This is a genomic window from Chloroflexia bacterium SDU3-3, assembly GCA_009268125.1.
Taxonomy (GTDB): Bacteria; Chloroflexota; Chloroflexia; order Chloroflexales; family Roseiflexaceae; genus SDU3-3.
Genome location: WBOU01000003.1, coordinates 346029 through 400761, shown reverse-complemented (window position 1 = coordinate 400761; position 54733 = coordinate 346029). Strand labels below are relative to the sequence as shown.

Annotated in this window: 58 protein-coding genes; 26 read left to right on the top strand and 32 right to left on the bottom strand. The window is 65.9% G+C overall.

Going from position 1 to position 54733, the window contains the following annotated elements; translation table 11 throughout:
- The first annotated feature begins 472 nt into the window (after nucleotides 1-472).
- Nucleotides 473-961, top strand: coding sequence for a DinB family protein (locus F8S13_06900; GenBank protein KAB8144592.1), 489 nt, complete (start codon nucleotides 473-475; stop codon nucleotides 959-961).
- A gap of 4 nt (nucleotides 962-965) precedes the next feature.
- A complete protein-coding gene (locus tag F8S13_06895; protein ID KAB8144591.1) occupies nucleotides 966-1490 on the top strand; it encodes a hypothetical protein in 525 nt (174 codons plus the stop codon).
- Nucleotides 1491-1559: 69 nt separating this feature from the next.
- Here the strand turns inward: F8S13_06895 and F8S13_06890 are convergent, their stop codons facing one another.
- The 6 genes from F8S13_06890 to F8S13_06865 all read right to left on the bottom strand — a co-directional run bounded on the left by F8S13_06890 (nucleotide 1560) and on the right by F8S13_06865 (nucleotide 8731).
- A complete protein-coding gene (locus tag F8S13_06890; GenBank protein KAB8144590.1) occupies nucleotides 1560-4388 on the bottom strand; it encodes a hypothetical protein in 2829 nt (942 codons plus the stop codon).
- Between the two features lie 329 nt (nucleotides 4389-4717).
- Entirely contained in the window at nucleotides 4718-5500 is a 783-nt protein-coding gene (locus F8S13_06885) for an SDR family oxidoreductase (GenBank protein KAB8144589.1), read from the bottom strand.
- 15 nt (nucleotides 5501-5515) lie between these two features.
- A complete protein-coding gene (locus F8S13_06880) occupies nucleotides 5516-5719 on the bottom strand; it encodes a cation transporter (protein ID KAB8144588.1) in 204 nt (67 codons plus the stop codon).
- A 104-nt stretch (nucleotides 5720-5823) separates the two neighbouring features.
- A complete protein-coding gene (locus tag F8S13_06875; protein KAB8144587.1) occupies nucleotides 5824-7269 on the bottom strand; it encodes a hypothetical protein in 1446 nt (481 codons plus the stop codon).
- Entirely contained in the window at nucleotides 7266-8252 is a 987-nt protein-coding gene (locus F8S13_06870) for an ABC transporter ATP-binding protein (GenBank protein ID KAB8144586.1), read from the bottom strand. The genes F8S13_06875 and F8S13_06870 overlap by 4 nt, the downstream gene beginning before the upstream one ends.
- Before the next feature lie 158 nt (nucleotides 8253-8410).
- Nucleotides 8411-8731 (bottom strand): RNA-binding protein, encoded by a 321-nt coding sequence (locus F8S13_06865; GenBank protein KAB8144585.1) that lies wholly within the window; start codon nucleotides 8729-8731, stop codon nucleotides 8411-8413.
- Between the two features lie 680 nt (nucleotides 8732-9411).
- Between F8S13_06865 and F8S13_06860 the strand changes: the two genes are divergently transcribed.
- From F8S13_06860 to F8S13_06825, 8 genes are all read left to right on the top strand, one after another.
- Entirely contained in the window at nucleotides 9412-10488 is a 1077-nt protein-coding gene (locus F8S13_06860; protein KAB8144584.1) for a rod shape-determining protein, read from the top strand.
- A gap of 75 nt (nucleotides 10489-10563) precedes the next feature.
- Nucleotides 10564-11448: a rod shape-determining protein MreC gene (locus F8S13_06855; protein ID KAB8144583.1), complete on the top strand. Its 885-nt coding sequence runs from the start codon at nucleotides 10564-10566 to the stop codon at nucleotides 11446-11448.
- Nucleotides 11449-11459: 11 nt separating this feature from the next.
- Nucleotides 11460-11960: a hypothetical protein gene (locus tag F8S13_06850; protein ID KAB8144582.1), complete on the top strand. Its 501-nt coding sequence runs from the start codon at nucleotides 11460-11462 to the stop codon at nucleotides 11958-11960.
- A 60-nt stretch (nucleotides 11961-12020) separates the two neighbouring features.
- Entirely contained in the window at nucleotides 12021-14630 is a 2610-nt protein-coding gene (locus tag F8S13_06845; GenBank protein KAB8144581.1) for a peptidoglycan glycosyltransferase, read from the top strand.
- A gap of 162 nt (nucleotides 14631-14792) precedes the next feature.
- Nucleotides 14793-15452 (top strand): septum site-determining protein MinC, encoded by a 660-nt coding sequence (minC, locus tag F8S13_06840; protein KAB8144580.1) that lies wholly within the window; start codon nucleotides 14793-14795, stop codon nucleotides 15450-15452.
- 71 nt (nucleotides 15453-15523) lie between these two features.
- Complete coding sequence (minD, locus tag F8S13_06835; protein ID KAB8144579.1) at nucleotides 15524-16336, top strand: septum site-determining protein MinD; 813 nt, start codon at nucleotides 15524-15526, stop codon at nucleotides 16334-16336.
- 49 nt (nucleotides 16337-16385) lie between these two features.
- Complete coding sequence (gene minE / locus F8S13_06830; protein ID KAB8144578.1) at nucleotides 16386-16646, top strand: cell division topological specificity factor MinE; 261 nt, start codon at nucleotides 16386-16388, stop codon at nucleotides 16644-16646.
- A gap of 219 nt (nucleotides 16647-16865) precedes the next feature.
- A complete protein-coding gene (locus F8S13_06825) occupies nucleotides 16866-18023 on the top strand; it encodes an AI-2E family transporter (GenBank protein ID KAB8144577.1) in 1158 nt (385 codons plus the stop codon).
- A 92-nt stretch (nucleotides 18024-18115) separates the two neighbouring features.
- Here the strand turns inward: F8S13_06825 and F8S13_06820 are convergent, their stop codons facing one another.
- Entirely contained in the window at nucleotides 18116-18895 is a 780-nt protein-coding gene (locus F8S13_06820; GenBank protein ID KAB8144576.1) for an enoyl-ACP reductase, read from the bottom strand.
- Between the two features lie 115 nt (nucleotides 18896-19010).
- Here F8S13_06820 and F8S13_06815 point away from each other — a divergent pair, with 115 nt between their 5' ends.
- Nucleotides 19011-20048 carry an alpha/beta fold hydrolase gene (locus tag F8S13_06815; protein ID KAB8144575.1) on the top strand — a complete coding sequence of 346 codons (1038 nt, stop codon included), beginning with the start codon at nucleotides 19011-19013 and terminating at the stop codon, nucleotides 20046-20048.
- A gap of 50 nt (nucleotides 20049-20098) precedes the next feature.
- Here the strand turns inward: F8S13_06815 and F8S13_06810 are convergent, their stop codons facing one another.
- Nucleotides 20099-20701: an ATP-dependent Clp protease proteolytic subunit gene (locus tag F8S13_06810; GenBank protein ID KAB8144574.1), complete on the bottom strand. Its 603-nt coding sequence runs from the start codon at nucleotides 20699-20701 to the stop codon at nucleotides 20099-20101.
- Between the two features lie 258 nt (nucleotides 20702-20959).
- Between F8S13_06810 and F8S13_06805 the strand changes: the two genes are divergently transcribed.
- Nucleotides 20960-21322 (top strand): hypothetical protein, encoded by a 363-nt coding sequence (locus F8S13_06805; protein ID KAB8144573.1) that lies wholly within the window; start codon nucleotides 20960-20962, stop codon nucleotides 21320-21322.
- A gap of 54 nt (nucleotides 21323-21376) precedes the next feature.
- Here F8S13_06805 and F8S13_06800 read toward each other — a convergent pair whose 3' ends face one another.
- The 8 genes from F8S13_06800 to F8S13_06765 all read right to left on the bottom strand — a co-directional run bounded on the left by F8S13_06800 (nucleotide 21377) and on the right by F8S13_06765 (nucleotide 29043).
- Entirely contained in the window at nucleotides 21377-21970 is a 594-nt protein-coding gene (locus F8S13_06800) for a nucleotidyltransferase family protein (GenBank protein KAB8144572.1), read from the bottom strand.
- A gap of 3 nt (nucleotides 21971-21973) precedes the next feature.
- The gene (locus F8S13_06795) at nucleotides 21974-22843 is read right to left on the bottom strand and encodes a DegV family protein (protein ID KAB8144571.1); all 870 of its coding nucleotides are present in this window, start codon (nucleotides 22841-22843) and stop codon (nucleotides 21974-21976) included.
- 177 nt (nucleotides 22844-23020) lie between these two features.
- Complete coding sequence (locus F8S13_06790) at nucleotides 23021-24061, bottom strand: XdhC family protein (protein ID KAB8144570.1); 1041 nt, start codon at nucleotides 24059-24061, stop codon at nucleotides 23021-23023.
- Nucleotides 24062-24071: 10 nt separating this feature from the next.
- Nucleotides 24072-25397 carry a DUF4129 domain-containing protein gene (locus F8S13_06785; protein ID KAB8144569.1) on the bottom strand — a complete coding sequence of 442 codons (1326 nt, stop codon included), beginning with the start codon at nucleotides 25395-25397 and terminating at the stop codon, nucleotides 24072-24074.
- A gap of 15 nt (nucleotides 25398-25412) precedes the next feature.
- Nucleotides 25413-25940, bottom strand: a complete 528-nt coding sequence (gene yjjX / locus F8S13_06780; GenBank protein KAB8144568.1) for an inosine/xanthosine triphosphatase — start codon at nucleotides 25938-25940, stop codon at nucleotides 25413-25415.
- A 267-nt stretch (nucleotides 25941-26207) separates the two neighbouring features.
- Complete coding sequence (locus F8S13_06775; protein KAB8144567.1) at nucleotides 26208-27386, bottom strand: DUF58 domain-containing protein; 1179 nt, start codon at nucleotides 27384-27386, stop codon at nucleotides 26208-26210.
- A 13-nt stretch (nucleotides 27387-27399) separates the two neighbouring features.
- Entirely contained in the window at nucleotides 27400-28350 is a 951-nt protein-coding gene (locus F8S13_06770; protein ID KAB8144566.1) for a MoxR family ATPase, read from the bottom strand.
- 345 nt (nucleotides 28351-28695) lie between these two features.
- Nucleotides 28696-29043: a winged helix-turn-helix transcriptional regulator gene (locus F8S13_06765; GenBank protein KAB8144565.1), complete on the bottom strand. Its 348-nt coding sequence runs from the start codon at nucleotides 29041-29043 to the stop codon at nucleotides 28696-28698.
- A 403-nt stretch (nucleotides 29044-29446) separates the two neighbouring features.
- Here F8S13_06765 and F8S13_06760 point away from each other — a divergent pair, with 403 nt between their 5' ends.
- The 4 genes from F8S13_06760 (at nucleotide 29447) to F8S13_06745 (ending at nucleotide 32713) form a co-directional block, all read left to right on the top strand.
- Nucleotides 29447-29935 carry a hypothetical protein gene (locus F8S13_06760; GenBank protein ID KAB8144564.1) on the top strand — a complete coding sequence of 163 codons (489 nt, stop codon included), beginning with the start codon at nucleotides 29447-29449 and terminating at the stop codon, nucleotides 29933-29935.
- A gap of 81 nt (nucleotides 29936-30016) precedes the next feature.
- Nucleotides 30017-31723, top strand: a complete 1707-nt coding sequence (locus tag F8S13_06755) for a cytochrome C oxidase subunit I (protein KAB8144563.1) — start codon at nucleotides 30017-30019, stop codon at nucleotides 31721-31723.
- A gap of 59 nt (nucleotides 31724-31782) precedes the next feature.
- A complete protein-coding gene (locus tag F8S13_06750) occupies nucleotides 31783-32097 on the top strand; it encodes a hypothetical protein (GenBank protein KAB8144562.1) in 315 nt (104 codons plus the stop codon).
- Entirely contained in the window at nucleotides 32090-32713 is a 624-nt protein-coding gene (locus F8S13_06745) for an SCO family protein (protein KAB8144561.1), read from the top strand. The genes F8S13_06750 and F8S13_06745 overlap by 8 nt, the downstream gene beginning before the upstream one ends.
- A gap of 71 nt (nucleotides 32714-32784) precedes the next feature.
- On the opposite strand, the gene F8S13_06740 is transcribed toward F8S13_06745, so the two are convergent.
- The 11 genes from F8S13_06740 to F8S13_06690 all read right to left on the bottom strand — a co-directional run bounded on the left by F8S13_06740 (nucleotide 32785) and on the right by F8S13_06690 (nucleotide 44714).
- Entirely contained in the window at nucleotides 32785-33549 is a 765-nt protein-coding gene (locus F8S13_06740) for a hypothetical protein (GenBank protein KAB8144560.1), read from the bottom strand.
- A complete protein-coding gene (locus tag F8S13_06735) occupies nucleotides 33536-34618 on the bottom strand; it encodes an ABC transporter ATP-binding protein (protein ID KAB8144559.1) in 1083 nt (360 codons plus the stop codon). Before F8S13_06735 ends, F8S13_06740 begins: the two co-directional genes overlap by 14 nt.
- A gap of 80 nt (nucleotides 34619-34698) precedes the next feature.
- Complete coding sequence (locus tag F8S13_06730; GenBank protein ID KAB8144558.1) at nucleotides 34699-35511, bottom strand: hypothetical protein; 813 nt, start codon at nucleotides 35509-35511, stop codon at nucleotides 34699-34701.
- Between the two features lie 9 nt (nucleotides 35512-35520).
- On the bottom strand, nucleotides 35521-35892 hold the full coding sequence (locus F8S13_06725; GenBank protein ID KAB8144557.1) for an NADH:ubiquinone oxidoreductase: 372 nt from the start codon (nucleotides 35890-35892) through the stop codon (nucleotides 35521-35523).
- Between the two features lie 8 nt (nucleotides 35893-35900).
- A complete protein-coding gene (locus F8S13_06720; protein KAB8144556.1) occupies nucleotides 35901-37364 on the bottom strand; it encodes a hypothetical protein in 1464 nt (487 codons plus the stop codon).
- Nucleotides 37365-37404: 40 nt separating this feature from the next.
- Nucleotides 37405-38109 carry a hypothetical protein gene (locus tag F8S13_06715; protein KAB8144555.1) on the bottom strand — a complete coding sequence of 235 codons (705 nt, stop codon included), beginning with the start codon at nucleotides 38107-38109 and terminating at the stop codon, nucleotides 37405-37407.
- Nucleotides 38110-38119: 10 nt separating this feature from the next.
- A complete protein-coding gene (locus tag F8S13_06710; protein KAB8144554.1) occupies nucleotides 38120-39859 on the bottom strand; it encodes a hypothetical protein in 1740 nt (579 codons plus the stop codon).
- The gene (locus F8S13_06705; protein ID KAB8144553.1) at nucleotides 39856-40932 is read right to left on the bottom strand and encodes an NADH-quinone oxidoreductase subunit D; all 1077 of its coding nucleotides are present in this window, start codon (nucleotides 40930-40932) and stop codon (nucleotides 39856-39858) included. The genes F8S13_06710 and F8S13_06705 overlap by 4 nt, the downstream gene beginning before the upstream one ends.
- 113 nt (nucleotides 40933-41045) lie before the next feature.
- Nucleotides 41046-41408 carry a YraN family protein gene (locus F8S13_06700; GenBank protein ID KAB8144552.1) on the bottom strand — a complete coding sequence of 121 codons (363 nt, stop codon included), beginning with the start codon at nucleotides 41406-41408 and terminating at the stop codon, nucleotides 41046-41048.
- Nucleotides 41409-41416: 8 nt separating this feature from the next.
- Complete coding sequence (locus F8S13_06695; protein KAB8144551.1) at nucleotides 41417-42664, bottom strand: Glu/Leu/Phe/Val dehydrogenase; 1248 nt, start codon at nucleotides 42662-42664, stop codon at nucleotides 41417-41419.
- A gap of 436 nt (nucleotides 42665-43100) precedes the next feature.
- A complete protein-coding gene (locus F8S13_06690) occupies nucleotides 43101-44714 on the bottom strand; it encodes a flippase (GenBank protein KAB8144550.1) in 1614 nt (537 codons plus the stop codon).
- 156 nt (nucleotides 44715-44870) lie between these two features.
- Between F8S13_06690 and F8S13_06685 the strand changes: the two genes are divergently transcribed.
- Nucleotides 44871-45080, top strand: coding sequence for a hypothetical protein (locus F8S13_06685; GenBank protein ID KAB8144549.1), 210 nt, complete (start codon nucleotides 44871-44873; stop codon nucleotides 45078-45080).
- Here F8S13_06685 and F8S13_06680 read toward each other — a convergent pair.
- Both F8S13_06680 and F8S13_06675 read right to left on the bottom strand, forming a co-directional pair.
- Nucleotides 44987-45877, bottom strand: coding sequence for a hypothetical protein (locus tag F8S13_06680; GenBank protein KAB8144548.1), 891 nt, complete (start codon nucleotides 45875-45877; stop codon nucleotides 44987-44989). The genes F8S13_06685 and F8S13_06680 overlap by 94 nt on opposite strands.
- Before the next feature lie 110 nt (nucleotides 45878-45987).
- Nucleotides 45988-46368, bottom strand: coding sequence for a RidA family protein (locus F8S13_06675; protein ID KAB8144547.1), 381 nt, complete (start codon nucleotides 46366-46368; stop codon nucleotides 45988-45990).
- A gap of 450 nt (nucleotides 46369-46818) precedes the next feature.
- On the opposite strand from F8S13_06675, the gene F8S13_06670 reads away from it, so the two are divergent.
- Complete coding sequence (locus tag F8S13_06670; protein KAB8144546.1) at nucleotides 46819-47325, top strand: HNH endonuclease; 507 nt, start codon at nucleotides 46819-46821, stop codon at nucleotides 47323-47325.
- Between the two features lie 71 nt (nucleotides 47326-47396).
- On the opposite strand, the gene F8S13_06665 is transcribed toward F8S13_06670, so the two are convergent.
- Entirely contained in the window at nucleotides 47397-47555 is a 159-nt protein-coding gene (locus F8S13_06665; GenBank protein KAB8144545.1) for a Flp family type IVb pilin, read from the bottom strand.
- A gap of 59 nt (nucleotides 47556-47614) precedes the next feature.
- The gene (locus F8S13_06660; protein KAB8144686.1) at nucleotides 47615-47782 is read right to left on the bottom strand and encodes a Flp family type IVb pilin; all 168 of its coding nucleotides are present in this window, start codon (nucleotides 47780-47782) and stop codon (nucleotides 47615-47617) included.
- A gap of 245 nt (nucleotides 47783-48027) precedes the next feature.
- On the opposite strand from F8S13_06660, the gene F8S13_06655 reads away from it, so the two are divergent.
- Entirely contained in the window at nucleotides 48028-49113 is a 1086-nt protein-coding gene (locus F8S13_06655; GenBank protein ID KAB8144544.1) for a hypothetical protein, read from the top strand.
- Nucleotides 49114-49227: 114 nt separating this feature from the next.
- Here F8S13_06655 and F8S13_06650 read toward each other — a convergent pair whose 3' ends face one another.
- Nucleotides 49228-49653, bottom strand: coding sequence for a pilus assembly protein CpaE (locus F8S13_06650; GenBank protein KAB8144543.1), 426 nt, complete (start codon nucleotides 49651-49653; stop codon nucleotides 49228-49230).
- Nucleotides 49654-49846: 193 nt separating this feature from the next.
- On the opposite strand from F8S13_06650, the gene nrdR reads away from it, so the two are divergent.
- The 7 genes from nrdR to acpP are packed head-to-tail and all read left to right on the top strand — an operon-like array spanning nucleotide 49847 to nucleotide 54516.
- A complete protein-coding gene (gene nrdR / locus F8S13_06645; protein ID KAB8144542.1) occupies nucleotides 49847-50308 on the top strand; it encodes a transcriptional repressor NrdR in 462 nt (153 codons plus the stop codon).
- Between the two features lie 53 nt (nucleotides 50309-50361).
- A complete protein-coding gene (locus F8S13_06640; protein KAB8144541.1) occupies nucleotides 50362-51270 on the top strand; it encodes a restriction endonuclease in 909 nt (302 codons plus the stop codon).
- 21 nt (nucleotides 51271-51291) lie between these two features.
- Entirely contained in the window at nucleotides 51292-52044 is a 753-nt protein-coding gene (fabG, locus tag F8S13_06635) for a 3-oxoacyl-[acyl-carrier-protein] reductase (protein ID KAB8144540.1), read from the top strand.
- Between the two features lie 59 nt (nucleotides 52045-52103).
- Complete coding sequence (gene accC / locus F8S13_06630; GenBank protein ID KAB8144539.1) at nucleotides 52104-53456, top strand: acetyl-CoA carboxylase biotin carboxylase subunit; 1353 nt, start codon at nucleotides 52104-52106, stop codon at nucleotides 53454-53456.
- Nucleotides 53457-53459: 3 nt separating this feature from the next.
- On the top strand, nucleotides 53460-53795 hold the full coding sequence (locus F8S13_06625; GenBank protein ID KAB8144538.1) for an Asp23/Gls24 family envelope stress response protein: 336 nt from the start codon (nucleotides 53460-53462) through the stop codon (nucleotides 53793-53795).
- Entirely contained in the window at nucleotides 53773-54228 is a 456-nt protein-coding gene (gene nusB, locus F8S13_06620) for a transcription antitermination factor NusB (protein KAB8144685.1), read from the top strand. The genes F8S13_06625 and nusB overlap by 23 nt, the downstream gene beginning before the upstream one ends.
- A 42-nt stretch (nucleotides 54229-54270) precedes the next feature.
- Complete coding sequence (gene acpP / locus F8S13_06615) at nucleotides 54271-54516, top strand: acyl carrier protein (GenBank protein KAB8144537.1); 246 nt, start codon at nucleotides 54271-54273, stop codon at nucleotides 54514-54516.
- The last annotated feature ends 217 nt before the right edge of the window (nucleotides 54517-54733 follow it).

Sequence of the window (54733 nt, the reverse complement as noted above, 5' to 3'; positions counted from 1 at the left end):
TGCGCTTTTGGTTAAAGGGAACTATACACGAGCGGATATGGCATGTCAATCAAGGAAGAGCCTGTTTTGATCGTAAGGCGAATATTTTTGGATACCTTGTATAATTTAACTAAATTGAGTAACTTACTTAGGAATACCTCGTTTAGTCATTTCTTAACATGAAATAAAGATAGATGGTGCCATGTGGATGAAATGCACAAAGAAGACTGATCAGCTCTGGCCCGTCTGCAACCGCTAGAAACCGCAGAAGCAGATTCAGGCGATTTTTTGTTGTGCATACGGATACCGCTCGGGTTAAGAAAACGATACGCCCACGCGGGAAGATTGGACAGAATGCAAGCGCTATGGCTGCACGGTCTACCAGCAGATGTGGTACACTAGGCGCACACCGAGAACACAACCGTGCGGCGACAATGGCGTCGCCTGCGGTTGTGTTTTCTGTATTCTCCCCCACAAACTGCGAGGCCCTGCTATGACCACTCTTGCCGATGTCCACCGCAGCCTGATCGCCCAGATGCAGCGCACGCTCGACACGCTTGCCAATGTCCTTGTCGGCCTTACCCCCGAGCACGCCCACAGCCTGCGCGACCTGAGCGACGGCCCCAAGGGCTGGACGCCCACCGAGGTGATCTGCCACCTGCGCGACTTTGATGGCTTCTTCCAGGCGCGCGCCCAGCTGATCGTGCAGCAGGACAACCCCCAGCTGCCCGCCTACGATCACGAGGCGCTGGCGATCGAGCGGCGCTACAACGAGCAGGATATCGACCAGGCCTACGATGAGCTGCGGGCCTCGCGCCTGCGGTTTATCGCGTTCTTCCAGGGCCTCGATGCGCAGCAGTGGGAGCGCCAGGGCATCCACCCCGAGCGCGGGCCGTTCAGCCTGACCGATGCGGCCATCCAGGTGGTCGGCCACGATCTGGTGCACCTGGAGCAGCTGACCCGCATCTTGGCGCAGCGCTAGGCCAATGGGAGCGCTCTTCCACATCAGCGATGATCCGGCGATCGCCCGCTTCGAGCCGCGCATGGCCGATGGCGGCGTGCCGCTGGTGTGGGCGATCGACGCGGCCCACGTGGCACACTACCTGCTGCCGCGCGATTGCCCACGCGTGTGCTTTCGCGCTGGCCCCGCCGCCACCCCCGAGGATCGCGCCCGCCTGATCGGGCCGACGGCGGCGCGGGCGGTGGTGGCGATCGAGGCGGCCTGGCTGGCCAGGGCGGCCAGCGCCACGCTGTACTGCTACACCATGCCGCCGGAGGGCTTTGCGCTGCGCGATGAGGTGGCGGGCTACTATGTGTCGGCCCTGCCCGCCGTGCCGCTGGCGGTGCGCCGTATCGATGATGCGCTGGCCGAGCTGCTGGGCCACGGCGTGGAGCTGCGGGTGACGCCCTCGCTCTGGCCGCTGTGCGATGCGGTGGCGGCCTCGTCGCTCGATTTTTCCTGCATACGCATGCGCAATGCCCAGCCTCGTGGCGAAGGGCTGGGCGCCTAGGCTGGCTGGGTGCGCGAAAACCTGCCGTGGCATGGCACCCATGCTGCGGCAGGTTTTCTCATGCCCGCGCTACCGTGCGCTCATCGGTAGATAGAGGTGGCTGAGTAGGCGCTGGATCAGATCGGGTACCTGCGCGAGCCTCCACAGCTCCATGCCGCTGTCGCCATCCTGGGCGGCCAGCAGCGCGGTGTCGCCCAGCAGCATGATCTGCTGCGGGCTGGCCGATGCGGCCCCCGGCGCGAGATCCGGCACCTGCAGGGTTCCCATGCTGGTACCATCGCTCACCCACAGCTCGCGCCCGCTGGCCGGGGTGTAGGCCGAGAACAGCACGAGGCCGCCCACCGGCGTGAGATCCTCGGGGGCCGACCCGCTGGCCCCGGTGTTGATGTCTTTCACCTGCTGCGTGCCCGCCTCGCTGCCGTCGCTCACCCACATCTCCGCGCCACTGCCGCCGTTGGCCACGAACAGCAGCTTGTTGCCCAGTGCGGTTAGGCTTCGTACGTGTGCGCTGGCTCTGCCGGGCAGGATGTCTTTCACCATACTCGTCCCGGCTGCCGTACCATCGGTCTTCCACAGCTCCGCGCCAGCAGATGTGCTCAGGGTGAAGAACAGCCAGTCGCCCACGGCGACCGCCTGCGGCGAGAAGTCCAGTGCGGTCGTAGGCGGGTGCTCCGCTGTGATCGTGGTGATGATGATCTGGTTGGTGCCTGCCTCGCTGCCGTTGCTTTTCCAGATGCCCAGGGTGGATGTGCGCTCATCCACCCATTTCGTGGTCATAAGGATCGGGGTGCTGCCCAGCGTCGCCAGATAGTTGCAGCCTGTACGGAAGCTGTCGCCGTCGAGATTTTTGACCATCACCGTGCCCACACCGGTGCCGTCGCTCTTCCATAGCTCGGGGTTGCTATATCTATTGCTGATGACAAAGTAGAGCCTGTCGCCCGCTACCGCCAGACATCTCGGGTAGGCAAACTTGCCATCCATGCTCTTCACACGCTGCGTGCCCGCCTGCGTGCCATCGCTCTTCCACAGTTCGCTGCTGGTGGGCACAAAGAAGAGCTGGCCCTGGTATTCGGCCCAGGCCATGATCACGCTGCTGCTCGGGAAGGTGTAGATATGTGCGGTGCCTGCTTCGGTGCCGTCGGTCCTCCACAGCTCGCCGCTATCCCTCATGTAGTAGAGCGTGCCGCCTGCCTGGGCTAGGGTTCTGCTGGTGCTGTCGGGGTCCATATCGCTGAGCAGCGCCGTGCCCTCGGTGGTGCCGTCGCTCACCCATAGATCATCGCCGTGCACCCCGTCGTTGGCCCAGAAGATCGCCTTGCTACCCAGGCTCTGCCCGCTGCTGGGCCACGAGCTGTTCTCGTCGCCAGCCACCACATCCAGCCGCGTGGTGCCAGCTGCGGTGCCATCGCTCGTCCAGATGTGGCTGCCCTCGCTGTCGAAGGCGCGGAAGATCAGGCCGCCGTTCAGCACGGCAAAGTTGTCGAGTTTGCTGCTTGGCCCGGCTACGATAGCCTTGACCAAGGTGGTGCCCGCCTCGCTGCCGTCGCTCTTCCACAGCTGTTTGCCGCTGCTGGTATCGGTGGTGCTGAAGTAGAGCGTGCCGTCGACCTCGGTGAGGTTGATGGGCGAGGAGCTGCCTGCCCCGGCCACGATATCTTTGACCAAGATAATACCATTGCTCGTGCCGTCGCTCTTCCATAGCTCGTCACCGCTGCTGGTATTGGCGTTGCTGAGGTAGAGCAGGCCGTCGACGCCTGCGATCCTATGTGAGGTGAGGTAGGCGTTCGATGAGGATACATTCTTGACCGAGATGGTGCCTAAGCTCGTACCATCACTTGCCATAAGAGAAGATGGAGAGGAATAACCGCTTGCGAGGAAGTAGATCGTGCTGCCGATGGCGATAAAATCGTGTGGGTAAGAGCCGAGGTTGAGATTGGGTATATTAGGAGGCTCTCTGGGTGCCTGGGCGATGTCAGTGATCATGGATGTGCCCGTTTTGGTGCCGTCGCTTCGCCATGGCTCCTCGCCAAGGAACCCATTTGCGGCGAAATACAGGGTGTTGCCGATCGCCACAATTTCCTTAATGCTATGGCTGCGGCCTTGGTCGGCGATGTCAGCAATCATGTAGGTGCCGTCAGTGCTGCCGTCGCTCCGCCACAGCTCGCGCCCCCAGGTGCTTGTCCATGCGCTGAAATAGACGGTTGGCCCAATCGCCACGAGCGCAGCGGGGCTGCTGCTCGTACTACCGCTGGCGATGTCTTTGACCAGGGTGGTGCCCGCCTCGCTGCCGTCGCTCTGCCACAGCTCGTTGCCTTCCGCCGTGGTGTAGGCCGCGAAGAACAGCTTGTCGCCACTGGCAACCAGCTGGCTGGGGTACGATCCTACCCCGCCCGGCTCGATATCTTTGACCAGGGTGGTGCCCGCCTCGCTGCCGTCGCTCTTCCATAGCTCGGGGGCACTATCGCCATTGCTGGCGGCAAAGTAGAGCGTGCTGCCCACCATCGCGAACGACTGGGTGTCGTAGATGCCGGTCGAAGGCCCGGGGTAGATGTCTTTGACCAGGGCGGTGCCCGCCGCAGTGCCATCGGTCTTCCACAGCTCGCTGCCGTGGATGGCGTCGCTGCCGACGAAGTAGGCCACCCCAGCGCCGACGAAAAATGGACTTGTGGGGGCGAAGTTGCTGGGCGCGGCGATACGAATGTTCTTCACCTGCTCGATCGGGCTAGGGCTAGATGCGCGGGCGGTGGTGCTTGGGGCTGCCACAAGCATCCCGATACAAAGGGTGGCAAGCAGGCTCCTTGTGGTGTGGTTGGCCATACATGCTCCTGTTGTTGGGGCGATGATGCGCTTGTGACCGGCGTGGCGGCAGTGCAATAGGTTCGCTGGGCAAGCGTTCATTGCCGATATAGAAACGGATAGATCTGTATATATGAATTTAAGTGTTATAAGGACGTTTAGGGGATATGACCGTCCTGAGCTCAGAGAAGAATACGTGCTTATCGGTATTGTATCTCAAAGATCTATCAGCGAAAAGAGGGAGTTTATGGGGGATATGGGAGGTTTTGTAAGTAAAAAGAGAGTTTAATACGGAAAGATTGGGGTTTAGCAAGAAAGAGGAGAGTTTAATGCGGAAAGAGATGGTTCATCGAGCAAAGAGCGACTAATCTGTACAAAAAACACGGCGCATGATCTAACAATCATGCGCCGTGTTTTTTGTACGCCCCGTGCTAGCCGACCAGCAGCGACTGGGTGCCGTCGATCCACAGCTCGGTGCCCGAGATGTGCGAAGAGGCATCGGATGCCAAGAACAGCACCAGCTCGGCCACCTGCTCGGATGTGCCAGGCTGGCCGTGGGTGAGCGGGATGTTGCCCTCGGGGAACTCCACCGGCACCTTCACCTCGTCGAGGTCGCGGCGCTCGGTGTTCTGGTCGATCTCGGTCTTGATCGCGCCCGGGCAGATCACATTCACGCGAACCTTGTCGCGAGCCAGCTCCAGCGCCAGCATCTTGGTGATGGCCACCTGCCCAGCCTTCGACGCCGAGTAGGCGGTCGCGCCGGTGTTGCTGAACACGCGCGTGCCGTTGATCGAGGCCGTGACGATCACCGAGCCGCCCTGCTTCTTGAGGTAGGGCGCGGCGTACTTGATCGTCAGGAAGGTGCCGGTCAGGTTGATCTTGATCGTCTTCTCGAACTCCTCGGGCGATAGCTCGTCGAGGGGCGCCCACACGCCGTTGACGCCAGCGTTGGCGAACACGATGTCGATCGTGCCCCACTCGCGGGCCACCTGGTCGGCGGCGGCGCGCATCGACTCGGCGTCGCTCACATCGGCCACGAAGGCCTTGGCGGTGCCGCCCTCGCTGGTGATCGCGCCTACCACTTTCTCCAGCTCATCGGCGGTGCGGCCAAGGGCGGCCACCTTTGCGCCGTGCTGGGCCAGCAGCCGCGCCGCCGCTGCGCCCAGGCCCGACCCCGCGCCGGTAATCAGGGCCACTCGTCCTTGCAGATGCATCGCTGTGTCCTTTCGCTACTTGGCCTTCCAGTCGCCGCTGGCCTCATCCTTCTCGTACGAGTGTTTCACCGCTGCCCAGGCCACGCGGTGGGCGCGCTCTTCGTCGTGGTTATACTCATCCCACGCGCTGTTGAAGGCGGCGCGGTAGATCTCCTGCGCGTGCTTGGGCAGGTGGTCGCGCACGCTCTCGGGCAGGTCGCGCTCGGTTTTGTACGGCATAGCGTTCCTCCTTTGGCGCTCTGCCCGAGCAGAAAGCAAGGCCTGTGCCAATGCAAAGGCCGCCACCCATATGGGCGGCGGCCTTTTGCTGCGGGAAGGGCCAGCTAGTAGAGCAGCGAGACCACCAGGGGGGTGATGAAGCCCTCGATCAGCGCGGCCACCAGGTAGAGCGGCACCAGCACCAGCGCCCAGACCTTCACATACTGGGCCAGCGACCACAGCATGTTCTGGCCCACCGAGATGCCGCGCTCGCTCTTCATCAGCGCCGCGCCCAGGCGTAGGCCCATGGCCGCACCCAGGATGGCGGTGGGCAGCTCTACGATGCCGTGGGGCAGCACGTAGGCCAGCAGGAAGTCGGTGGGCGAGCCAGCCGCGCCGAACTCCGCGCCGCGCTGGGCCAGCAGCGCGGTGATGGCGGCCACCTGGCCGAAGGCCACGAACGGCACCAGGAACGAGAAGACCCCAAAGCTGAGCGTGGAGACCAGGCCCGACAGCAGCGACACGCGGAAGTTGTTGGCGAACACCCCCAGCGCAAAGCGCGGGCCGTTCTGGCTCAGGCCCAGCTGCTGCTTGAGCATGCCATCGAGCCAGGTGTACTCGAAGTTCCGCCCGATATACGCGCCCACCGCCACCCCGCTTACCGCCGCGATCAGCGCCACGGCCAGCGGCAGCCGGTTGGCGCGCAGGATGGCGGGCAGCTCGTGGCGGTAGAAGCGCCCGAGCGAGAACGGCACATCGCGGTAGCTCTCCACTGGCTCGCTCACCGGACGGTAGGCCCGCAGGTAGGTGCGGAAGTTGGCCCAGATCCGCCGCAGGTTCAGCTGCTCGTGCTCGCGCGAGAGGATCTCCTCGCGGTTGAACGCGCCCATGCCGGTGCGGATGAGCACAGCGGCCACCACGAAGATCACGATCGCGAAACGCTGCAGCTGGTCCCACTGGCGGGCGATCACATACAGCGCCTCGATCTGGATGAGCGCTGCCGTGGGCAGCAGGATGAAGCTGGCCAGCAGATTGGCCGCGCGGATGTTGGACGTGTGGCTGGAGACGATCACCGCGCCGGCCACCATCAGGATGGATTTGGCCACCAGCAGCGCCACCACCGTGGCCATATACTCGGGCTTCAGGCCCTCGGCGAAGAACTCGGGCTGGCGGAAGCGCAGCTCGACCGCGAAGATCGCCATGGCCAGCAGCGCCGAGCCGAGCGGCGGGATGAGCGACGAGATCAGCTTGCCGATATACAGCTCGCCGTCGGTGAGCGGCGTGGCCAGCAGCGCCTCAAGGCTGTTGCGCTCGCGCTCGCCTACAAACGCCTCAAGCGCCGTGATCAGCGAGAACGAGGCCGGGATGAAGCCGATCAGCAGCATGGCGAAGGGGATGATCAGGCGGATCGAGTTGTCGTCATTCACCACGCGGATGAGGATGCCCGACGCGCCCACCACCATGGTGGGGAAGACCAGCGTCAGGATAAAGATCGGCGTCAGCAGCCGCCAGTCCGAGAGCATGTCGCGCAGCTCGCGGGCGGCGATGATGCGGATGGAGCGGGGGATCATCGGCTGGGTTCCTCCTGTGCTGGTGCGCTGGGCTGGGCTGCTGGGATGTTCCACGCGCCGCGCTCGGCGTGGCGCTCACCCACGATGCTCAGGTACACGTCCTCCAGGCTGCGCGGCACCTCGGCCAGGCTGACCACGGGGATGTCGCGCTCGGTGAGGCGGCGGATGAGCTGGGGGTTGATCTGCTGGCCGTCGCGGGTCTGGAAGCGCAGCCAGGTGGGGCCGCTCTCGATCACGGGGGCCATGTCGGCGATCAGGGCGGCGGCGCTGGCGCTGGGCGCGGCCAGCTGCAGCTCCCACACCGGGTCGCCCAGCAGCTGCACCGTCAGCTCGGCGCGGGTGCCCTGGGCGATGATCTGGCCGCCGAAGATGATCACGATGCGGTCGGCCAGGTCTTCGGCCTCCACTAGGTTGTGGGTGGTGAGCAGCACGGTGCGCTTGGCGGCGCGCAGCTCGCTGATGGCGTCGCGCACCACGCGGGCGCTGTGGGGGTCCATAGCGGTGGTCGGCTCATCGAGGTAGAGCACCGGCGGGTCGTGGATCATGGCGCGCAGCAGGGCCATCTTCTGCTTCATGCCCTTGGAGTAGGCGTCGAGCCGCTTGTTGCGGGCGTCCCACAGCTCGAAGCGCTTGAGCAGGGCCTCGCTGCGCTGGGCGCAGGTGGCCGGGGGCACGCCGTGCAGCTCGCCGAAGAAGGCGAGGTATTCGAGCGGGCGCATGCGCAGGTAGAGGCCGGGGAACTCGGTGAGCAGGCCCACCTGGTTGCGCACCTGCTCGGGGCTTTCGGCCACATCGTACCCGCCGATGATCGCCTTGCCGCTGGTGGGGCGCAGGATGCCCGCGAGCATGCGCACGGTGGTGGTTTTGCCTGCGCCATTTGGCCCAAGCAGCGCCACCAGCTCGCCTTCGCCAACGCGCAGCGAGAGGTCGCGCACCGCCTGGAAGGTTCCAAAGGTCTTTCTAAGATGGATGGCTTCGATCACAGTGGCTCCTTCTGTTGTTCGGCACAACAGGGGAAGTATAGAGCGCCCAGGGCCGGGCACGCAAGGGCCATATGGGTGGTTTTGGGCGCAGGAGAGCAGCGAAAAGGCCCACGAGCAAAGGGTGCTCGCGGGCCTTGGGAAACGCTAGATGGCTGAGACTAGTAGCGGTCGCGCCCGCCGCCGCGGTAGCCGCCGCCACGGTTGCCGCCACCAAAGCCGCCGCCACCGCTGCGATCGTGGTCCTCGGCCTCGTTGACGCGTAGCGGTCGTCCGTCGACCTCACGGCCATTGGTGGCGGAGATGACGGTGTTGATGTCATCCGCCTCGATCTCGACAAACCCGAACCCTCGCGATCGCCCTGTCTCACGGTCGGTGATCACGCGGGCGCTCGAGACCTCGCCGTAGTCACGGAAAATGTCCTCCAGCACCACGCTGTCGACACTCCACGGAAGGTTACCAACGAAAAGCTTGGCACGCATTGCCACTCACTCCTTGCTCCTGTGTAGAGCATGTCGCAATTTCGGTAGATCCAGCCTGTGGCGAGCAGGTGTCTACCTTTTCAAACAAAACGCGAACATCCGACCGCTGGAATCAGCTCGCCCTGTTTCCCAATCGGCTGCATCGCCACACCGTGCGGCACGCCTATTGATCGAACAACTGGCAATTGCCACGCACTGCTGTGGAGCATAACTATACCATGTCCCAAGTGATTTTGCCTACCGATTTTTGGAGATCTTTAGCCCGCTCATCCTCTTTTCATTAAAGATATGTTACATCTTGCGAAACGCTCTCCCTCGGTAAATCTATTGCTCAGAAAAAATCTGATGGCCTGTGCGCCGCGCAGACCGCTTGTAGTGCTACAAATGATCGCATGTGCGCCGACAAGATGCTGCTAGCCCTACCAATCTGCTCGATCGGGGCGGTAGATGCTGCGACCACGGCTGCACATGATCGTGAGGCATGGCCGCCAGCGAGGAAAACGGCGAACAGTAGTAGCGCGCCGCCGTGGCCCGCCTATCGCATACTGCCGCCTTTCTCAGCACGCTATCAGCTGTGTGCGGCTAGATAGTATGTTATAATCGCACTCATACTATCGAACAAAAGATGATATCAACCTGCACCAGAGCGCATGCGCAGCACAGCAGGTGAGGATGAAACTGTGGCCATAAATCCGCTTAATTCGCTTGTCGGTGCCTTCAGCCGCGATCTTGGCATCGATCTTGGCACGGCCAACACCCTGGTCCATGTGCGCGGCAAGGGCATCGTGATCAGCGAGCCTTCGGTCGTCGCTATTAATAAGAAGACCAAAGAGGTCAAGGCTGTGGGGGCCGAGGCCAAGGCGATGGTGGGCAAGACTCCTGCCGATATTATTGCGGTGCGCCCGCTCAAGGATGGTGTGATCGCCGACTTCGACGTGGTCGAGAAGATGATCAAGCATTTCATCGGCAAGGCGCACGATCGATCGTTTGGCTTTATCTCGCCGCGCCCGCGCGTGGTGGTGGGCGTGCCCTCGGGCGTCACCCAGGTGGAGCGCAAGGCCGCCGAGGATGCGGCGCTGAACGCCAACGCCCGCGAGGCCTATGTGGTCGAGGAGCCGATGGCCGCAGCGATCGGCGCGGGCCTGCCGGTAGATGAGCCGATGGGCTCGCTGATTGTCGACATCGGCGGCGGCACCACCGAGGTGGCCGTGATCTCGCTGGGCGGCATCGTGATCAACCACTCCATCCGCACCGCCGGCGACGAGATCGACGAGGCGATCATGCAGTTCGCCCGCCGCGAGTACAACCTGCTGATCGGCGAGCGCATGGCCGAGAAGGTGAAGATCGCCTGCGGCAGCGCCTACCCCCTGGATGAGGAGATCAAGGTGGTGATGCGCGGGCGCGACATGCTCACCGGCCTGCCCAAGGCCGTCGAGATCTCCAGCGTCGAGATCCGCGAGGGCATCGCTGGCCCGGTCAACACCATCGTGGCCGAGGTGCGCGCCGCCCTGGAGGAGACGCCCCCCGAGCTGGTGGCCGACATCATGGAGTACGGCATTATGCTGGCGGGCGGCGGCGCGATGCTCAAGGGCCTGGACCGGCGCATCGCCGCCGAGACCAAGATGCCCGTGCACATCGCCGAGGATCCGCTCTCGTGCGTGGCGCGCGGCGCTGGCAAGATGGTCGAAGAGTTCGAGAATAAGATCTACCGCGACATCCTGAACGGCACCAAAGACCGCCGCCGGATTCGCTACTAGCATTCCAAGTTGAAGGCAGGGGCGGGGCCGCAGCGGCAGCTCTTCCGCCGCGCACTCCGCCCCTGAGCCGCCACTATGCGTGATTCCGCCCGCAACCGCCTCTCGCGCACCTCGCCACTGCGCTCGTTCATCCTCATCCTGCTGCTGATGATCTGCGCCGCAGGGCTAATCTTCCTCGATGCCACCGGTAAGCTCACCCCGCTGCGCGATCAGGCGCAGTCGGCGCTGGCCCCAGCCTTCGGCGCGCTGCAGGGGCTGGGCGACCAGATGGGCGGGGTTGGCCGTGGCCTCACCGACGTCCAGCAGCTGCGCGGTCGCGTCGACGATCTGGAGAAGCAGGTCAGCTCGCTGCAGGATGAGCATATCCAAAACCAGGCGCTCAAGCTGGAGAACGAGCAGCTGCGCAAGCAGCTCAAGATCGAGCAGGAGTCGCCCTGGAAGCTGCTGAGCGTCGATGTCGTCTCGGTGACGCCCGATGTGGGCCGCCACACCATCCTGATCAGCAGGGGCAGCGAGGACAAAGTAGCGGTGGGCATGGCCCTGATCGGCCAGGAGGGCGGCAGCCCCACCTCGCTGGTGGGCATTGTCGACCAGGTCTACCCGCGCAGCGCCCGCGTGCTGCTGATATCGGACTACAGCAGCCTGGTGAGCGTGAAGGTCTACCACCAGGGCACGGTCACCGACGGTATCGCGCAGGGCCAGTTCCAGCGCGGCGCGTGGCTCCAGCTGGAGGAGGTCGACCGGCTCTTCCCGCTGAAGGCCGACGACCAGGTGGTGACGGCGGGGCTGACCGCGCAGATGAACCTTGACCTGCCCAACGCCGCCATCCCGCGCAATATCCCGATCGGCCTTGTCCAGCGCGTCTGGACCGAGGGATCGCGCCAGTACGCCGAGATCCGGCCCTACCTCAACCCCGATCAGGTGCGCTACGCATGGGTGATTCTCAGCCACGACGACTAGAAGAGCGCCTTGTGCGCGAGCTGCTGCTGGCGGCGGCGCTGCTGGCCCTGGCCCTGGTGCAGACCATGCTGCTGCCCCGGCCCCAGGGCTTCTCGCTCGATCTGCTGCTGCTGCTGGTGGTGATGCAGGCCCTGATCGCCAGCGCGCCCCGGGCGGGTCGCTGGGCGCTGTACGGCGGTGTGGCGCTCGACCTGTGCTCGGGCACGCTGCTGGGCACCCACGCGCTGGCCCTGCTGGTGGCGGTGCTGGCCGCCGCGCTGCCGCTGTACCGCATGAGCCGCGACAACTGGCTGCTGCCCATCCTGGGCACCCTGTTCGGCGCGGTGGGCTACTACGCTAGCTATGGCCTGATCTCCATGCTCCTAGATGGCTGGGTCGATCTGCACACCTATGTGAGCGTGACAGCGCTGCCCAAGGTGGCGATCATGCTGGTGCCTGCGCTGCCATGCTTTCTCCTGTGGCGCGCGTGGCTCAGCCGCCGCCGAGGCGAGGTGCCGGTCGATGTCTACTGATCGCCCGGCGCGCCACTGTTTCCCCATGCCTATGCCGAGCATTGTGGGTGGAGGACTGCTATGAACAGACTGCTGGTTCTACGAGTCGCTATCCTGCTGCTCTTTCTCTCGCTGGTGTCGCGGCTCTACCAGCTGCAGTTTGTGCTGAGCGAGACCAACCGGCTGCGCAACAGCTCGGCCTCGCTGAGCAACGACTACCAGCCAGTGCGCCCGCAGCGCGGCGAGATCTTCGCGGCGGATGGCAAGACTCTGCTGGCCGAGAGCATGCCGATCTTTACCGCATCCATCCGGCCCTCGGCGCTGCCGCCCGACGACGACGATGACCGCAACCCCGGCGAGCCGCGCCGCGACGAGATATACGCCAAGCTTGGCCAGATCCTCGACATCACCAGCACGCTCACCATCTCGCCATCTGGCGTGCTGGATGGCAGCCCGCTGCTGAAAAATGACTTGGTGCAGGGCCTGGGGGCGGATGTGGTGGCGGCGGCGCGGCCTAGCGATGGCCCCGCGAGCGCAGGCAGCTGGCTGACGCTGGATGTGCCCCCGGCCAAGAGCGCCATGGCCCTGAAGATTCGCGATGTGTACAGCAACACCATCACGCTTGAAAGCCCGATCGCAGCCCGCGTGAACCCCCAGTACGTCTCAGGCTACCAGACGGTGGTGATCAAGCGCGACATCCCGCGCGATGTGGCGCTGGTGCTGCGCGAGAACAGCAACAGCCTGCCCGGTGTGGTGGTCGAGCGCGACTGGCGGCGCAGCTACCCGCTCTCGGGCAGCATCCCCTCGCTCTCGCACCTGCTGGGCTATGTGGGCCAGATCAACGAGTGCGAGCTGGTGAGCCAGAATGTGGCCCGCACCTGGATGAGCGGCCTCACCGACTCGATCGGCCACGCGGTGAAATGCGGCATCCTCTCCAAGCAGGTCGACCCGTTCGAGATGATGCCGCGCTACCTCGATGAGGACCGCATCGGCAAGGATGGCATCGAGGCCAGCTACGAGAGCGAGCTGCGCGGTCAGCTGGGCGTGAACTCGGTGGTGATCGATGCGGCGGGCCAGGCCATGGATGCCCCCAAGGTGATCGACCCAGTGAGCGACGGTAACAACGTGGTGCTCACCATCGACACCGCCTTCCAGAAGCAGGTCGAGCAGATCTTGCAGAACTGGATCGCGGTGGCCGACCAGCGCCGCCAGCAGTTCAGCGGCGTGTTCGAGTACAAGCGCAAGTACCCGCCCATCCGCAGCGGCGTGGCGATTGTCACCGAGGTGAAGACGGGCCGCATCCTGGCCATGGTCAGCCTGCCATCCTACGACAACAATATCTACGTCGACGCCGCGCGCTCCGACGAGCTGGCCCGCATCCTCGCACCGCCAGCCGAGCTGATCACCGATACCCAGCAGCTGGCGGTGCTCTACAACCGCGCCACCCGCTTCGACTACTCGCCCGGCTCCACGCTGAAGCAGTTCGACACCGTGATCGCGCTGAAGAAGGGCGTGATCACCCCCGAGACCCAGATCTACGACCCTGGCAAGCTGCTGGTGCAGAACCGCTACAACCCCGAGATCAAGGATGCCTTTGTCAACTCGAACTCGAAGCCGAACGGCTGGATCGATGTGCGCAAGGCCCTGGAGGTCTCATCCAACATCTTCTTCATGTCGGCGATCGGCGGCAACACCGAGCAGGTCACCAACCTCAAGCCCGAGGAGCAGACGATCAGCAACCCGGTGGGGATCGAGACCTTCAAGCAGGGGCTGCAGGATTTTGGCTTTGGCGAGCCGACTGGCGTGCGATTGCCCAACGAGTCGCGCGGGGTGGTGCCCAGCCCCGCCTGGAAGAGCGAGACTCTGCACGAGGAGTTTACCACCGGCGACCTGTACAACATGGCGATCGGCGAGGGCTACATGCACGTCACGCCGCTGCAGCTGGTGATGGCGGGCGCGGCGGTGGCCAACAGCGGCAAGCTATATGTGCCGCAGATCGTCGACCGGATCGAGAGCAGCAATGGCGAGCTGGTGAAGCAGATCGAGCCGGAGCTGAAGCGCGATCTGCAGGCCGAGGCGGGCTACGACGCCGCCTTCTTCAACGTCTCCCGCGAGGGCATGCGGCTCTCGGTCACGCAGGGCGCGAACAAGGCCGCCCGCCCCGAGTGCTCGAACCTGCAGATCGCGGGCAAGACCGGCACCGCCGAGTACGGCCAGCCCTTTGTGGTGCCCGATGGCAAGGGCGGCACCAAGCTGGCGCTGCGCAGCCACGCCTGGTTTGTCGGCTTTGCACCCTACGACGACCCGCAGATCGAGGTGCTGGCCCTGGTCGAAGGCTCGGGCGATATGAACGATGGCTCGGCTACGATCACCGTGCCTGCGGTGACACAGATCATGCAGGCCTACTTCAAGGTGAACCCGCCCGCGCCGCTGCCCGCAGTGTGCCAGCAGGATCTGCCGCCGCTGCCCCAGCTGCCCGGCACCGGCACGCTCACCAACACCGGCACGCTCACTAACACCGGCACGCTCACCAACACCGCTACCCCCGCGCTGCCCTCGGCCACACCCGTGGCGGGCGTAGCGCAGCCCCAGGTGGCGGGCGGCGCGCTGCCGCCCATGCTGCCCGGCGCACCGCTGGCCGCCACCCCCACGCCCACCGCCGTGCCGCAGCCGCAGTCCCGGCGTCGGTAGCAGTAGTTTCCGATGCGCTGTCGTGGCTCGTAGCCCGTCAGAAAACAGTGCTAGGGCCGTAGTTTCTGTGAAAATGCTTGACGGTTATGGTATGATGTTGCCAACAAACGCTGGCGCGCGCAACGTCGATATCGCCAGGAGGCGCGCCAATCGCAAGGGTGTATGCAGCAACTGATCGCGATCAAAGGCGGACGCAACGGGCTGCGCCTTCAGCTTGATGAGACCGCGCCCTGGCCCGAACTGCTTGAGGCAGTCCGCACACAGCTGACCCAGGGCAGCAGCTTTTTCAATGGCGCACAGGTTGTGGTGGATGTGGGCGAGCGGAGCCTTGAAGATGGGCAGCTGGCCGAGCTGCTTGAGCTGATGCAGGCCCATGGGCTGAAGCCCGCGTCGCTGGCCTCCACCGCCCGCGAGAGCCGCGCCGTGGCGCGATCTGCGGGCATCGCCGCGCGGCCCCTGCTGCGCCACGTGGCCGAGGCCGAGGAGCGCGGCGACGCGCTGCTGCACACCCGCACGGTGCGCTCGGGGCAGCTGGTGCGCCACCAGGGCCATATCATCATCCTGGGCGATGTGAACGCTGGGGCGGAGATCGTGGCCGGCGGCAATGTGATCGTGTGGGGGCGCATCCGCGGCACCATCCACGCGGGCGCGCTGGGCGACCGGTCGAGCCTGATCTGCGCGCTCGACCTGCGGCCCACCCAGCTACGCATCGCCGACCTGATCGGGCGCGAGCCAGAGCCACATAGCGAGGCCCGCCCCGAGGTCGCCTATGTCGAGGGCGAGGGCATCGCCGTCGAGGCCTGGGACGCCTTCCGAAAATAGCGCGGCGCAACGTTCTCGCACGACTTGTTGTTGGGCGTGGCCATAAGCACCACCCCCCGGAGAAAGAAACTATGGCGCGTGTAGTCACGGTCACATCGGGCAAAGGCGGCGTTGGCAAGACAACCACCACCGCAAACCTTGGGACGGCGCTGGCCATGCAGGGCGCGCGGGTGGCGGTGGTGGATGCCGATATCGGCCTGCGCAACCTTGATATCGTGATGGGCCTGGAAAACCGCATCGTCTTCGACCTGGTGGATGTGGTCGAGGGCCGCGCCCGCCTGCGCCAGGCCCTGATCAAGGACAAGCGCTTCCCCGACCTGTGCCTGCTGCCTGCCGCCCAGACCCGCGACAAGGATGCGGTGAGCCAGAGCGACATGATCACGCTCACCAACCAGCTGCGCGCCGAGTTCGACTTTGTGCTGATCGACAGCCCCGCCGGTATCGAGTCGGGCTTCCGCAACGCCATCGCTGGCGCCGACGAGGTGCTGATCGTCACCACCCCCGAGGTCTCGGCGGTGCGCGACGCCGACCGGATCATCGGCCTGGTCGAGGCATTTGAGAAGGGCCACCCGCGCCTCATCCTCAACCGCATCAAGCCCCGCATGATGAAGGCTGGCGATATGATGAATATCGAGGATGTGCTGCAGATCCTGGCCATCGACCTGATCGGCGTGGTCCCCGACGACGAGGCGATCGTCACCTCGACCAACCGTGGCGAGGTGGCGGTGATGGATCGCGTCTCGCGGGCGGGCCGCTCGTTTCTTGATATTGCCCGCCGCCTAAATGGCGAGCAGGTGCCCTTTATGGCCATCGACGAGGGCGGGAGCGTATTCGAGCGCTTCTTTGGCATGTTCAGCCGAAGGCCGCGCGGAAGCGAGCGATGACGTGATGCAGGTGCTGCGTAGGGCTGCCATCAACACAGGAGAGACGTGCGTGAGCATTTTTAACACCCTGTTTCGGGGAAAACGAGATCGTAGCTCGGATGTGGCACGTGAGCGCCTGCTGACCGTGCTGGTGCACGATCGGGTCAAGCTAACCCCCGATATCATGGAGCAGATGAAGGCCGAGCTGTCGGCGGTGATCGCGAAGTATGTGACCGGCGTCGACCCCGAGTCGATCGAGGTCTCCCTGCTGCGCGGCGAGTCGATCGACTACCTGAAGGCCGACATCCCTCTACGCCGCAGCAACGAGTAGCAGCGGGCGCACTGCGCCCGCCAGCTGCGCCTGTCCGCCTGCGCCTCGCCGGTAGGTCGCTTGTTGGTGCCGATCGTTTTCTCCCCTGCTATATGTCCTCTCCTCGTCGAGTCACTGCTGCCTGACGTTTTTTTTTCGTACTACCTGCGGTACAATAATGCGGCCTACGCCCGCGTTTAATACCATGCCGAGCGCAGTTTGCAGTACAGAGGTAGCAGTATGTCGATTGCCCCAAGCCCCATCCGTCTCTCCCTATGGGGAAAAGTTATCATCAGCGCGATCCTGGTTGTCCTTGGCATCTGGCTGTTCCGATCGATAGGTCCTGCGGCCTCGCCCTTTGTCGGCGCGGCGATCACCGCGTATGTCTTTAGCCCGCTGATCCGTTGGCTAGCGCAGCGCACGCGCGTGAGCCGTGCGGTCTGGATTTTGGCGCTCTACTTCCTGGTTGGCGTGTGCGTCTATGTGCTGCTGCAGGTGGTCGGCCCCAAGTTTACGCGGCAGGTTCACGAGCTGCAGACGCAGCTGCCACATATCCTGCGTGCGGTGCAGGAGCAGCTAGCGACGAATCAGGTGGTCGTTCTGGGCGGCATCACGGTCGATCTTGGCCCGATCGAGCGCCCCGCGCTGGATCTGCTCTCCGAGTTTGGCCGCACCGTGCCCGAGATGGTGCCGCACCTGTTCGCGACCGCGATCGAGAGCGTGGTGCTGTTCCTCACCTATCTGCTAGTCACCTTCTACTTCCTGCTAGAGGGCGACACGGTGATCGAGCGCGGCTACCGCCTCATCCCCGAGCTGTACCGCGGCGAGATCCGCAACCTGGGCCATCAGATCGATCAGGTGCTGTCGGGCTACATTCGCGGTACCCTGATGCTCATCCCGATCATGGCGGTGCTCACCTATATCGTGCTCTCTATTCTGGGGGTGCGCTATGCCCTGGTGCTGGGCATCGCCACCGGCGTGCTGGAGATCATCCCGCTGGTGGGGCCGTGGTCGGCGGCGCTGATCGCGATGTCGGTGGCGCTGTTTCAAGCCACCACGCCGTTTGGTTGGAATAATGCGGTGTTCGCGGGCGTGATTGGCGTGATCTACTTCGTGCTGCGCATGTCCGAGGACAACTTCATCATCCCCTATGTGGTGGGCCACGCGGTGCACCTGCACCCGGTGCTGGTGCTGTTCGCCATTCTGGCGGGCGGCGCGCTTGGCGGGCCGTTTGGCCTGTTCATCTCCATCCCCACGGTGGCGGTGGTGCGCATCGTGCTGCGCTATATCTACCGCAAGCTGGTGGATGCCCCCGAGCCGCCGGTGGATGCGCCCCCTGCTGTCGCTGTGGTCGCGCCACCAGTGCCAAAAGAGACCCCGCCCGCTCCTGCGGCCTAGCATCTGGCGGCACAGCACAGCGACCGTGGGAATGTTCCCACGGTCGCTGTGCTGTACCCGCTCGGTTGTACCCGCTCGGCGGGGGCGTATGCTTACTCGCCGGTGGTGATGCTGACGTTGCGGAAGCCCGCATCCACGTAGATCACCTCGGCGGTGACGGCGCTGGCCCAGTCGCTGCACAGCCAGATCGCGGTCTTGCCCACATCGTCGATGGTGACGTTGCGGCGCAGCGGCGCGGTCTCGGCGAAGCCCTTGTGCATGGAGCGGAAGCCCGAGATACCGCTGGCGGCCAGGGTGCGGATGGGGCCTGCGCTGATCGCGTTGACGCGGATGTTGCGCGGCCCGAGGTCGTTGGCCAGGTAGCGGACGCTGGCCTCCAGCGCGGCCTTGGCGACGCCCATCACGTTGTAGTTTTGGGCCACCTGCTGCGAGCCGTGGTAGGTGAGCGTGATGACCGATGCGCCGGGGTTGAGCAGATCCTGCGCGGCCTGCACCACCGCCGTGAGCGAGTAGGCGCTGATGTCGAGCGCGATCCGGAAGCCCTCGCGGCTGGTGTTGACGAACTGCCCGGTCAGCTCCTCGCGCTTGGCGAAGCCGATGGCGTGGATGATGAAGTCGAGCGAGCCGTAGACCTCGCGGGCCTTCTGCATCAGCGCGGCGATCTCCTCGTCGCTCTGCACATCGCACTGCTCGATCAGCTTGGCCCCAAGGCTCTCGGCCAGCGGGCGCACGCGGCGCTCAAGGGCCTCGCCCACATAGGTGAAGCCGATGTCCGCGCCTTCGCTGTGCAGCGCCTTGGCGATCCCCCAGGCGATCGAGTGATCGTTCGCCACGCCGAGGATAAGCCCCTTCTTCCCTTCCAAGAGACCCATTATTCCAACCTCCAGATCATGTCGTCTTGATGTGAGATTATAAGCTATCATACAACGGAAGCCATGTTCCGGCAAAATATGGTGCGGTTTCTCTAGCACGAAGAGGTGGTGAGCAATGGGCAAGTTTGTGCGCGCGGTGGTGGCGTGGGTGGTGCTGTTCGAGTGGCTGGCCGCTCGGCGCGGCTGGCGTGGCCTCTCGTGGTCGGGCGGCGCTGGCGGGCGTCCGCTGGTGCTGGCGAGCGGCCTGGGGCTGCTGGCCAGCCTCTACGGCCGGTGGGGGCGCGTGGCCCTGGCCGCGCCGGTGGGCCTGGCCGCCCAGGCTGCCCTGGCCAGCCTGCGCAGCCAGGGGATGACCCCACTGACCCGCATGCGTGCTGGCAGCTACCCGGCCTACACGATCGAGCGGGTGGAGATCGCGCTGGAGGGCGGTGTGATGCCCGCGCTGCACGTGGTGCCGCTGGGCGGCGCGCAGAAGGCGGCGTGCGTGATCCACGGCTCGGGATGCGATAAGACCTTCTACGCCTGGCCGCTGATGGACCGGCTGCTGCGGGCGGGCTGCGCGGTGCTGCTGGTGGACATGGATGGGCACGGCGAGAACACCCGACCGCAGCGTTTCCCTGGTATTCTGGATGACCCGCGCGCGGGCGTGGCCTGGCTGCGCGAGCGCTACGAGCGGGTGGGGCTGCTGGGCATCAGCCTGGGCGGCTGTGTCTCGGCCCGCGCCGTGGCCGATGGGCTGGCGGTGGACCGGCTGGCGGTGCTGGAATCGCCGCCCAAGCTGCAGTTTGGCCGCCCCGACATGTGGCGCGAGGCCTCGGCGCTGCCACGCCTGGGGCTGCTCTACCTGTTCGAGGAGATCACAGCCTACAACCTCATCCGCGCGTGGAAGGCCTCGCCCATCCGCGCCGAGATCAGCACGTGGGATCTGATCGATCAGCTGGATCTGCTGGGCAGCCTCGGACGCATCCAGGTGCCGCTGCTGCTGCTCTACGGGGCCGACGACTCGATTGTGAAGCCATGGCAGGCCCTCCAGGTCAAGCAGGCCAAGCCGGCGCACGCCCAGTTCGCGCTGGTGGCGGGGGCCGCGCACGTGACGCTGCAGCTGATGCCCGAGGCGCTGGATCATGTGGAGGCCTGGTTCCGCACGCTCTAGGGCATGCAAAAGCGGGCTGGGGCATCCCCAGCCCGCCGCACGCGCTGCGCCTAGCCCTGCGCGGTGGCCGACTGATCGAGGATCTGGTCGATGAAGCCGTACTGCACGGCCTCTTTGGCCGACATAAAGCGGTCGCGGCTGAAGTCGCGCTCGATGTCCTCGGGCGTCTTGCCGGTGTGCTTGGCCATGATCTCGTTGCCCACGCGCTGGAGCCGCAGCAGTTCGTTGACCATGCGCTCGACGTCGGGGGCGTCGCCCTCGGCACCGCCGCCCGCCGGGTGGAAGTGGATGGTGGCGTTGGGAAGCGCAAACCGCTTGCCTTTCGCGCCGCCCGCCAGCAGGATGGTGGCCATGCTGCCCGCGCGCCCGATGCAGACGGTGTTCACATCGGGTGTGATCAGGTGCATGGTATCGTAGATCGCCAGCCCGTCGCGCACGCTGCCGCCCGGGCTGTTAATATAAAACCAAACGTCGCGATCTGGCTCGTTGTGCTGCAGAAAGAGCAGCTGTGCCACAATCGAGGACGAAACATCTTCGTCGATGGGCGTGCCAAGCAGGATGACCCGCTCCTGAAGCAGGCGCGAGTAGAGATCCCAGGCGCGCTCACCGCGGGATGTGCGCTCGATAATTGTCGGGACGGGGATCGAGGGCATAACCTAAACTCCTTCTAGCGAGAGCTTCGCCGCTAAGTATAGCACATCGGTGCCCTTACAGGTAGTACTTCGCGGGGGGGCCAGAGGGGGACCACCACGGCGGGGAGGATAGTCGTGAAGAGCTAAGCATGACTGCTAGGCGCGGCTATGAAATCCTGCTATACTTCTCTGAAAGGGTTGCTACTGCTATGCATACCACATTGTGTCGCAGCTGCTGCCCACCCCCTGCTATTATCCCCACGGCACGAGGAGTCGGCTATGACTATGGTCGAGCAAACACCTTCACCCAAAGTACGCCTGCCCTGGTCGCTGCGCAGCAAGGTCGAGATCAGCCCTATCCAGTATGTTGGCCAGAACCACGTTGGCCTGCCGTACCTTCAGGGCCAGATCCGCAATCGCTCGGGCCGGGCGCTCCGCCTGCGGATCGTCGCGCGCGTGCTCAACGAGCAGCGCCAGCCGATCTTCGCGGGGATGCCCGGCATCCTTGAGATTTTCTCGCTCGACCCGCAGCAGCAGCGGTCGTTCCGCATCAGCCTGCACGATGTGAGCGCGAGCTGCCAGAGCGATCTCCAGCGCCTCTGGCTGACGCGCACCGCCATCGAGCTGAGCGTCGACTCGTAGGCGCGCCCGCACCAATCGCTAACCGCAGGCCAGGGGGATTCCCCTGGCCTGTCGCTATTTCTGGGCCAGCAGCCGCCGGTAGTCCTCGGGCGAGTCGATGTCCTCCAGCGGGCGGGCGTCGTCGAAGGGCACCAGCAGGGTGTTGCTAGCGCGCTCCTGCACCAGGCTGCGCGCACCCTGGTCGCCCTGGGTGGCCAGCAGCTGTGGGAACAGGCTGCGGTCGAACAGCACCGGGTTGCCGCGCCGCCCCGCGTAGCTGGGGGCCACGATCGGCGCGGCGCTCTGCTGCCAGGCTAGGATGAGCGCATCGATGATCGCGGGCGTGACAAAGGGCTGGTCGGCCAGCAGCACCAGGGCCGCGCCCGCATCCGGCGGCAGGCTGCGCACCCCCACCCGCAGCGAGCTGGCCTGGCCGCTGGCGTGGTCGCTATTTTCCACTAGCGCCACGCCTAGCCCGGCCAGCGCCGCCGCCACCTGATCGCGCGCCGCGCCTAGCACCACATGCACCGCGCTGGCCTGCGAGCTGAGCGCGCCCAGCGCCACCGCCCGCAGCAGCGGCTGGCCGCCCCAGTCGAGCAGCTGCTTGGGCTGGCCCATGCGCGTGGCGCTGCCAGCGGCCAGGATGATGGCGACGACGGCTGCCCGCATACCCTAGGCCTCGGGCAGATCGGCGTAGACGCTGTACGCGCCATAGGTGAGCGTGACCATGCCGGGGCCTGCGTGCGCGCCCAGCGCGGGCGAGAGCGGGCCGGTCTCCTCCCAGTGGCAGGTGAAGCGTGCCTCCATGAACTGCTTGAGCTGGGCCACGCCCTCGGGGTTGTTCACATGGAAGATCTGGGCGCGCAGCTCGCTGCCGGGAGCGTGCTTGTCAGCCACGACATCCACCAGCTTCTGCAGCGCGCCCTTCTGGGTGCGGGCCTGGCCAAGCTGCTCGTACTTGCCGGTGGTCTTGTCCACGCCGATCACGGGGCGGATGTTGAGGATGGAGGCCAGCAGCCCTTTCATGTGGCTGACGCGCCCGCCGTGGATGAGGTAGCGCAGCGTGGCGACGGTGTAGATCGCCTCGGCGTCGGCGCGCACCTGCTCGACCTTCTCCAGGATCTTCTCAAGCGGCCAGCCCGCCTTGAGGCAGCGCGCCGCCGCCTCGACCTGCCAGCCCATCTCGCCCGAGAGGCTGAGGGTGTCGATGATGGTGATGTTGGCCTCGGGCACCTGCTGGGCGGCCAGGCGCGCGGCGTTGCTGGTGCCGCTCAGGCCCGACGAGATGTGGATGGAGAGGATGTCGGGGTCGGTCTTAGCCAGCTCGCGGTAGATCTCGGCGATGCTGCCGATCGAGGGCTGGGCGGTGACGGGAAACTCGCCGCTCTCCTCCATGATCTTGTAGAACTCCTCGGGGGTGATGTCCTCGCCGCCGTGGTAGGTTTTCCCGCCAATAGTGATCAGCAGCGGCGCGAGGATGATGCCAAGCTTGCGCGCGTGCGATTCGATCATATCTAGGCCACGGTCACTCACAATATGCATAGTGTGTTGCTCCCTAGGTCGGTCTCCTTGGGGGCTATGATAGCATGCTTTCCTGCTGCTGCCGCCGCATGTGCTGCTAGGCAGAGCCTATTCGCTCTCAACCCGCCGAAGATTTTTACCACCAAGACCCCAAGACCCAAGGGAACAAAAGAAAACAAATACACCAAGACAGCGCCGCTAGGCGGGGCGGTTTCGCTCGGCCACGATCTCGGCCATGATGCTAAGCGCGATCTCGGCGGGGGTGCGCCCGCCGAGCGGCAGCCCGATCGGGGCGTGCAGCCGCGCCAGCTGCTCGGGCGGCAGGCCCTGCTCGGCCAGCCGCGCCACGCGCTGGGCGTGGGTCTTCTTGCTGCCCAGCGCGCCCACGTAGCGCGCCGGGCTGGGCAGCGCCACCAGCAGCGCGGGGTCATCCAGCTTGGGGTCGTGGGTCAGCAGCGCCACGTAGCTGTTGGTGGTGATCCTGGCGGGCAGGGCCTCGTCGGGCCAGGCCAGCACCAGCTCATCGGCGTGGGCGAAGCGCTCGGGCGTGGCGAAGGCGCTGCGGGCGTCGATGACGACGGCGCGGAAGCCGAGCTGGTGGGCGTAGTGGATGAGCGGGATGGCGATGTGCACCGCGCCGACGATCAGCAGCGTGGGCGGCGGCGAGTAGGTCTCAATGAACACCTGCAGCTCGCCCTGGGCGCTGGGGAAGGCGCGCATGCCGCACTGGGCCTGGGCCAGCAGCGCCTGCGCCTGGGCCACCACCAGATCGGTGGGGATGTGGGGGCCAAGGTCGCCCAGCAGACCGCCGTCGGCGCGGATGAGCAGCCGCGCGCCTGCGCCCTGCGGGCCTGCCGCCACGGTGGCCAGCGCCACCGCCTGCTCGGCGGCTAGCGCGTCGCGCAGCGCGGCGTAGCTGGCCTCGCGCCCGGCCAGCGGCTCGACCAGCACCTCGATGGTGCCGCCGCAGGCCAGCCCCACCTCCCACGCGGTCTCGTCGGCCACGCCGAAGCGGTGCAGCGCGGCCTGGCCGCTGCGCATGGCGGACTGGCAGGCGTCGTAGACCGCGCCCTCGATGCAGCCGCCGCTGACCGACCCGGCGATGCCCCCGCCGGATGCCACGGCCATCTTGGCCCCCACGGCGCGCGGGGCGGTGCCCAGCGTGCTCACCACGGTGGCCAGGGCTACGCGCTGGCCCTCGGCAAGCCAGCGCTCGATGGATGGGATGACGTCACGCATGGCTTTCTCCCTACTTTTTTTGGCTGGCGCTGATCTGCTGCCAGGCGGCCTCGGCGCTGGCGGCCTGCTGGGGTGTGGCGGTCTCGGGGGCGTAGCGCGCCCGCTCGTAGGCGGCGGTGAGCGCGGCCACGCGCTCGGCGGGCTGGCCCAGCGCCTGGGCGGCGGCGGGCGCGAACTCGCGGGGCGTCTGGCTGGTGGGGCGCTGCTGATCGTGGGCCTCGGCGGCCAGCAGCATGCGGATGTAGCTGCGCCGGATGCGGCTGGCCGCCGAGCCGCCGGTGAGGGCAGCCAGAGCTTGCCGCAGGTCGGCCTGCTTGTTCTTCCTGCCGAACAGCCCGGCTAGATCTTCGGCCACCTCGCCCCAGCGCAGGATGGACTCGCGCCGCTCGTTGGTGGTTCGCTGGCGCGCAGTGGTGTTCTTTCGCAGGAAGAAGATCGCGATCAGCGCCAGGATGGGGATGATCAGGCAGAGGGTCTGGATGAGCAGATTTGCCCATGAGGGCGCGCTGCCGCCGCCCTGGCCGTAGGCATTTTGGATCTGCTGGAGCGCCTCGAACTGGTTTGTGATGCCGTCCATCCCGCTGCCCTGCGCGAAGATGCCCTGCAGCCAGCCGATGATCGCCTCCAGCAGCAGCCCGAAGGGCAGCAGGATGAAGCCGATGACCGTGGCCAGCAGGGTGATCAGGCCTTCGAGCATGGTTTTGGCGAAGCCGCCCGTGAACGAAGCCAGCAGCATGGCGGCGGCCATGATCAGCACGATGCTGGCGACCAGGATGCCAACGCCGCGCCACTCGATCTGCTGCAGGCCGCCCTCCTGCTCGGCGTGGTGGGCCAGGGCGATGCACAGCATGCCCGCCGCGAAGAAGCCCACCAGCTGGGCCGCACCGCTAGCCACCATGGCCTGGTCGGGGCTAAGCAGCAGGCTGCCGCCCGCGAGGACGGCCACCAGCACCCCCATGCTGACGCGGAAGGTGCGGGTGATGGTCAGCGAGTCCTGGTCGCCCATGCGCATGCCGCGCCAGAAGGTGTAGAGCGCGCCCAGCAGCGCCAGGTAGGCCCCGCCCGAGATAAACTCGGCGTTCTGGCTGGCCTGGGCGGCCAGCGCGAACACGCCTGCGGCCAGCAGCGTGCCCACTGCCAGCAGCGCGGCCTGCTGCACCCGCTCGGGCAGCCACGGCTCGCTATAGTGGCTGGCAGCCCCGGCCAGCGCGGCCAGCGCCACCAGCGCCAGCCACACGTTGCTGCCCGCCATGGTGGCGATCAGCGCGGCGGGGCTGGCCTCGACCACGGCCAGGCTGCCATAGAACAGAATCTGCTGCCATGTGATCTTGGGCATGGGCATGTTCCTTGGCTAGGCGCGGTACAGCTCGGGGTGGAGCAGCGGCGCGATGGCCCGCCCCACACAGTCGCGGAATCCATCCTCGCGGCGCACCACGCCGCCGGTCAGGAAGCCGACCGCGCCCAGCTTCTGCTTGCTGTTGTGCACGCCGGTCAGCGAGTCCATTACCGGCCCTAGCTCCTCGCCGTCGCGCAGGCGGGCGGCCACCGGCGGCGGCAGCAGCAGCTTGCCGCCTTGCGCCAGCGAGACCTCGCCCGCCGCCGTGACCACGGCCACCACACTGTAGAGCCATGCCTGCTCGCCCTCGAACTCGACGCCGCCCTCCAGCCCGAAGCCCCAGGCCGCGCCCTGTGCCGCGCGGGCGTTCTGGGCGCGGTTGCGCGCGCCCAAGGCGATCTGCGCGTAGCCGATCGGCTGGTCGGGCACGCCCGAGGGCACGGCGATGCCGCCCACGGTGGCTTCGATCTGGGCGATCTGCAGGGCGGATTGCACGGCGGCGATCTTGACGGGGTTGAGCGAGCCGACGGCGACGGTGAGCATTGGTCGTGACCTTTCCACGGTTCTGGGATTGGCCAGCGGGATGCTTCCTGCTGGCTTTTTTCTATTGCTTTTGTGTGTGCTTGGGCAGCCCTTGCCCCATTCACCAGCGCCCTTGCCCCATTCACCAGCGCCCTTGCCCCATTCACCAGTGCCCTTGCCCCATTTGCAGCCAAAAATGGGACAAAGGCAGCCGACCATGGAACAACGGCAGGTGCCAAAAGCGCAAAGGCACGCGCTACTGGTGGGGAGGCGGCGCTGCCTGTGGCGCTACGCCTGCGGCGGGGCGTGATGGATGGGCACGCCGGGCACAAGGGGCGGCGTGTCGGCCCCAAGGTAGAGCCATGCCGTCGCCCGCCCGCGCTCGCGCAGGCGCAGCAGCTCGGCGCGGCTGGCCTGGGGCTGGATGCCGCTGAGCAGCAGGATGGTCGCGCCCCAGGGCAGGTCGCTGGCGGCCATGCGCAGCACCCGCGCCACCGGCGTGACCGAGTAGGGCGTCAGCCGCGCCAGCGTCTCCATGATCCGCTCCAGCTGGGCCGGGCTGCGGCCTGGCGGCAGGCGCACTAGGCTCTCGTGCTGGGCGGGCGCGCCATTCACATACAGGCCCACGGCGTAGCCCTCGCGCAGGCCCGCTTGGGCCAGGGTAGCCGCCGCGCTGATCGAGCGCTCGATCAGCTCCTCGTTGATGCCCTGCCAGTAGTGCTCGAACGAGTCGAGGTCGAGCACGATTGCCAGCTCGCGCGCGGTGGTCGGCTCGTAGATGCGGGTCTGCAGCGTGCCGGTGCGGGCGCTGGCCATCCAGTGGATGTCCTTGAAGGGGTCATCGGGCTGGTAGTCGCGCACGCCCACGGTGCGCAGTGGGTCGCGGATGAGCTGGCGGGCGCGCAGCGTGCCGATCGGGCTGCGGGCGGGCAGGCCCAGCGACTCCAGCGGCAGCAGGGTGGGGTAGACGATCAGCGAACCCTGCGGGGGCACCTGCCAGCTGCTGCGGAAGAAGCCGAAGGGGTCGCCCGCATCCAGGGTGGCCGGGCCGACGCGGAAGGCCCCGCGCCGCGTGCAGCGCACCTGGTAGGTCCATGTCACGCGCTCGTACCAGCGCAGGCTGGTGGTGCGCTGCAGCACCAGGCGATCCTCGCGGTCCACGCGGATGAAGGCGTCATCCACCTCCAGCCCTGGCGGGAAGCTGTCGCGCAGGTCGAGCATGGCCAGCGGCAGGGGCTTGCGGTTATCGATGCTGATCATCAGGGGCACGGTGTCGCCGGGGAAGGCGCGGGCCGCGCCCCAGCGCCGCCCGTAGGCCACCTTGGCGAAGGCGTAGCGGTTCCACAGCCAGGCCAGGCCTGCGGCCAGCAGCAGCAGCGCGCTGAGCAGGGCCAGCAGCGGCGCGCGGAAGAACAGCGCCAGCACGAACAGGAATGCCAGCCCGCGAATGGTGGCGGGGCGAAACATGGCGGCCTCCTGCCTACTCGACCGGCACAGGCACGCGCTGCACCGCCGACTGGACCACCTGCTCGGCGGTGCGCCCGCGCAGCCGCGCCTCGGAGCGCAGGATGATGCGGTGGGCCAGGGCCGGGCCTGCCAGCGCCTTCACGTCGTCGGGGGTGGCGAAATCGCGACCCCGCATGGCGGCCAGCGCCTGCGCGCCGCGCTGCAGCGAGAGCGCGGCGCGCGGCGAGGCCCCCAGCTCGATCTCGTCGTGGGCGCGGGTGGCGCGCACCACCGCCACGATGTAGCGGCGCAGCGGCTCGGCCACCAGGGTGGCGCGCACGGCCTGCTGCATGGCCAGCACATCCTCGCGCGAGGCCACGGTGCCTAGGTCGGCCAGCGGCTCGGCCTGCACGAAGCGGCTGAGGATGGCGGCCTCCTCCTCCTCGCTGGGGTAGCCCATGCCGACGCGCAGCATGAAGCGGTCGAGCTGGGCCTCGGGCAGCGGGAAGGTGCCCTCCAGCTCCACGGGGTTCTGGGTGGCCAGCACCAGGAAGGGCCGGGGCAGCGCGCGGGTCTCGCCATCGATGGTGACGGTGCGCTCCTGCATGGCCTCCAGCAGGGCGCTCTGGGTGCGCGGGGTGGCGCGGTTGATCTCGTCGGCCAGCAGCACGTTGGTGAAGATCGGGCCAGCGCGGAACTGGAAGGCCCCTGCCTGCTGGTTGAAGTAGGTGAGGCCGGTGATGTCGGTGGGCAGCAGGTCGGGGGTGAACTGGGCGCGGTGGAAGGCGCAGCCTAGCGAGGCCGCGACCGCGCGGGCCAGGGTGGTCTTGCCGGTGCCCGGCACGTCCTCCAGCAGCACGTGGCCCTCGCACAGCAGCGCGATCAGCAGCAGATCGACCACATCCGATTTGCCGACGATCACGCGCGCGACGTTTGCGCGGATACGCTCAGTCAGCTCCTGCACCTGGGCGGGAGAGGTCGTCACGGGTAGGCTCCGTTTCTAGCGATGGTGGCGTGAGTGCCCAAGACAGGGGGGCGATGGGGCGCACCGTTGTGCGGTATCGGGTTTTGCTAGGGCCTGCGCAGTCTACCACACCCGCCGGGGGGCTGCAACCGCGAGGGCGCGAGGATTTTTTACCACGAAGGCGCGACGGCACGAAGGGGAGGAGAGAACCGCTTTACTACCAAGACACAAGACACCAAGGAACAAAAGAAACGACTATCACGAAGGTGCGAAGACACCAAGGGGACCGATTTACCACGAAGGCGCGAGGGCACGAAGGGAGGAGATCTACGCGCCCTGGGTGTGGCCCGCGCAGGGCAGCCGCGCCTAGGGGCGGCCCGCGCGCACCCCGGCGGCGTTCGCTGGGCAGAGCGCATAGCCCCTGAGCTGCTCGGAGAGCCAGGCCATGCGCTCGGCGTTCAGGGTGTAGCTAGTGGCCGCGCCGTCGCTCTCGGCGACGACCAGCTGGGCGTCGCGCAGGATCTTGAGGTGCTGCGAGAGCGTGGACTGAGCGCAGGCGCAGCCGGGCGGCAGGTGGAGCTGGATCTGGTTGCTGATGCAGTGGGGGTGGGCCTGGATGAAGCGGATGACCTCCAGCCGCACCGGGCTGCCGAGCGCCTTGAGCGCCCGCCAGAGATCGCTATCGCTAGGTGGGGGCTGTTCTGCCGTCATCATTGGCGGCCTCCGTATGCGGCGTGGGGCCGCGGTATTTCCTAGTAATAGGCGTCAATATACCAAGTATAACCCATGGTTGTAGGATCGCAACACTTTGTAAAAAAGATACAACAAGCAGTTGCGATTTCTTGCTTTACTATGGGGCTGTCAGCTAAATTGTGAGAAAGTACACAAAACCCCCAATCCTCTCGCTGTACGGTGTACGAAGGAGTTCTGTTATGGCGGATGATCCACTCACCCCCGCGCCTGGCGCGCAGCAGATCGACGACCACGGACACGACGGCTTCTCCCCATCGGGCACGCTGCTGTTTGTGCTGCTGATGCTGCTGGGCTACGCGATCTACTGGGCCTACCTCTGGTTCATTGTTGTCATCGAGCGCAGTTAGGGAGAAGCGAGGAAGCTATGTACATCGACCGTCTTGAGCGCTACTGGATCTACGCGGTTGCTGGAACGCTGGGCGTCTTTTCGGCGGCCCTGCTGGCCAGCGTGTTCATCTTCGGCGTCACGCTGCCTAGCCCGGTGGGCCGCGTAGACCCGATGCAGCTCGACAGCACCGAGTTCGCCACGCCCGGCCTGCGCTCGATGGGCGACAACCAGTACACGCTGCACGTGGTGGCCAAGATGTGGCAGTTCGACCTGGGGCAGGCCAAGGGCAAGCCCGCCGAGATCCACATCCCCAAGGGCGCCGAGGTAACGTTCGTGGTAACCAGCAAGGATGTCACGCACGGCTTCTACATCGAGCACCACGACATGAACATGATGCTGCTGCCCGGCCAGATCGCCCGCGAGAAGGCCACCTTCAAAAAGCCCGGCACCTACCACATCATCTGCCACGAGTACTGCGGCTCGGGCCACCAGAACATGATCGCCACGATTATCGTGGATGCCTAGCGTCCACACCTATGGCTGGTTCCCTTCTTCCCTAGGAATCGCACCGAGGCGTTTGTAGCTTGGTCTAGAAGGAGTATTGTCATGCAGGTTGCCTCGCCGCTTCCCCAGCGGCAGCCTTCGTCGCTCGCCTTCCCGAAGCTCGCAATGTTGATGGAAGAGCGCACCCTTGTTGGCGCGCATGTGCTCACTGGTATGCTGGCGCTGCTGCTCGGCAGCCTGATGGGGCCGTTTCAGACCTTCCGGCGCTCGCCGTTTGTGAAGGAGGCCTTCCCCGATCTGCAGATCCCGTTCTTTAGCTTCTACTATCAGGCGCTCACCATCCACGGCGTGATGAACGCGCTGTTCTTCACCACGTTCTTTATCGTCGGCTTCACCTACTTTATCACCCAGCGCTCGCTGGAGCGCCCGCTGTGGAACCGCACGCTGGCCTGGGTCTCGTACGCCATGATGTTTGTGGGGCTGGCGCTGGTGCTCTTCGCCATCGGCTCGGGGCAGGCGTCGGTGCTCTACACCTTCTACCCCTCGCTGGTGGCCCACCCGACCTTCTACATCGGCCTGGTGCTGCTGGTGGTCGGCTCGTGGCTGGTGGGCGCGAATGTGTTCATGACCTACGCCGCGTGGCGGAAGGAGCACCCCGGCGAGCGGGTGCCGCTGGCGGTGTTTGCGGCGATCGCCAACTTCATCATGTGGATCGTGGCGACCTTCGGCGTGGCGGTCGAGGTGCTGTTCATGCTGCTGCCGCTCTCGCTGGGCTGGCTGAAGACCACCGACCCGCAGATGGGCCGCGTGCTGTTCTGGTTCTTCGGGCACCCGCTGGTGTACTTCTGGCTGATCCCGGCCTATATCTCGTGGTACACCATGCTGCCCAAGCAGGTGGGCAGCAAGCTGTTCAGCGATGGCCTGGCCCGCGTGGCCTTCCTGATGCTGGTGATCTTTTCGGTGCCGGTGGGCGTGCACCACCTGTTCTCGGACCCCGGCGTCAGCAGCGTGATGAAGGGCATCCACACCGTGTTCACGTTTGTGGTGGCGGTGCCCAGCTTCCTGACCGCGTTTAACATCGGGGCGACGCTGGAGCGGGCCGGGCGGCAGCGCGGCGCGCGGCGGGCGCTCGACTGGCTGTGGCACCAGGATTTTGGTAACCCGGTGGTGGCCGCGCAGCTGGCGGGCATGATCCTGTTCATCGCGGGTGGCTTCTCGGGCATCATCCAGGCCTCGCTGACGCTGAACATCGCGCTGCACAACACCTCGTGGGTGCCGGGCCACTTCCACATGACGCTGGCGGGCGCAGTGACGCTGACGTATATCGGCATCGCCTACTGGATCGTGCCGCTGATCCGCAACCGCGCGCTGTGGAGCAAGAAGGTGGCGCTAGCCCAGATCTACACCTGGCTGGTGGGCATGCTGATCTTCGGCCACGGCATGGGCGCTGCGGGGATTGCGGGGGTGCCGCGCCGCACCGACCTGAGCAACGCGCCGTATGTAAACCCCGATGCGGCCTTCTTCCTCAACACCTCGGCGATCTCGGGCGTGATCCTGCTGATCAGCCTGGTGCTGCTGCTGGTGAACCTAGTGGGCACGCTGTTTTTCTCGAAGGAGCCAGTGACCGAGGGTGCGCCGGTGGACACGGTGGGGCCTGCTGGCTCGCCGCTGTGGCTAGAGCGCTGGGGCCTGTGGGTCGGCATTATCCTGGTACTGGCCGCCGTGGCTTGGCTGCCGGTGGTGGCCGATGCGCTGGGCACGTTCGCCTCGCCGGGCTACACGCCGTTTGTGCCAAACCCGCTCAAGTAGGCATGGCAGCATCCGCCACGGGGGATCGGCCCGGTGGCGGATGCTTGGTTAGGATTTTTATGACCGCGAATCATGAGCGCCGCGCCCCAGCGCCATCGGTCGTGCCCCAGATCGTGGGCGTGGGCTTGATCTGCTTTGGCCTGATGATGCTGGTGATGGTGGGTGCCTACACCCAAGACCTCTCGGCCTTCACCAGCGCGCCGGGCGCGGTGTGGCGCTTTATCTGCGGCGCTCCGTCGCGCAGCCCCCTGCTGATGCCGCTGATGATCTGCCTGAGCCTGGCGGCGGTGGTCGCTGGCGCGGCGCTGCTGGCCTGGGGCGGGCGGATCGCGCGGCTCTTCCAGCGTAGCAAGAGATCGCACCCCCATGTGTAAGCAAGCATCCCTCTGGCGTATCTGGGCGGCGCTGCTGGCGGCGCTGCTGCTGGCGGCCTGCCAGGGCGGCGCGGCCTCCGCCGACGAGATCGCGACCCCCGAGATCACGGGCGGCTCGGCGGTTAACCCGCCGCGCGCCCTGCACGATTTTACCCTCACCAGCATGGATGGCAGCGACATGCGCCTGAGCGACCTGCGCGGCAAGCCGATCCTGCTGTTTTTTGGCTACACCCACTGCCCCGATGTCTGCCCGACCACCTTGGTCGACTTGCGCGATACCAAGCGGCTGCTGGGCGCAGATGGCGACAAGGTCCGCTACCTGTTTATCAGCGTGGATGGCGAGCGCGACTCGCCCGCGCTGCTGAAGCACTATGTGCAGAGCTTCGACCCCAGCTTCATCGGCATGACTGGCGACGAGGCCACGCTGCGCAAGATCGGGGCCGACTACGGGCTGTACTTCCAGCAGCAGGATGTGAAGGGCACCTCGGCGGGCTATCTGGTCGATCACTCGGCGGTCACCTACCTGATCGATGCCGAGGGCAGCCTGCGCATGCTTTTCCCGTTTGGCACGCCCGCCGAGGTGTTTGCAAACGAGCTGCGCGCGCTGCTGAAGTAGGGCGGTATACTGGCAAAAAGAACGACGCTCTGGCGAGGCCCGAGCGTCGTTCTTTCTTCGTTGGGGCAGTTCTAGGCGTCGCGCACAGTGATCTCGCGTCGGCTGAAGACGAACAGCGCAGCCCCCAGCAGCCCCAGCATCAGCGAGACCTGGGCGAAGGGGATGGCCATGGCCGCGCCGCGGTAGTCGTGGCTGGCGGCGAGCGCAAACCCGGTGAGCACGGGCAGCAGGGGGATGCTGAAGACCAGCTGCAGCAGGTCGAGGATGCGCAGCAGCAGCGGCGGCATGTCGCGCAGCGTCTGGGTGCTAAACATCGACTCCGAGAAGGCCAGCACCACGCCCGCGAGGATGACCAGCCGCCACGAGGTGGAGAGCACCGCCGGGGCCAGCAGCGTCACGGCGGCGGCCAGGATGGCCACGTTCAGCAGCAGCGGCAGGCTGCCCAGCGCCCACGCGGCCAGGGTGAAGCCCGACACCGAGCGGGTGGCTGCGCACAGCGCCGAGAGCGCCAGGTAGCACCCGCTGGTGATGATCAGCGAGCTGATGTAGTGGGCCAGCAGGTAGCCGCTGCGCCCGATCCGCCGTGTGAGCAGCAGGTAGGCCTGGGGGCGGTCGCACTGGCCCATCAGCACCACCGAGGTGTAGAACGACAGCGTCAGCATGCACATAGCGGCGATCGCGTGGAACTCGCCCGCCAGCAGCAGGCTGACGCCGGGCCGGAACAGCATGGCGTAGATCACCAGCGTGGCCACGGCCTCCACAGCGATGCGGCCCGAGCGGATGTAGGATGCCAGCAGGAACCCCGTGTAGCTGCCCAGTCGGCTAAAGAAGCTCATGTTTTTCCTCCGACGGCAGCTCCTGCGCGACTGTCTCGCCCTCGTGCGCGGGCGCGGCCTGGGCCTGCTCAAGCGTGTCGGGGTGCCCCGGTGGGGCGAAGAGGCTGTTGGGCGGGGCCTGCTCGGTCTCATCGGCCATGTCGGCGCGCGGCGTAAAGGCCGGGCCCACATCCTCGCCGCCTAGCACGCGGCGGAAGAGCGCGGCCAGCGGGCCGACCTGCGGCTCCAGCCGGTAGATGTCGATCTGGGCGTCGACCAAGATCTTGAGCACGCGGGCCTGGAGCTGCTGGGTGTTGGGGTCAATGTCGATCGCGCCCGGGCTGATCTGCACTGCCGAGGAGAGGCGGGCCAGGCGCTCGGCGGTGATCTCGGCGATCTCGCCCACCGCGATGCGCACGCTGGGGGCCAGCGCGCCCAGCGCCGCCAGCTCGGCCTCGGCGGCGATCCGGCCCCGGTGCAGGATACCGACGCGGTCGCAGGTATGCGCTAGGTCGTCGGGGTGGTCGGATGCGATCAGGGCGGTGACCCCGTGCTCGCGCAGACTTGCCAGCAGGGCCAGCATGCTGCGACGGTCGTCGTCGGCCAGCCGCGCGGCGGGCATGTCCAGCAGCAGCAAGGCCGGCTGGCCGAGCAGCGCCTGGGCCAGCCCCAGCCGCTGGCGCATGGCCAGCGTGTAGTTTTCCACCGGGTGGTGCGCGGCCCCCAGCAGCCCGACGCGCTCCAGCGCCTCGTGGGTGCGCTGGGCCAGCAGCGGGCCGCGCATGCCATCGGCCTTGCCGAGCATCTGCAGGTGGGCCGCCCCCGAGAACGCAGGCTGCAGCTGCAGCTGCTGGGGCAGGTAGCCCACGCGCCCGATATTGCGGCCAAGGTTGGTGGTGCCGAGCACGCGCAGGCTGCCGCGCTGCGGGCGCTGCAGTCCCAGCAGCATGTGCAGCAGGGTGGTTTTGCCCGCGCCCTCGGCCCCCAGCAGCCCATAGGTCTCGCCTGGCTCGATGGTGAGGCTGAGGCCCTGGATGACGAACGCGCCGTGGTGGGCCTTGTAGAGATTTTCTAGCTCAATAGCTGCCATGGCCGCATGATTCTCGCAGGCCTGCGTCGTCTGATGGGCGCAGCCAGCCTAGCACGAAGGAAGAACGTCGGCGTGCGCGCCTAGCCGGGGGCGATGATCGCGAGGTACAGCAGGCCGATGGCGGCGGTGGGCATGGCCCGCCACCAGCACCAGCGCAGCGCGCTGGGCAGCGCCATGCGCGGCATGCGCCGCCCCACCCGCTCTAGCACCAGCGCCGCGACCACGGCGGCGGCCACCCACACCAGCAGGGCCAGCTGTGGGCGAAACTGCGCCCGTGGGATCAGGGCCAGCAGGGTGGCCGCCAGCAGCACCGCCCCGCGCGCCGTGCGGGCGAAGCGCAGCAGCCCTGCGGTGGCCTCGTCCAGGCCGTGCTCCGCGCCCTCAAGCGCCAGCGTGCGCTCGGCGGCGAACGGGCCGAAGCCCATGGCGGCGGGCAGCGCCAGCAGCGCGCCCACGCCCAGCAGCGCCCAGCCGGGCAGGCTGCCCAGGCTGATCTGCCCAGGCATCCACAGCAGCGTGCCCGCCGCCAGCCACACCACGCTGCGTCCCGCCAAGCCGATCTGGGCCTCGCGGATGGTGGCGCGGTTCACCAGCGGGCTGCTGGAGAGCAGGCCGGGCAGCAGCGGCAGCAGGAACGCGCCCTCAAGCGCGAGCCATGCGGCCACCGGCCCGCCCAGCGCGGCCTTGCCCGCCCCAGCCAGCGGCCAGGGCAGCAGCGCGTTGGCGCAGGCCGCCAGCACCACGCTGATCGCCCCCGCCGCGCTCTCGAAGCTGAAGTCGGGCAGGCGCGGGCGGAAGGCGAGCTTGCGCTGGAACAGCATACCAAGCGCCAGCGCGAGCGCCAGCGTGAACAGCAGGCCGGGGAAGATCAGCAGTGCAACAAGTTCGTTCATGGACAGTGCCTATGTGGGCCGATGGAGGCTCTCGCGCAGCCCGGCGGCTATGGCCGCTGGCTCGGGCGGGCACCCATCGATCTTGATCGTCGCTTGTACATCGGGGTTGTCGGCCAGCCCGCCCCGCCCGTAGGGGTAGCCGTCGATCGAGCAGCGCCCCACGGCCACCAGCGGCACCTTTTCGGCCAGGCCCTGCCACGTGGCCATGAAGGCGGGCTTGCTAGTGGCGGTCAGCGGCCCGGTCAGCACCAGCACGTCGGCCTCCAGCGGGTCGGATGTCCATGCCAGATCGGCGTTCAGAAACACCGCCGCGTCAAGCTCGGCGTCGCATCCGCCGCACGAGCCGGTATTCATTCGATAGATTTTGATCGTATCGGCCATGGCCACCTCTACAACGCGCGGATAAATGTCAGCCCCTGGATCACATCGTTGATGGTGGCCAGCACCGGCTGCGGGTAGATGCCGATCACCAGGCAGGCGGCCACCAGCACCACCACCAGCGCGGCCAGCCCGCGCGGCTCGGGCGAGAGCTTGCGCGGCGCAAGCTGATCGAGATTGATCTCGCCCAGCAGCAGCGGCGACTCCTCCACCGGCTCGTCCTCCGACGGCCCCAGCAGCCGCTCGTAGGCCACCTTGCCCAGCGCCAGCAGCGCCAGCACGGTCGAGAGCAGCAGCAGCGGCAGCGCGGCGGGCAGGGTATCCTGCGCGGCGGCCTGGTAGATCAGCAGCTTGCTGGCGAACCCGTTGAAGGGCGGCAGGCCGATCAGCGCCAGCCCGCCCACCAGAAAGCCCACCCCGGCGATCGGCCAGCGCCGCAGCAGGTCGCGCCGCGCCACGTTGGAAGGACGCCCGTCGGGCTGCTCCAGCAGCGCCAGGCTCAGGAACAGCAGGGCCACCACCACCAGCTGGTTGAAGGTCTCGAAGATCGCGCCAGCCAGCCCGATGCTGCTCATGGTCGTCAAGCCGTACATGATCATGCCCGCGTCGTAGGCGATCAGGTAGCCCAGCATGCGCCGTAGGCTCGGCTGGGCCAGCGCCAGCCCTGCCCCGGCCACACATGTGGCGATCCCCAGCACCTGGAAGACCTGCACACCCATGTCGTTGCCGCTCAGGATGATCGGCCCGAAGAACTGCAGCGTGCTGATCAGCACCAGCAGGCTGGTGGCGTTGATCACCGTGATGATGATCATCGACACCATGGGCGCGGCGATCTCGGTCATGTCGGGCAGCCACGAGTGGAAGGGCACCAGCGCCAGGCGCAGGCCGAAGCCCACAGCGAACAGCGCCAGAATGAGCTGCGCGGTGGTGAAGCTCTGCGATGTGCCGGTGTCCTCGTAGATGTTCACCAGTACATAGGCGAAGTACATCATCACGCCTGCGATCACCATCAGCACCAGGTACTTCAGCGCCGCCGCCAGCGATTTTTTACCCACCAGCAGCGGGCTTCCGGTGGGCAGATCGACGATCGCCAGCACGGCCAGCACCGCCCCGCTGATCAGCAGCAGCGCCACCACAAATGGCTCCTGCAGCAGCAGCAGCGTGGCATTGGTGAATGACAGCAGGATCAGCCCGATCGGCGCGAAGTTCTCGCCGTGCGGCAGCCAGATCGAGGCGGCGAAGGCCACCATAGCGATGACCGCGAAGGCCACCAGGAACAGCCTGCTGAGCGGGTCGAGCACCATGGTCATGCCCAGCAGCCGCGCAGGCTCGTCCACCGGCACGGTGCTCACCAGCGCCAGCTCGGTTAGGGCCGTGGCGATGGCGGCCAGCGCCACAAACTGGGTCTGCTTGCGCAGCAGGAAGGCGCTGGCGCTCATGGCTATCGGGAACAGGATCAGAAGAAGATATGACATAGCTCGCTCTGCGGCGCGCGCGGTCTCCCGCCGCACCGAACTACTTGCGGTATAGCTCGCCCAGGTCCAGCGTTTTCAGCCGCCCGTACAGCAGGCCGCTCAGGTAGGCGATCGCCAGCGCCAGCACGATGGTCAGCAGGCTCAGCATGGCCAGCGGGAAGACCTGCACCTGGCTGGCCACCGCGGTGTACAGCACGTCGATGCTGGCCACGCACAGCAGCAGGCCCAGGCCGATCTTCAGCAGGTCGCTTGCGCCCACCAGCGTGAACATGCCGGTCAGCCCCAGCCAGTACCATGCGAAGTTGGTGGCGTAGGTGTTGGCGATCGGGTAGAGCTGCGGCAGCAGCATGGCGGCGATGATCGCCAGCAGCAGCGACCAGAACGGCACGACATAATCGGATATGCGGAACGGCTCGCTCGACCGCTGGGCGCGCCGCGCGGCCCGCCGCAGCTCGGCCAGCGAGAACTCGTCGAGATCTTCGGTGTTGTACTCGCGCGAGAAGGTCAGGCCGGTGATCGCCAGGATCAGCGCGGCGGCCATGCCGGTGATCACCTTCACCAGCACAGTGGTGCTCAGCTGCAGCGGCCCCAGCACCAGGTCGGGCGCGAGAAACTGCTGCTGGGTGAAAAACCAGGCTAGGCACAGGTAGTTGAGCAGCAGCGCCGAGACGGTAAAGCGCCAGTCGCGCAGCAGCAGGATGGCCGCGCAGCACAGCCCGATGCCGATCACAGGAATATTGAGCATCGCTCGGCCCCTACCTTTGCAGCAGCAGCAGGATGACCGCCACAAGCGCGAGCATCAGCCCTGCCATAAAATAGCGCTGCTCGAAGAAGGCCAGCGCCCAGCCGATCCGGCTGCTCAGCGCCACCATCCCCGCCCACAGCTGCGTGAACAAATCGGTCGGCGCACCCAGCCAGCCAATCGCGCCCAGGCTCTCGCCTAGCGCGTCGGGCGTGATCACGCCGCCTGGCTCTAGCTCGGGGTCGGCCACGGTCTTGCGCGCGCTCCTGCGCCGCAGCGCCACCAGCGCGCCGATCAGGGCCAGCAGGGCCAGTGCGCAGGCCAGCATCTCGGGCAGGCTGGGCAGCAGCGGCGCGGCGGCGCTGCTGTGCGGGACCAGCGCCGTGCGGGCGGCGGCCCCCCAGCGCTCCCAGGCCAGCCCCGGCGCGATGCCGAACAGCACCAGCGGCAGCGCACCCAGCAGCGGCAGCGCGTGCACCGCACCGGCGGGCGCGGCCTGCTGGGTGTGCGGGGCGCGCAGGAATGCGGCCAGCGGCGCGAGCCAGGCCATGCCAAACAGCGCCATGCCCGCCAGCAGCGGGCCGATCAGCAGCGGGCGCGCGCCAACCAGCTCGGTCAGCAGCCAGCGCATGATCCAGAAGCCCCAGGTGCCGGGCACGCCCACCGCTGAGGCTGCGGCCAGGAAGAAGGCCAGCGCGGGCAGCAGCATCGGCGCACCCAGGCGGATCTCATCCATGCTATCGGTGCCGGTGCTGCGCTCGATCAGCGCCACCGCCAGCAGCGCGGTCAGCGTCACCAGCGCCGCGTTGATCTGCAGCGCCGGGGCGATGGCGGCCACCACCGCCGGATCGAGGCCCAGCACGATCAGCAGCAGCCCCATCTGGGTGCTGGCCAGCCATCCGGCCAGCCGCCGCAGCCGCCGCTCGCGCAGCGCCGCAGCCGCGCAGATCACCACCCCGGCCAGCCCAGCGATCTGCAGCGCCGCTCGCCACTCGGCGGGCAGCGCGTTCTGGGTCATAAAGCGCGTCAGCAGAAAGCCGCACAGCAGCGGCAGGCCAAGCCCCATCAGCGGGCCTGCGATGTTGGCCGGGCCGAGCGCCATGTCGTGGGTGGTGCGGTGGAAGGGGGGCAGGCCAAGCGCCAGCAGCGATGCCACCAGCAGGCCCAGTAGGGTCATGCCGGGCACCGCCGTGCCCACGGGGGCGAAGCGCACGCTCAGCAGCGCGCCCAGCAGCATCACCGCGCCCAGCAGGTTGCCCAGCAGGCCGACCGGCAGCTCCTGGGCCTCGTTCTGGCCGCCGCTCGACCGCAGGGCGATAAAGCCCAGCAGCGGCAACGCGGCCCATGGGATGACGCCCAGCAGCATGTCCTGCAGCACTAGGCCGGTGAGCGTGGTGACAAAGAGCATCAGCAGCGCGGCGATCATGCTGCCGTAGCCGCGCAGCTTGGCCGGCAGCGCCAGCGCCAGCGCCGCCAGCGCCAGCGCGCCGCCCAGCGCCACCACCAGCGCCAGCGGCGTGTTGGCGGCGTCGAGCCGCAGCGTGGCCACCATATCCTGGCCATCCAGGCTGATCCAGGGCTGCGTCAGCAGTGTGCCGTCGCCCTGCTCGCGCTGCATCACCATCAGCCCGGCGGCGATCAGCATCACCGCCGCGCCGCCGAGGCCCAGCACGCGGGTGTCGACAAGGCGGTTGAGCGCGAGGCAGGCGATCATCGCCAGCAGCGGTAGTGTGAAAATCAGTAGTGCTATCATTGTTCCGCGCAGGCCGTGCATACATCGCACGAGGCGATGATCGGCACCGCGTTATCAAGCAGCGCGCCCGCCAGCATCGTGCGCGCCAGCAGCCGGTCGAGCTGCCGTGGCGCATCGATCCGCACCTGCTTGAGCCGCTCGCCGTCGCTCTCGATGGTGTAGCGGATCAGGCCGCGCGGCCCCTCGGTGGCGGCAGAGGCTTGGCCCTGCTGTAGCTTTCGTGGGATCTCGCCCTGCCAGTCGCCCATCGGCAGATTCTGCAGCCCAAGCTCTACCAGCTTGACGCTCTCGAACGCCTCTAGCAGCAGCACCAGCAGCCGTGCGTAGATGTCGCCGCCATCCTGGGTGATCACCCGGAACGGCAGGGAGTTGTAGGCCGCGTAGGGGTGGTCGGCCCGCAGGTCGCGCGCGATCCCCGAGGCCCTGGCCAGCGGGCCGCGCACGCCGTACTGCTCGGCGGCGGTCTTGGGCAGCGCGCCCACGTTCACCGCCCGCGCCAGCAGCGAGCGCTGGTCGATCAGCGACTCGATCAGGGCGTACAGCCCGCGGTTCAGCTTCGGCACCGCGATCAGCACCTCCTCGCGGTCCGAGGCCGCGAGGTTGCGCCGCACGCCGCCGGGCACGCACAGGTCGGGCGCAAGCCGCGCCCCGCTCACGCGCGCCATCAGGCCCAGCCCCTGCTCGCGCAGGGCGCGCAGCCTGCCGCCCGCCTGCTCCAGCCCCAGGCTCTCCAGCAGCATCGCCGCCGCCAGCAGGTGCGACCCGATCCGCTCAAGCTCGGCGGCGGCCACGCGCAGCATCGCCGCCCGCTCGCCCACCTCCAGCCCGCACAGCGACTCGATCGCTTGGCAGAAGGCTAGGCTATGGGCAAACGAGCATGTTCCGCACACACGGGAGGCGAGGTAGAGGGCCTGTGGGAGATCGAGCCGCGCAAGCCGGTCGGCGATGCCGCGCTCGTTGTAGCCGTCGCGATATTCAAGATCGGCGATTCGCTCGCCGTCAACACGCAGTATGAGGCGCTGTGGCCCACGCCACGCAGGGTGGAACGGACCAAGCGCAAGGGAATAGCTCACGCGCCCTCCAGTTCTCCTTTTCAGGGCGCGTATTATACCATACCTGCCGGAGATTGTATCGTTTTGCGGCCGCACGTGCGCATATGCGCAGCGCGTGTGTGTCGTTTTCTGGCCTACTCGCCCACCGCGCTGCGCAGCCACTCGATGTCGCTGGCCGCGCCGCCTGGCCCCAGCCAGATGCCCACCACGTCGATCCGCCACTCGCGCCCCTGCTCCTCGGGGTGGGCATCTAGGTAGCTGTAGGCCAGTGCCATCAGTCGGGCCTGCTTCTGCGCGCCCACCGACTCAAGCGCCATCCCGTCGCGCCGTGTGCGCACCTCCACAAACACCAGGGTCTCGCCCTCGCGCATCACCAGGTCGATCTCGCCGCCGCGGCAGCGCCACTGCCGCGCCACCTCGGCCAGCCCCTGGCGCAGCAGGTAGCCCAGCGCCACCTGCTCGCCAAAGTTGCCCACCTGCCGCCGCCGATCTGGCATACTGCCCCCTAGGGGTAGATCCCCCGCGTCATGGTCGCGCTGGCCACCCGGTCGACCGCCAGCAGGTAGGCCGCCCTGCGCAGGTCGGTGCGCCGCTGCTGCGCGATCTGCAGCACCTGTCGGAACGCGGCGGTCATCACCCGCTCCAGCTGGGCGTTCACCTCGCGCTCGTTCCAGAAGAACTCCTGCAGGCCCTGCACCCACTCGAAGTAGCTCACCGTCACGCCCCCGGCGTTGGCCAGGATGTCGGGGATGACAAAGATCCCACGGTCGTACAGCAGCTCGTCGGCCTCGGGGGTGGTTGGCCCGTTCGCCGCCTCGCCCACGATCTTGGCCCGCACGCGGCTGGCGTTCTTGCTGGTGATCTGGGTGGCGATCGAGGCTGGGATCAGCACATCGCACGGCAGCTCGATCAGCTCGTCGTTGGTGATGGTGTCGGCCTCGGCGTAGCCCACCACGCTGCCGGTCTGCGCCTTGTGCTTCAGCACATCGGCGATCGACAGGCCGTGCGGGTTGTAGATCCCGCCCCTGGTGTCGCTCACCGCCACCACCGACGCGCCCACCTCCTCCAGCATCCAGGCGCAGTTCGCGCCCACCTTGCCAAAGCCCTGGATGGCCACCTTCGCGCCCGCCAGCTGCAGGCTCAGCGCCTCCGACGCGTCGCGCAGCACCGCCACCAGCCCGCGCGCCGTGGCCTCCTTGCGCCCGTGCGAGCCGCCCACGTTGATGGGCTTGCCCGTCACCACCGCTGGCACGGTGTGCCCCGCGTGCATCGAGAAGGTGTCCATGATCCAGCCCATCACCTGCTCGTCGGTGCCGATGTCGGGCGCGGGGATGTCGCGGTCGGGGCCGATCAGGATGCTGATCTCCGAGGTGTAGCGCCGCGTCAGCCGCTCAAGCTCGCGGGCCGAGATCCGCTTGGGGTCGACGATCACGCCGCCCTTCGCGCCGCCGAAGGGGATGTTCACCGTGGCGCACTTCCACGTCATCAGCATCGCGAAGGCGCGTATGTCGTCAATATCAACCTTGGGGTGGAAGCGGATGCCGCCCTTGGCCGGGCCGCGCACGATGTTGTGCTGCACGCGGAAGCCGGTGAAGACCTCGATCCGCCCATCATCCATCGTCACCGGAAAGGTCACGGTCAGTTCGCGCTGGGGCACCCGCAGGATCTCCCGTAGGCCTTCGTCAAGCCCCAGCAGATCGGCGGCATCCTCAAAGCGCCGCTGGGTGTTCTCATAAGGGTTAAGCTGTTCCATAGTGTGTGCTTCCGCTCCTCATCGAGTGGTGGCACTGCCCACCGTTGGGCAGTTCTCCTTGTATGGGCGGCCCCGCCGTGCGGCGAGCGCGTAGGAAAGATGTGTGTGCAGTATAGCAGAACGTGTGGCCGATATCTAGAATCGGTCGTGTGGCGCAGGATCGGGAAGTTTGACCTGTGAGAAGAAGCGGAGGCGCTGAGAGGAGAACGAGGAAATGAGATCTGTAGGAGAGCGGTGCTCGTACCCGCCCAGCCTCTGCGGCAACGGGGGTATCCCGTGAAAATGGTAGCGCCGTGGCGACCACAGCGCTACCCCATCACCTAGCTGCGCCCAAGCACGCGCAGCACCAGCGCCCGCTCCTCGGGGCCGACGGCCCCCAGCAGCCACAGCATGGCCGGGTACACCACCACGGCCACCGCGCCCGCCGCCACATCACCTAGCTGCGCCCAAGCACGCGCAGCACCAGCGCCCGCTCCTCGGGGCCGACGGCCCCCAGCAGCCACAGCATGGCCGGGTACACCACCACGGCCACCGCGCCCGCCGCCACGCTCGCGCCCAGCCAGCCGACCAGCGGCGCAAGCGCGGCGTGCGCCGCCAGCATCGCCGCGCCCATCACCAGCGCGGCCAGACCGGGTCGCCACATCAGCGCCCGCAGCGGCGGCGCCAGGCCCTCGCGGCGCAGCAGCGGCATAAACACCGCCAGCAGCACAATCTCGGAGAGCACCGTCACCACCGCTGCGGCGTACAGCCCAAAGAACGGGATGCCGATCAGATTCGCCGCCAGGTTAAACACCGCGCCTAGCACAAACGCCTTGGTGATCGAGCGCTGCTGGTTGATCGCGATCAGCACATACTGCAGCAGCCCATTCACGAACGACAGCGGCAGATACCACGCCAGCAGCGCCAGCACCAGCCCCGAGATCGGCAGGTAGGATGCTGCGTTCTTGCCGCTGATCATGCGGATGAGGTCGGGCGCGAGCGCGAAGATCCCCACCGTCACCGGGAAGGCCACCAGCAGCAGCATCTGCAGCGTGCGGTTCTGCGCCGCCGCCAGGCCCTGCCGGTCGCCGCCGCTCTTGCGCGCCATCACGGGAAATACCGCGAACGTCACCACCGAGGGTATGATCGCCGCGATGCTGGTGATCTGGTAGGCCGCATTGTACTGCTGCACCATCAGATCGCCCTGCCCGCCGCCGAACGCCTTCACGATAAACGTGTCGAAGCGGAAGAACACCGCGTTCAGCATATTGTTCAGCATCAGCGGCAGCGCCAGCGGCACCATGCCCCAGATCAGCGCGCGCTCCCACACGAGGCGCGGCGGGAAGAAATCGCGCAGCTGCAGCCCCAGGTACACCAGCGCCGTGAAGGTTGTCACCCCCACCGCCACCCACGAAAGATCGACAATCGAGCCGTGCAACATCAGCACGGTGATCCGCGCCAGGTTGTTCACGATCGCGGTCACCAGCTCCATCGCCGCAGGTATTTCCATGCGCTCCGACGCGTTGTAGAGCGCCGTCACCGCGTTCGAGAAGGCCGCAGGGATGAGGGTCAGCGTCAGCACCCACAGCGCCTCCTGCCCCATCGACGAGATCGCCTCGCCCACCCCAATAGAAGATAGCGTATTGTAAATCCCGATGACAAAGGCTACAATAGGAAACGCCAGCACTACCAGCACCAGCCGCAGCGCGAGCGTCGCGCCAAACAGCTTGTTGGCGTGGGCCGAGTCCTTGGCCACCTCACGCGTCAGCAGCACCCCCAGACCAAAGTCGGTGAAGGTGCTCAGGTAGTTTACGATCAGCAGCGCCGCTAGGGTGTACTTCCCCATATCGGCACCCGACATCGCATCGTACAGCACAAAGGCGAACAGCAGGTCGAGCGCGCGCACCGCCATGCGCATTGCGGTCGGTATCGCGCTGTTCTTGAACACGCGACGGGCGGTATTGCCGTCTTGGTCGCGGTAGTGGCGTCGCCACAGAAAGGCGGCAATTCCCAGCGCAGGCAGCACCAGCGCCGAGATCAGCAGAATCCAGAACGATCGTTGTGTCAGCATGGCAGGCGATTATACTGTATTTCAAGCGGGGTGCGCGTTTGTGTGGCAGGGAAGTCGGACGAGGCAGATGTAGCCCGCGTAGGAGCGCTGCTGGCGTGGCAGAAACGCTACGCGGGCGGTGTACTAGAGGAAGGTTGCTCAGCAAAAGGAGTGCCCATGGAAACCAACTGCGAATACCCCAAGATACCGCGCTGGATCAGCACCGAGTCGGGTCAGTGGGCCTGGCGCGAGTGTGCCGACTGGCGGGGCACCGCGTCCAGCGCGCTCAGCGTTCAGGATCGGTCGAAGCTGCTGCAGGATGCCGAATCGCGCTGGGCGGAAGCCAGGAGTGCGGCCCAGCCGCTGAGAGAGATCGAGGCGCAGTAGTGGCGCTCGACCGCCACTGCGCCGCGCCGCCCGTCGCTGCTCCACGTGATCAGCCCATTCAGGCCCTCGTGGTAGAGCGCGGCCTTGCCGATCGCCCGCTCGTCCATTGGCAGTAGCGCAGGCGCATCTACCCGCACCCCATCGGTGAACACAATCGCCTTTGGTCGCAGTGCCGCTATCCCGCCCTCGCGTGGGTCGAGCTGCCATGGGTAAGCGATGAGCTCGACACCGCGCCCCTGGCTTGGCACCGGTGCACCGGCGGCGCTGCTATGGGCCAGTAGCACGCTGGTCTTTCCATACCCCACCCACAGCGCCAGCCCGCTCTCTGGGCTCGCGCCTGCCAGCACGCGCACCTGCACGCGGTCAATCGTGAAGCGTGCCCCATCGCCGATGGTACGCACAGGCGCGCCCTGCTGCGCCATCTGCCGCTGCCACTCCTGCATCACCGCGTCGGCTTTGCGGTAGCGCGGTGCGAATGCCTGCCGCACATGGTAGCGGGCCAATGCCGCCACCTGCCCCGCTGCGTGGGCCTGATCGGCCTTGGTCAAGATCACCGCATCGATCTCGCGTTTCCAAAACGGCATCAGCCTGCCCACCGCCGTGGTGAGCGCGGCTGGGTCACTGCCGCCGTCAATAAGAAGATGCTTCCCCGATGGCGTCACCATCAGGAAAGCATCTCCGGCAGTTTCGAGAAAAAAGAGGTGTGTCCTGCCGTCGGGCTGCTGCCAGTAGGCCAGCCCGATCAGCACCGCAAGCATCGCGCCGACCAGGCGCATCCAGCGAGGTAGCATAGGCATTGAGGACGGATGCTTGCAGCCGGAGGCGCAAGCCCGCCGGTAGAGCGGTGCGCGCGAATGCGCCGAGGCCCTCTCACTCTACGCAGCATGCCCTACCGCACCATTACCACCTAGCCTCGTACCGCAACCACCTCGATCTCCACACGCACATCGCGGGGCAGCCTGGCCACCTGCACCGTCGAGCGGGCTGGCTGGCTCTGCGTGAAGTACTCGCCATACACCGTGTTCATGGCGGCGAACTCGCCCATGTCCTGCAAGAATACGGTCGCCTTCACCACCTGCTCAAGCGAGCTGCCGCCAGCCTGGAGCAGCGCCTTGATGTTGGCAAATACCTGGTGCGTTTGCGCAGTGATATCGCCATCATTCAGGGTGCCATCGGGGCGCAGCGGGATCTGCCCCGAGCAGAACAGCAGTTCACCCACCGCGACGGCCTGTGAGTACGGCCCGATCGCCGCTGGGGCATCGGGCGTATTGATAACAGTGCGCTCCATCATATGCTCCTTCTCAGATGACAGAATACAGACGCTTTTGGGCAAAGGTACCCATAGCGGTGCGGCTATTATACTGAACAAGACCGATGTGGTGCGCAGCAGTCGAGAATCTCGATGCACAAATTGACAAGCATTTGACGGATCGTGTATGCTATAGTTAGATCTTCTTTATGTATAGCGGGTCAGCGTTTTTTGACCAGAGCTCTCATGGTTGTGGGTGTGCAATTGAGCGAATCCTCACTATCAATGCCTATACCGAGCTATGTTCTGCCGCCTGTATGGCAGTGGCATCAGTTTTGGTGTACCACAAGCAGAATCTGGCGTAGATCGCAAGCAGTGCTCCAAAGGAGCGCTGCCGATATCATAGGTAGGGCGCTCTAAGAGGGGTGTCCCCTTCGAAGAAGCGCAGGCATATGATGTGCCATGACCTTTTTTGAAAGGGGGATCATCTTGGGGCAACGTGTTCTTGTTCTGAACTCCAGCTACGAGCCGCTTCAGCTTATCTCCGCGCGTCGTGCTATCGTTCTGCTCCTGCAAGAAAAGGCTGAGATGATTGAGGCTGCCCACCAGCGGCTTCGCGCTCAGGGCTTTGCGATAGAGATCCCGCTGGTCATCCGCCTAGTCCGCTATATTCGCATCCCGCGTCGGCTGCGGCTGCCATGCTCGCGCCGTGGCGTGCTCGCCCGCGATCGCGAGACATGCCAGTACTGTGGTGCCCAGCCGGGGCGCTCGCACCTGACGGTGGACCATGTGCTGCCCCGCTCACGTGGTGGCCTAACTACATGGGATAATGTGGTGACAGCCTGCCGCGAGTGCAACCATTCCAAAGGTTGGCGCACCCCCGAGGAGGCGGGCATGCAGCTGATGAGCGTGCCTCGGCAGCCGCAGTATGTGGCCTTTGCGCTGCTCGGCGAGCTTGAGCGCCACGAGGTGTGGCGGAAGTATGCCTTTGCGTAGGGGAGGGGTTGAGGGGTGTTTAAAACAACAAAAAACCCGCCGCGCATATGCGCGGCGGGTTTTTTGTAAAATTACGGGGTCATCGAGTCGTTGATGGTCTGGAAGACCTCGCTGACCTTACCACCGAGAGCGCTCAGAATACCGATAACGACAATAGCGATGAGCACGAGGATCAGCGCGTACTCGACGAGGCCCTGGCCCTCTTCCTTAGCGAAAAAGCTGCGAAGCATTGCGGGGTGTCCTTTCTGAGATACGAAGACAAGTACGATATAAGTGTCAACCAGATGGATTACGGGGTCATCGAGTCGTTGATGGTCTGGAAGACCTCGCTGACCTTGCCACCGAGAGCGCTCAGAATACCGATAACGACAATAGCGATGAGCACGAGAATAAGCGCATACTCGACGAGGCCCTGGCCCTCTTCCTTAGCGAAAAAGCTGCGAAGCATTGATGTCACCCCCTTCCATTTGTTTGGTGTTTCACTGTCGCTTTCCACGTATATAATCTCATGGTGGGGGGGCGCGCTCAATGGGTTATTGGTCCTAAGAAGTATCGGTACTGATTCTTTCACTTTTGTAAGAAGAGCTGAGGCAAAAAAATATGGGCCCTCGCATCCTTCCTCAATCGTCGCGGCGGCTACGCGATGAACCGATAGATGTGGCTACTGCCGTTGTAGAGCAGTTTGGCGCGCGTGGCACTACAATGCTGGGAGAAGCACAGGCTGCGGCATATCTCGATGGTAGGCTGCGCCGCGCTGGGTTGAAAGTGAGTGCTGATTCGTTCCAGTCGGTGCGCGTTTTTGGCTGGGATGGGCTGGTGATTGCATCGATTGTATTACTAGCAATGATCGTATACCGCTGGCTGCCCATGCTGGGTGGTGTTGGCGCATTGGTAGCCGCTATCGTTGCGATATGGCTGTGTTTGCGTGATGAGCCTGTGCTGCTGGCCATGCGCCGGGCGAGCCAGAATATTGTGGGCACGCGCGCGCTGGCGCAACGCCCACAGTGCCGCGTGGTACTGCTGGCACCGCTTGATGCGCCGCCGTTGCTGCCGCGCTACCTGCAGCGGCGCTATATTGGCGAGGCAGTGTTGGCGCTGCGTGCTGGGTTGTGCGTTGTTGCCGTGTGTGCGTCGCTGGCTGGGATGCTTGTTGGGTCACTTGAGGTCCGCCTAGGCTGCTGGTATGCGGGCATAGTGTTGGCGGCGCTGCTGGGTGCGATGGGCGGCATGGATGTGTGGCTTGGCCGTAGGCCTGCGTCGCCTGGGGCGGCGAACCACGCGGGGGCGCTCGCGGTGCTGCTGGCTTGCGCCGAGGAGCTGGTGAAGGCCGAGCGCGTGGAGCTATGGGCGGTGGGTGTCGGTGCGAGCACTATGGGTAGCGGCCTGGGCGATCTGTTGCGGCGCTATCCCTTTGAGCGGGACTCGACGGTGTTTGTGACGCTTGAGAGTCTGGGCCGAGGTGATCTGGCGTATGTGACTCGGTCGGGCTTAGTGCGGCCACAGGCAGGCCCCCCCGATCTGCCCCAGCTGCTGGCGGATGCCGAGCAAGCCGACCCGCTGATCGATGCGGTGCCCAGATCGGTGCGGCTTGCGCCTACCATGCTCGGATGGCTGCGGCGCGCGGGCTGGCGCGCAGTGGGCGTGATGTGTCTTGATGCTGATGGCTTCCCACCAGCCTATGCGAGTGCCGATGATCTGCCTGCGTCGCTGGATGCTGCCGTGCTCGATCGTGCTGTTCGCTTTGTGCTGAGCATTGTGCGGAAGATTGATCACGCGGCCGAAGTCTAGTTTCGAATGTACATAATGTGCAACTTGGCTGCAGCGATCCTCGTCTTCTATTCTATATAGATGATATAGGCGTGTCGAGCTGCATGTGCCCGAGGCGCACTGCTGCCTCGTCTGCTAGCGATCGTCGATCGGGCGGTGGTCGGCGCGTAGCAGCGTCAGGAGCGCCAGGGCCAGCGCCTCCTCGGCGGCGGGCGCTTGGGTCTGGCTGGGGCCAGCCTGGCAGGTGTAGCCCTGGGCAGTGCGGGTGATCGCGAGCGGCGCGTCGGCGGCGATACGCCGCTCGATCTGCTGGCGGATCTGGCCCTCGCTGGGCATCCAGACCACCTCGGTGAGCAGCACGTAGTCGAGCGCCCACTCGGAGCTGCCGTGGAAGGCCACCACGGGGTAGCCGTTGTAGAGCTGGAGGAAGGCGGCCTGGTCGCTGATCACAAAGATGTCGCTATCCATCTGCCGGTCGGGTAGGGCGAACAGGTCGAGTGGGGCGGGTTTCCAGACAAGCCCGGCGTCGCGGAGCTGGCGGGCGAGCGCGATGCTGATCATGGCAGCTGCTTTCGATTGGGGCTGGGGCGGCCCAGCGGGGCGGCGGATGCTGCCTAGTGTACCACGCCTGCTGGGGCAGTCAGCGGCGGCGAATAGCCGTGAAAAGTGTAATCTTGGCCCTTCCCAAGGGGGGGCAAGGAAACTATGCTATAATGCGCGGCGATGTGATGAGGAAAAAGATAGTTTAGGTACCATGCGTTGCCCATTTTGCCAGCACCAAGAGAGCGACGTGGTTGATACACGCAAGCTCAACGGCGGCGAGACTATTCGCCGCCGCCGCCGCTGTGTCTCCTGCGGAAAACGCTTTACAACTTATGAGCGCATTGAGTCGGTAAGCCTGACCGTTGTGAAGAAAGACGGCGAGCGCGAGCCCTATGACCGCGAGAAGCTGATGCGCGGCGTGCGCACCGCTTGCTACCGCCGACCGATATCGGTCAACCAGCTCGATGCTCTGATCAACGATGTGGAGGCCGATCTGATGGCCATGGATGACCAAGAGGTCTCCTCGAAGGCGATTGGCGACCTGGTGATGCGGGCGCTGCGTGAGGTAGACGATGTGGCCTACATCCGCTTTGCATCGGTCTACCGCGCCTTCACCGACATCGGCAAGCTGCGCGAGGCGGTGGATGAGCTGCTGGACGAGAGCGACAGCTAGGTGATACGAATCGGATATCCTGATGCCAATCGGCAATAGGTGAGAGCACATAGATGGGGGTAGATGTGACGCAACAGAGTGAGCCGCAGGGGGGCGCTCGCGCCCGGCTGCAGTTGGGAGATATATTGCCCTACCTGCGCCAGGGCTTCGCGAGCCTCGACTGGCGGATGGTGGCGCTGATCGGCGTGGGGGCGGGCCTGCTGATGCCGATCGTGATCACGAGCGCCGATATTCTGCAGCTGTTTGCCGGTATCGTGCCCGTGGGTGCTGGGCTGATCATTGGGCGGCGCGTGAAGGGCTACTACGGCCTGCATGGCTTCATGATGGGCCTGGTGAGCGCGATCATAGGTCTGGCGACGCTGTACGTGCTGCTGTTCTTTACCCCGGTGGGGGCCTCGATGGAGCAGCGCGCGATCACCCAGGGCACCCCGGCCCCGCTGGCGACGCCCGAGTCGCAGTTTGTGCAGTTTTCGGGCTTTGTAAGCGTGGCGTTGCTGATCTTCTGCTCGTTTGGCGCGTCGATGGCGGGCCGATCCGAGGAGCGCCAGCGTCTGGTGCGGGCCGAGATCGACGCGCGCGGCGGCCAGCTCGAGCGCGCCCCGGCGGTGCGCGAGCCGAGCGACATCAGCGGCATGTCGCTGCCGCAGTTTGGCAGCTACGTCAACAGCATCTGGAAGAAGCAGGGATTTAGCTTCAAGAACTACCAGTTCACCGACAAAGATAAGCACCTCGATCTCTGGATGGAGCACGAGGAAGAGCTGTGGCACCTGCGGCTGACTGTGGCCGATAAGGTTGGCCCCGGCACTGTCGAGGGGCTGTATCAGGAGATGAAGCGCGAGGGCTGCAAGAAGGGCGTGGTTGTCGCATCCACCACCTTCCTGCCTACGGCCAGCAAGTCGGCGAAGGATCGCCCGATCGTGCTGATCGATGGTGTGACCCTGTACGAGATGGCGGAGAAGTAGCGAGTTTGAGTGGAGTGGGGCATGCAGATCAGCCTTCAGAATAAGGTTGCGATTGTCACCGGCGGCTCGCGCGGCATTGGGCGGGCGATCGCCCTGGCCCTGGCCGGCGCAGGAGCGACGGTGGTGGTGAACTATAAGAGCAACGCCGACGCGGCCCAGGAGGTGGTGGATGCCATCGCTGCGGCTAGCGGTACAGCCCTGGCGGTGCAGGCCGATGTGAGCACCGCCGAGGGCGTGGACGCGCTGTTCAAGGCGACGCTTGAGCAGTTTGGCAGGCTCGACATCCTGGTGAACAACGCGGGCATCACCCGCGACACCCTGCTGCTGCGCATGAAGGAGGACGACTTCGACGCGGTGATCGACACCAACCTGCGCGGCGTGTTCCTGTGCACCAAGGCGGCGCTGCGCCCGATGACCAAGGCCAAGGGCGGGCGGATCATCAACATCACCTCGGTGGTGGGCCTGATGGGCAACGCCGGGCAGGCGAACTACGCCGCCGCCAAGGCTGGCCTGATCGGCTTCACCAAGAGTGTGGCGCGCGAGATGGCCTCGCGGGCGATTACGGTGAACGCAGTCGCGCCGGGGTATATTGCCACCGAGCTGACCGGCGTGCTGAGCGACCAGGTAAAGGCCGAGATCATGGCCGGCATCCCGCTGGCGCGGCTGGGCCAGCCCGAGGATGTGGCCGCGCTGGTGTGCTTCCTGGCCTCGGATGCGGCGTCGTATATCACCGGTCAGACGCTGGCGGTGGATGGCGGCATGGTGATGCAGTAGGCGCAGGCGGCGGCCCGCGCGGCTGCTGCGGCGCACTGAATGACGAGCGTGTCAGGATTATGCTGAAAAAAGTTCTTATTGCGAACCGTGGCGAGATCGCCGTGCGAATCGTGCGGGCCTGCCAGGAGCTGGGCATCGAGACGGTGGTGGCCTACTCGCAGGCCGACCGCGACAGCCTGGCGGTGCGCCTGGCCGACGAGTCGGTGTGCATCGGCCCGGCCTCGCCCGCCCGATCGTACCTGAACCCGCCCGCCCTGATCTCGGCGGCGCTGATCACGGGCTGCGACGCGGTGCACCCCGGCTACGGCTTTTTGTCCGAGAACGCCTACTTCGCCGAGATCTGTGCGCAGTGCCAGCTGACCTTTATCGGCCCCTCGCCCGAGGCCATCCGGCTGATGGGCGACAAGGCGATCGCCCGCGAGACCATGAAGCGCGCCGGCGTGCCAGTGATCCCTGGCTCGGATGGCGTGCTGCGCTCGGTGGAGGAGGCGCAGGAGATCGCGGCCCAGATCGGCTTCCCCGTGCTGCTGAAGGCGGTGGCGGGCGGCGGCGGGCGCGGCATGCGCGTGGTGCAAGAGGAGGGCGAGCTGGCGCGGGCCTACGCCACGGCGCGGGCCGAGGCCGAGTCGGCGTTTGGCAACGGCGACCTGTACATGGAGCGCTACCTGACCGGCATGCGCCATGTGGAGATGCAGGTGCTGGCCGATCAGTACGGCAACGCCATCCACCTGGGCGAGCGCGACTGCTCGGTGCAGCGCCGACACCAGAAGATCATCGAGGAGAGCCCCTCGCCCGCCGTCAGCCCCGAGCTGCGCGAGCGCATGGGCGAGGCGGCGCTGCGCGGCGTGCGCTCGATCGGCTATGTGAACGCGGGTACGCTCGAGTTCCTGCTGGGGCCAGATGGCCAGTTCTACTTCATGGAGATGAACACGCGCATCCAGGTGGAGCACCCCGTGACCGAGATGGTGACAGGCCTCGATCTGCTGCGCTGGCAGCTGCTGATCGCCTCTGGCGAGCGCTTGACGCTCTCTCAGAAAGACGTTAGAATACGCGGGCACGCGATTGAGTGCCGTATCAATGCGGAAGATCCCGACCGCGATTTCCTTCCCTCTGGCGGCGAGATCGAATTCTACCTGCCGCCCGGCGGGCCTGGGGTGCGTGTGGATTCCCACATCTATAGCGGCTACACGCCGCCTGGGGTCTACGACTCGCTGCTGGCCAAGGTGATCGCCTGGGGCGAGACGCGCGGCGATGCCGTGCAGCGCATGCGGCGGGCGCTCAACGAGTGTGTGGTCACCGGTGTGACGACGACGATTCCCTTCCAGCATATGTTGCTGGGTGAAGAGCTATTCCAGCGCGGCGAGTTCGATCTCAGCTTCCTACCGCAGCTGATGGAACAGCGCAAAGGTTAGGCAATAGTGACGCAGGCATCCGGCAGCGTGATAGTGGCCCCAAGTGTGCTGGCGCAGCTGGTGCACCTTGCAGTGACCGAAGTCCCAGGCGTGGCGCGTATGGGCTGGGCACCGGCGGCAAGCGCACTGAATGCGACGCTCTACCATGGGATCGTGGTGAAAGTTGCGGACGAACAGGTGACCGCCGACTGCTATATTATTGCGAAGCTGGATACCAATTTGCTAGAACTAGGTGTGACAGTCCAGGCGACCGCTGCGGCGGTGATCCAGGACATGGTGGGCCTGGGCGTGCGCGAGGTGAATGTCTACATTCAAGATGTGGAGGTTCCTCGTGGCTAGCTTGCGCCATCGTGTTCGTATTGCGGCGCTGCAGGTGCTCTTCGAGCTTGATGCCACCGACCACGTGCTCGACCAGGCCGTGGCGCTGCGCGCCGAGGAAGAGCAGCTACCCCCCGAAGGGCAGCGCTTTCTCCGCCAGCTGGTCGAGGGTGCCTGGGAAAACCTGTCGTATATTGACCACATTATCGAAGAGGCAGCGCCCAGCTGGCCGGTGAGCCAGATGCCCGGCGTAGATAAAGCCATCTTACGAATCGCCCTCTACGAGATCCTCCTTGATGACACCGAGAAAACCCCAGTCAAAGCTGTCATCAACGAAGCGGTGGAGCTTGCCAAGCATTTTGGCAGCGATAACTCGAGCCGCTTTATCAACGGTGTGCTCGGCACAGTCGTGATCCGCTATGTTGAGGACTCCGACCGTGGCGAGTCTGCGTAACGCCCTCTAACGTGCCTACATGTCTTGAAAGGAGATTTCCCCATGGCTTCACCTGAGATCGAGGCCCGGCTGAAGAAGATCGTCGCCGAGCAGCTGAATGTGGATGAGGAGAAGGTGGTTCCGAGCGCTCGCTTCAACGAGGATCTGAATGCCGACTCGCTCGACTTGGTCGAAATGATCATGTCGCTTGAGGAGGAGTTCGGGGTCGAGATCCCCGATGAGGATGCCGAGAAGATCCTGACCGTTCAGGACGCCCTGGAGTACGTCGACTCGCACAGCGAGGCGTAGTATATCGGGCACACGCGCCACCCCCAGCGGCGGCGCGTGCGCCTGGCCCCTGCCGAGCGGCAGGCAGCGCACCACTGGCCCAGGCCCTGCGGATGTTCCGCCGCACGCCTGCCGCTGTGGTGCGTTTTGTTGCACCGCTGGCGCATGCTGCCAGCCCCGAGACTTCGTGGTATGATGCTAGCGGCGGCACGGTTCGTGGTCGCCTCGCCCCTAGGTG

What these genes read in the sequence shown, in the direction of transcription:
- F8S13_06805 (KAB8144573.1), top strand. Translation starts at nt 20,960, where the DNA reads ATGACTATGGTCGAGCAAACACCTTCACCCAAAGTACGCCTGCCCTGG.
- F8S13_06720 (KAB8144556.1), bottom strand. Translation starts at nt 37,364, where the DNA reads ATGTCATATCTTCTTCTGATCCTGTTCCCGATAGCCATGAGCGCCAGC.
- F8S13_06895 (KAB8144591.1), top strand. Translation starts at nt 966, where the DNA reads ATGGGAGCGCTCTTCCACATCAGCGATGATCCGGCGATCGCCCGCTTC.
- nrdR (KAB8144542.1), top strand. Translation starts at nt 49,847, where the DNA reads ATGCGTTGCCCATTTTGCCAGCACCAAGAGAGCGACGTGGTTGATACA.
- F8S13_06680 (KAB8144548.1), bottom strand. Translation starts at nt 45,877, where the DNA reads ATGCCTATGCTACCTCGCTGGATGCGCCTGGTCGGCGCGATGCTTGCG.
- F8S13_06675 (KAB8144547.1), bottom strand. Translation starts at nt 46,368, where the DNA reads ATGGAGCGCACTGTTATCAATACGCCCGATGCCCCAGCGGCGATCGGG.
- F8S13_06880 (KAB8144588.1), bottom strand. Translation starts at nt 5,719, where the DNA reads ATGCCGTACAAAACCGAGCGCGACCTGCCCGAGAGCGTGCGCGACCAC.
- F8S13_06740 (KAB8144560.1), bottom strand. Translation starts at nt 33,549, where the DNA reads ATGAGCTTCTTTAGCCGACTGGGCAGCTACACGGGGTTCCTGCTGGCA.
- minC (KAB8144580.1), top strand. Translation starts at nt 14,793, where the DNA reads ATGCAGCAACTGATCGCGATCAAAGGCGGACGCAACGGGCTGCGCCTT.
- accC (KAB8144539.1), top strand. Translation starts at nt 52,104, where the DNA reads ATGCTGAAAAAAGTTCTTATTGCGAACCGTGGCGAGATCGCCGTGCGA.
- F8S13_06800 (KAB8144572.1), bottom strand. Translation starts at nt 21,970, where the DNA reads ATGCGGGCAGCCGTCGTCGCCATCATCCTGGCCGCTGGCAGCGCCACG.
- F8S13_06650 (KAB8144543.1), bottom strand. Translation starts at nt 49,653, where the DNA reads ATGATCAGCATCGCGCTCGCCCGCCAGCTCCGCGACGCCGGGCTTGTC.
- F8S13_06795 (KAB8144571.1), bottom strand. Translation starts at nt 22,843, where the DNA reads ATGCATATTGTGAGTGACCGTGGCCTAGATATGATCGAATCGCACGCG.
- yjjX (KAB8144568.1), bottom strand. Translation starts at nt 25,940, where the DNA reads ATGCTCACCGTCGCCGTCGGCTCGCTCAACCCCGTCAAGATCGCCGCC.
- nusB (KAB8144685.1), top strand. Translation starts at nt 53,773, where the DNA reads ATGTGGAGGTTCCTCGTGGCTAGCTTGCGCCATCGTGTTCGTATTGCG.
- F8S13_06825 (KAB8144577.1), top strand. Translation starts at nt 16,866, where the DNA reads ATGTCGATTGCCCCAAGCCCCATCCGTCTCTCCCTATGGGGAAAAGTT.
- F8S13_06640 (KAB8144541.1), top strand. Translation starts at nt 50,362, where the DNA reads ATGGGGGTAGATGTGACGCAACAGAGTGAGCCGCAGGGGGGCGCTCGC.
- F8S13_06690 (KAB8144550.1), bottom strand. Translation starts at nt 44,714, where the DNA reads ATGCTGACACAACGATCGTTCTGGATTCTGCTGATCTCGGCGCTGGTG.
- F8S13_06885 (KAB8144589.1), bottom strand. Translation starts at nt 5,500, where the DNA reads ATGCATCTGCAAGGACGAGTGGCCCTGATTACCGGCGCGGGGTCGGGC.
- F8S13_06815 (KAB8144575.1), top strand. Translation starts at nt 19,011, where the DNA reads ATGGGCAAGTTTGTGCGCGCGGTGGTGGCGTGGGTGGTGCTGTTCGAG.
- F8S13_06655 (KAB8144544.1), top strand. Translation starts at nt 48,028, where the DNA reads ATGCTGGGAGAAGCACAGGCTGCGGCATATCTCGATGGTAGGCTGCGC.
- F8S13_06810 (KAB8144574.1), bottom strand. Translation starts at nt 20,701, where the DNA reads ATGCCCTCGATCCCCGTCCCGACAATTATCGAGCGCACATCCCGCGGT.
- F8S13_06710 (KAB8144554.1), bottom strand. Translation starts at nt 39,859, where the DNA reads ATGATAGCACTACTGATTTTCACACTACCGCTGCTGGCGATGATCGCC.
- F8S13_06760 (KAB8144564.1), top strand. Translation starts at nt 29,447, where the DNA reads ATGTACATCGACCGTCTTGAGCGCTACTGGATCTACGCGGTTGCTGGA.
- F8S13_06725 (KAB8144557.1), bottom strand. Translation starts at nt 35,892, where the DNA reads ATGGCCGATACGATCAAAATCTATCGAATGAATACCGGCTCGTGCGGC.
- F8S13_06900 (KAB8144592.1), top strand. Translation starts at nt 473, where the DNA reads ATGACCACTCTTGCCGATGTCCACCGCAGCCTGATCGCCCAGATGCAG.
- F8S13_06820 (KAB8144576.1), bottom strand. Translation starts at nt 18,895, where the DNA reads ATGGGTCTCTTGGAAGGGAAGAAGGGGCTTATCCTCGGCGTGGCGAAC.
- F8S13_06750 (KAB8144562.1), top strand. Translation starts at nt 31,783, where the DNA reads ATGACCGCGAATCATGAGCGCCGCGCCCCAGCGCCATCGGTCGTGCCC.
- F8S13_06685 (KAB8144549.1), top strand. Translation starts at nt 44,871, where the DNA reads ATGGAAACCAACTGCGAATACCCCAAGATACCGCGCTGGATCAGCACC.
- F8S13_06715 (KAB8144555.1), bottom strand. Translation starts at nt 38,109, where the DNA reads ATGCTCAATATTCCTGTGATCGGCATCGGGCTGTGCTGCGCGGCCATC.
- F8S13_06775 (KAB8144567.1), bottom strand. Translation starts at nt 27,386, where the DNA reads ATGTTTCGCCCCGCCACCATTCGCGGGCTGGCATTCCTGTTCGTGCTG.
- acpP (KAB8144537.1), top strand. Translation starts at nt 54,271, where the DNA reads ATGGCTTCACCTGAGATCGAGGCCCGGCTGAAGAAGATCGTCGCCGAG.
- F8S13_06735 (KAB8144559.1), bottom strand. Translation starts at nt 34,618, where the DNA reads ATGGCAGCTATTGAGCTAGAAAATCTCTACAAGGCCCACCACGGCGCG.
- F8S13_06695 (KAB8144551.1), bottom strand. Translation starts at nt 42,664, where the DNA reads ATGGAACAGCTTAACCCTTATGAGAACACCCAGCGGCGCTTTGAGGAT.
- F8S13_06730 (KAB8144558.1), bottom strand. Translation starts at nt 35,511, where the DNA reads ATGAACGAACTTGTTGCACTGCTGATCTTCCCCGGCCTGCTGTTCACG.
- F8S13_06755 (KAB8144563.1), top strand. Translation starts at nt 30,017, where the DNA reads ATGCAGGTTGCCTCGCCGCTTCCCCAGCGGCAGCCTTCGTCGCTCGCC.
- F8S13_06790 (KAB8144570.1), bottom strand. Translation starts at nt 24,061, where the DNA reads ATGCGTGACGTCATCCCATCCATCGAGCGCTGGCTTGCCGAGGGCCAG.
- F8S13_06700 (KAB8144552.1), bottom strand. Translation starts at nt 41,408, where the DNA reads ATGCCAGATCGGCGGCGGCAGGTGGGCAACTTTGGCGAGCAGGTGGCG.
- F8S13_06875 (KAB8144587.1), bottom strand. Translation starts at nt 7,269, where the DNA reads ATGATCCCCCGCTCCATCCGCATCATCGCCGCCCGCGAGCTGCGCGAC.
- fabG (KAB8144540.1), top strand. Translation starts at nt 51,292, where the DNA reads ATGCAGATCAGCCTTCAGAATAAGGTTGCGATTGTCACCGGCGGCTCG.
- F8S13_06765 (KAB8144565.1), bottom strand. Translation starts at nt 29,043, where the DNA reads ATGATGACGGCAGAACAGCCCCCACCTAGCGATAGCGATCTCTGGCGG.
- minD (KAB8144579.1), top strand. Translation starts at nt 15,524, where the DNA reads ATGGCGCGTGTAGTCACGGTCACATCGGGCAAAGGCGGCGTTGGCAAG.
- F8S13_06890 (KAB8144590.1), bottom strand. Translation starts at nt 4,388, where the DNA reads ATGAACGCTTGCCCAGCGAACCTATTGCACTGCCGCCACGCCGGTCAC.
- F8S13_06665 (KAB8144545.1), bottom strand. Translation starts at nt 47,555, where the DNA reads ATGCTTCGCAGCTTTTTCGCTAAGGAAGAGGGCCAGGGCCTCGTCGAG.
- F8S13_06745 (KAB8144561.1), top strand. Translation starts at nt 32,090, where the DNA reads ATGTGTAAGCAAGCATCCCTCTGGCGTATCTGGGCGGCGCTGCTGGCG.
- F8S13_06865 (KAB8144585.1), bottom strand. Translation starts at nt 8,731, where the DNA reads ATGCGTGCCAAGCTTTTCGTTGGTAACCTTCCGTGGAGTGTCGACAGC.
- F8S13_06855 (KAB8144583.1), top strand. Translation starts at nt 10,564, where the DNA reads ATGCGTGATTCCGCCCGCAACCGCCTCTCGCGCACCTCGCCACTGCGC.
- F8S13_06785 (KAB8144569.1), bottom strand. Translation starts at nt 25,397, where the DNA reads ATGCCCAAGATCACATGGCAGCAGATTCTGTTCTATGGCAGCCTGGCC.
- F8S13_06845 (KAB8144581.1), top strand. Translation starts at nt 12,021, where the DNA reads ATGAACAGACTGCTGGTTCTACGAGTCGCTATCCTGCTGCTCTTTCTC.